Genomic DNA, 54655 nt, shown 5'->3' with positions numbered 1-54655 from the left:
CGACGAACTCGAAACGCTCGGCGCCGTGCTCGGGGTGTGGGGCAACAACGACGGCGACGATCTGCGTTCGCGCCTGCCCGAGGTCGCCCGCGCCGAGATCGACGGGGTGCGGCTGGCGGTCGTGCACGAGACGGGGGCGGCGACGGGACGTGAGAAGAGGATGGATGCCGCGTACCCCGACACCGACCTGCTCGTGTTCGGGCACAGTCACATCCCGTGGGACACCGTGACCCCGAACGGCCTGCGTCTTCTCAACCCCGGTTCGCCGACCGACCGACGACGGCAGCCGGCGTGCACGCTGATGACCGCGACGCTCGACGGCGGTGCGGTGCGCGACGTCGTGCTCCACGAGGTCTCGCGCGACTGAGAGCCGTCCCGACCGGGTTATCGCCGCCGTATCGTCGCGGCCATACGCCGTGGCAACGCGGCCCCCGCTCGACTGGGGTCATGGCTCCTTCGGCATCCCTCGTTTCTTCGCCCTCCCGTCGGCGACTCGCCCTGCTCGCGATCGCCGCAGCGATCGCCATCGCCCTGACCGTGCTGGCCGCCCTGCTCGCGGCGAGCACCTCCTCGTCGTTCGCGGCGGGGGTCGCCGCCCACGCCCCGTTCGCCCCCGCCGAAGCCGACGGCATGATCCCGGCCGAGTCGCCGCTCACGGTCGACGACGAGCGTCACCCGGCGATGACCGGACTCGACGGCGAGCTGCGCGAGGCACTGCGCTCCGCACAGGCGGCGGCCGCCGACGACGGGATCGTGTTCGACGTCACCAGCGGGTGGCGCAGCGCCGACTACCAGCGCTGGCTGCTCGGCGACGCGATCCGCACCTACGGCACCGAGGCGATCGCGCGGCAGTACGTCGCCTCACCCGAGGGCTCGAGCCATGTCACGGGCCACGCGGTCGACATCGGATCGCTCGACGCGCAGCTGTGGCTCATCGAACACGGCCGCGAATGGGGCCTGTGTCAGACCTACGCCAACGAGCGCTGGCACTTCGAGAAGGCGACGGATGCCGGGGGCGAGTGCCCCGAGCCGAGGGCCGACGCGCGGGGATGAAACGACGACGGCGCCGCCCCGTCCGGGTGCGGCGCCGTCGAACGATCTCACTCGACGTTCAGTTGCCGGGTGGGGGAGGTCAGCGGGCAATCGAACGGGTCGCGGGCGGCGAGGCCCACGCGGTTCAGGTACGCGATGACGATGCCGTACGACTGGAACAGGGTCGTCTCGACGTAGGGGACGTTCAGCGTCGCGCACTGCTCCCGGACGATCGCGCGCGCCTTGCTGAGGTGCGGGCGCGGCATGTTCGGGAAGAGGTGGTGCTCGATCTGGTAGTTCAGACCACCCATGAGCCACGTGGCCCACCAGCCGCCGGAGACGTTGCGCGAGGTGCGCACCTGCTTGCTGAAGAAGTCGAGCTTGGCCCCGGGCTCGATGATCGGCATGCCCTTGTGGTTGGGAGCGAAGGACGCGCCCATGTAGATGCCGAAGACCGCGACCGAGACGCCGAAGAACGCGAACGCGAGACCCACGGGGAGGAAGACGAAGATCGGCGCGATGAAGAGCGCGTGACGCAGCGTCAGCAGCGCGATCTCGCCCCAGCGGCCCTTGACCTCGCCGCGCGAGAACAGGTGGCGGAACGCGAGGACGTAGAGGTTGATGCCCTCGAACGCCAGCAGGGGGAAGAACAGGTAGCCCTGGCGCTGGGTGATCCAGCGCTGGACGCCGCGGGCCTTGGCCGCGTCGACGTCGAGGAACGAGATCGTGTCGATCTCGATGTCGGGGTCTTTGTCGACGCGGTTGGGGTTGGCGTGGTGACGCGTGTGCTTCGACGCCCACCACGAGCGGCTCATGCCGACGATGCCGTTGCCGATGAGCAGTCCGAGTCGGTCGTTGGCCGGGCCGGAAGCGAAGATCTGGCGGTGCGCGGCCTCATGGGCGAGGAAGGCGACCTGCGTGAACAGGATGCCGAGCACTGCGGCGACGATCAGCTGGAACCAGCTGTCGCCGAGGAGGATGAACGCGGTCACGCACCCGGCGAAGCCGAGCACGATCGCTCCGGCGACGACGGAGTAGAAGACCGGCGTTCGCACGAGGAGTCCGCTTTCACGCACGACCTGAGACAGCTCTGTGTAGGCCTTGGTGAGCGGGGGGAATTCCTTGGTGCCGGAATAGGTCTGACGAACGGGGCCGAGGCGGGACTCGACGACGGGGGAAGCGATCAGCTGCTCCTCGGGTGTGAATGGCCGGAGGCCTCGAGCCGGGGCGGCTACCCGGGCTGGGGCCCACATTATCGGGCGATGTATGGAGGGCTCGGCATACGAGCACACGTCCAGGAGGCTCACGGGAAACGGAAACGCGAGCGTTCGTCCGCGACCGTGAAAACCCGCGGAAAGACGACGAAAGCCGGGGCGCCGCCGAAGCGACGCACCCGGCTTTCCTGCCTCGAACGGCGAAGGCCGGCGCGTCGCGTCAGCGACGCACCGGCCCTCGCGGTGCGGAGCGAAGCTCAGAGGGGGCGAATGTTCGCAGCCTGCATGCCCTTGGGGCCCTGCTCAGCGTCGAACTCGACCTTCTGGGCCTCTGCGAGCTCCTTGAAGCCGTTGCCCTGGATCGCGCTGAAGTGCGCGAAGAGGTCGGCCGAGCCGTCATCGGGAGCGATGAAGCCGTAGCCCTTTTCGGAGTTGAACCATTTCACGGTGCCAGTGGCCATCGTGTTCTTCCTTTATTCATGTTGGGCCGCAGACGCGGCCGTGGGCGCCGCTCCGACGCATGCGGAGCGGACGGGGACGCCGCAACACCGGGAAGGTGTCGCGTACGCGATGCCCGTCGACGGCGGCCTGAGCCGCCACGACGGACGCGTGGACGCCGAGATTTTCGCCGAGCGGACCTTGGGCTTCATAGCCCGAGGTAGCCGCGCCGACGAAACCGGCGTAGTCGGATCCGGCCATCGCGACGAACACGTCGAGATCGGCCTGGCGCCACGCGAGTGGCGAAGGGTGAAGCAGAGACACAGAAACTTTCCGCGAGTGCGATGCGGTGGCGGATGCCATCAAGCGGTGCACGCGATGATTGAGGGAGGGATTGCCTTCGTAAACGGCTCGGCGCCGTGCGCCCGGCATCTCAGCGATGAGGCGGGCGTCGATGAAGCAAGTCCCAGAACGAATAACCTCACCGTAGCACGGAAGTCTGCGAGACGCCCGGGTGATTTCGCAGGGGACGGTCGCTGCGCTGCACTGGGCACATGGCATCCGCAGACGACGACGACCGATGGCTGGTGATCGAAGGACGGCGGTGGCGTCGCACCGACCCCGCGCTGCCCGAGCAGATCGCCGAGCGCCTGCGGTCTCACCTGGGTCGCGCACGGTCGGCGGTGCGCACTGCGAAGAGGGCCGGCGACGATGAGGCGGTCGCCGCCGCGAGGCGCCGGGTGGGCCTGGCCAAGCACGGGCTGGGGGAGCGCGGGCCCCGATGGTGGGATGACGAGGTCACGGCGCGCGTGGGCCGCGCCGAAGAGGCACTCGACGAACTCGACACGATCGCGCCGCCGAGAGCAGACGACGACGACGGCGTCAACACGTAGCGCCGGACGCGAGGAGGCGGTGGGCTGAAGGTCCACGAAACGAGGGGGAGCCCCATGTCATCCACCGCCACCGAGCTCGAGACGCTCAACGATCTGCTCAAGAAGTTCCGCTTCGCCATGGTCACCACCCGCGCCGAAGACGGTGCGCTGCACGCGCACCCGCTGACCGTGCAGGAGAAGGAATCCGACGGCGACCTCTGGTTCATCGTCGGCACCCACGCCTCGGCGGTCAAACACGTGCGGCGCGACCCGAAGGTCGGGCTGTCGTTCAGCAGCGACGGCACGTGGCTCTCCCTCGCGGGAGAGGCCGAGGTGGTCGACGACCTCGCCAAGTTGAAGGACCTGTGGTCGACCACGGTCGAGGCATGGTTCCCCGACGGCCCCGAGTCGCCCGGGGTGACCCTGTTGAAGGTCTCGACCCTCACCGGCGAATACTGGGGGAGCGTCGGCGGACGCCTGGCCACCGCGATTGCCCTCGTGACCTCGAAGGTCACCGGCGACCGTCCGCGCGGCGGCGAGAAGCAGACCTTCGACCTGACCGACTGAGCACGGCGCGGACCTCGCGGCCGCGCCGTGCCGCGAGGTCATCCGCCCGAGGGGTTGTCGACGGGCGCGTCGTCGTCGTCGGTGGTGTCGGGGATGACGGGCGCATCGGCCGTCTCGAGCTCGTCGGGCTCGTCGGCGGTGTCGGTGCTGCGGTCGTGTGTGGTGTCCATGCCGACACCCGACCACGATCCGCCGCCTCCGCGGGCGGGCCTTGCGCGCACCCGTGTGCTGTGCAGCGCAAGCCCCCGGATGCCGGATGCCCGTTTTGCGACGATGACGGCATGTCACGACCCGAGGTCCGCTCCAAGCCCTGCGCCTACTGCGGACGGCCCTTCACCGACCGCAAGCGCTGGAGCGGACGCGACCAGTGGGACCAGGTGCTCTACTGCTCGCGGGGCTGCCGGGCGAACGCCGCGAAGCAGAGGCGGCACGCGTGAGGGCCGCACTGATCCTCGCGACGCAGCAGTTCGACGAGCACCCCGCGTACGCCGACGAGGGCATCGAGGAGTTCTTCTTCATCGAGTCGGCGCCCCGCTTCGCCAAGCTCCCGTACCACCGCCACAAGATCGTGCTGCTCGTCTCGGCGATGCGGCACACCGCCGCGCGCCTCGAGGCCGACGGCAAGACCGTTCGGCGGATCACCCTCGACGACGACCTCACCTTCAAGGCCGGGCTCGAGAAGCTCCTGAAGGCGCACCACGTCTCCGAGCTGACGTGGATGAGCGACCCCAACCGCCCCGTCGACGAGCGCATCGCGCGCATCTGCCAGGCACACGACGTCGAGACCGACGTGCTCTCGGACGGGTTGTTCCTGACTCCCGAAGACGACGTCGACGCCTGGTTCTCGGAGCACCCGACGCCGCTCATGGAGGACTTCTACCACTGGCAGCGCCGGCGCACCGGCATCCTGATGGACGGCGGCACGCCGGCGGGGCGTCGCTGGAACTTCGACGCCGACAACCGCAAGGCGCTGCCGAAGAAAGGGGTCGAGATCCCCCCACTGCCGCAGCTCGAGCACGACGAGATCACCCGCGCGGTGATCGCGGAGGTCGACGAGCGCTACCCCGAGCACCCCGGCAGCGCGGCCGACTTCTGGCTGCCCGTGACTCCCGCGGACTCCCGCGACTGGCTCGACGTGTTCGTCGCGGAGCGTCTGCACGACTTCGGCCGCTACGAAGACGCGATGAAGGCCGACGAGCCGTTCCTCTTCCACGCGATCATCTCGCCGATGCTCAACATCGGCCTGCTCACCGTCGAAGAAGTGGTCGCCGCAGCCACGCGGACCGACGCGCCCCTGGCATCCGTCGAGGGGTTCATCCGCCAGGTGATCGGGTGGCGCGAGTACATGCGCGGCATGTACCGGGCGCACCCGAAGCTCGAGCACGTCAACGCGCTGCACCTTGAGAAGAGGATCGAGAAGTACTGGTACTCCGGACAGCGGATGCCGAGTGACCTACCGATCCCCGTGCGCACGGTGCTCGAGCGCGTGCACGAGTGGGGCTATGCGCACCACATCGAACGCTTGATGGTGCTGGGAAACTGGTTCCTGCTGCAGGGCTACGCGCCGCGGCAGGTCAACGACTGGTTCCTCGCGCTGTTCGTCGACGCGTACGACTGGGTCATGGTGCCCAACGTCATGGGCATGAGTCAGTTCGCCGACGGCGGCTTCGTCGCGACCAAGCCGTACGTCTCGGGCGGTGCGTACCTGCAGAAGATGGGGTCGTGGTGGCCCTCCGCGCAGGAGGCCAAGGACTCGGTCTTCACCGACGCGTACTGGGGGTTCCTCGAACGGCACGAGGACGTGCTGGCCGGCAACCACCGGCTGAGCCTCGCGCTGGCGCAGATGCGCAAGCGGCGCGACGCGAAGGGGTAGCGCGCGAGGAGGTGGCTGAGCCTGTCGAAGTCACCGGTCCCGTGGTGGGTCCGGTCCCTTCGACAGGCTCAGGGACCTCGGTCGGGAGGCCCCGCGACCTGGATCGGGAGGCCCCGCGACCTGGGTCAGCTCTTCAGCTTGTTCAGCGCGGAGCCCTTGTGCGCGGCCGTCGAGCCCGACTTCTCCGACTTCACGATGTAGGCCGGGTCGTCGTCGGATGCCGTGAACTTCTGGCCGTCGTGCTGGAAGTCCTTCGTCTTCTTCTCCACGACCTCACCCTGGGTGCGGCCCTGAGGGGTGTCCCAGCTGACGCGGTCGCCCTTCGACAGATCCTTCGACATGACGCTTCCTTCCGTTGGTGTGCGCCCATGGTGTCGAGCGGTCGGAGCGGGCCTCGGGGGATTGACAGCCGCGCGACGCTACGTCGCCCGCGGGAGATCCGCAATGCCTCTCCGATGTCGGAAGTCGTGCGTAACGTCGAAGACGGGTCGCCGCCGCGGCCCGAGATGCGAGGAGAGCCATGACCGAGCCGACCACCCAGAACAACGGAGCGCCCGTCGCCAGTGACGAGCACTCGCAGAGCGTGGGGGCCGACGGCTCCATCGCGCTCACCGACCACTACCTGATCGAGAAGCTGGCCCAGTTCAACCGCGAGCGTGTGCCCGAGCGCGTCGTGCACGCCAAGGGCGGCGGGGCGTTCGGCACCTTCCGCACGACGGGCGACGTGTCGGCCTACACGCGCGCGGCGCTCTTCCAGCCCGGCGTCGAGACCGAGATGCTCGCGCGCTTCTCGTCGGTCGCCGGCGAGCAGGGCAGCCCCGACACCTGGCGCGACCCGCGCGGTTTCTCGCTGAAGTTCTACACGACCGAGGGCAACTACGACCTGGTCGGTAACAACACCCCCGTCTTCTTCGTGAAGGACGGCATCAAGTTCCCCGACTTCATCCGCTCGCAGAAGCGCCTGCCCGGCAGCCACCTGCGCGACAACACGATGCAGTGGGATTTCTGGACGCTGTCTCCCGAGAGCGCGCACCAGGTCACCTGGCTCATGGGCGACCGCGGCATACCGGCCTCGTGGCGGCACATGAACGGCTACGGCTCGCACACGTACCAGTGGATCAACGCCGAGGGCGAGCGGTTCTGGGTGAAGTACCACTTCCACACCGACCTCGGTCACAAGACGCTCACGCAAGACGAGGCCGACCAGATCGCGGGGCAGGACGCTGACTTCCACATCCGCGACCTGTACGCCGCGATCGAGCGCCAGGAGTTCCCCACGTGGACGCTCAAGGTGCAGATCATGCCCTACGACGACGCCAAGACGTACCGCTTCAACCCGTTCGACCTGACGAAGGTGTGGCCGCACAGCGACTACCCCGAGATCGAGGTCGGCACGATGGAGCTCAACCGCAACCCGGGCAACTACTTCGCCGAGATCGAGCAGGCGGCGTTCGAGCCGTCGAACTTCGTGCCCGGCATCGACGGCAGCCCCGACAAGATGCTGCAGGCCCGCATCTTCAGCTACGCCGACGCGCACCGCTACCGCGTGGGCACCAACTACCAGCAGCTGCCGGTCAACCGCCCGCACACCGAGGTGCACTCGTACTCGAAGGAGGGCGCGATGCGCTACGAGTACAACCCGCCCGAGGTGCCGGTCTACGCGCCGAACTCCGCCGGAGGCCCTGCGGCCGAGCCGCAGCGCGCCGGGCAGGGCGGCTGGCAGAGCGACGGCGAGCTCGTGCGCTCCGCCGCGACCCTGCACCCGGAAGACGACGACTGGGGTCAGGCCGGAACCCTCGTGCGCGAGGTGATGTCGGCCGAGCAGCGCGACCGCCTGGTCGAGACGATCACCGGCCACGTCGGGGGAGTGACCCGCGCCGACGTGCGCGACCGCGCCGTGCAGTACTGGAAGAACGTGGATGCCGAGATCGGCTCCCGCGTCGAGGCAGGGCTCCCGCCGCTCGAGGGGTCGACGGCTCCCGGCGAGCAGCTCAGCGAGCCGAACCCCGACGGCGACCTCGTGGGCCGCGACGTGGCGGGACGCGTCTGAGCTCCGCATGAAGGACCGGCGGCATCCGCGAGAGTGGGTGCCGCCGGTCTTCTTCCACGCCGGGTGCGCTCGTCGATGCCCTGCACAACGGGCGATCGCTGCGATGATGGGGGGCTGCGCGCTGTCGTCTCACCTCGACATCGCGAGCACCCCACCGACGCGAGTGTCGCCTCATCGGCTCGGACGCGCGCATGTCTCGTCGCCCCGCGGCATCCGTTCGATACACAGGAAGCACCCGTGTGATCGCCACCCTCCTGGTCGAGTACTCGCGCTTCGTTCCCCTGCTGTTCTGGGTCGCCGTCGTCGCGGCGGCCGTCGTCGCGTGGCTGTTGCACCGTCTCGACCTCCGCTCCGTGCTGTTCGTTCTGGCCGGGCTGTCGCTCGTCGCCGTGCTCGCCCTCACCCTGGTTCCCGAGAGCGAGCCCGCGCCGGGCGGGTGCACGGTGCAGTTCTCCGTGCCGTTCCAGGGGATCGACACCCTGGCCAACATCGCGATGACGGTTCCTCTCGCCCTCTTCTTCGGCGCGGCGACGCGGCATCCGCTGCTCGTCTTCGCCGGGGTGTCGGTGCTCTCGGCGGTCATCGAGACGGTGCAATCGCTCGCTCCCGTCATCGGCCGCCGGTGCGACACCGACGACTGGCTCATGAACACGATCGGTGCGGCGCTCGGGGCGAGGGCGGCGCTCATCATCCTTTGGATCGAACGTCGGCGGCGTGCGAAGGTCTCCGCGTAAACGGAGCGAGGCGTTTCGCGTCGCGGCCGAAACGGCATCCGGATGCCGAGGATCGGGACGACCGTCTGCGATGCTGCCGTCATGAGAGGACCTGTGTGGGGGATGGTGACGGCCAGCATCGGCGTGCTCATGATCGGGCTGCTCGTGGCGTGGGGCACGGCCTACGGCACGTGGCTCGATGAGATCGGCCCGTTCATCGACGACCCGGGCGCTGCCCCCGAGGCCCCGACGATCGTCCTCCCCGGTCTCGTGGGGCTTCTCGCCGTCGCGCTCGTCGTCGGCGGTGTCGTCATCGCGGCGACGACGGGACCGGAGCGCGGGACGCGCGGTCGCTGAGCCGTGCCGGCGCGGAGTCCCGGGGTCGCCGAGTCGCGGAGTCGCGTGCTCGCTGACTCACGCGCTCGCCGAGTCGCGTGCTCGCTCTCGGGCCGGCGAGACTGCAACTCGCTGACAAACCCGCGTCACCCTGCAACCGACTTGTCAGCGAGATGCAGTCTCGCGGTGAGGGGTGGGGCCGGGGAGCGCGCGTCGTGCGGCGGTCCGACGGCTACAGCGCCGCGCGGTCCGCGCGCGTCAGACGGAACCGGGATGCCACGAGGCCCAACAGCAGCGCGCCCGCACCTCCCGCGATCATGTCGCCGATCGTGTCGTCGTAGGTGACGAAGATCGCGTCGGTGATGAAGCGGTAGCCGAACCACTCGATCATCTCCCACACGGCGCTCAGGGCGAGGCCCGCCATCGTGGCGACGACGATGGGCGTGCGGCGGCGACCCGTCGGGTCGATCACGCGCGCGTCGTCGAGCAGCACCAGAGCGACGGCGGCGAGTACACCGGTGCAGACGGCGTGGACGATCAGGTCCCACCCGGTCCACGCGCGATACAGGTCGATGACGTTGCTGCCCGCCGCGACGAAGACCGTGGTGCACGTGACGAGGTCGAGTCCCGAGCGCAGGCCGATCATGCGCGAGAGCATCACCGCCGGCAGCGACATCGACAGCACGGCGAAGTCGGTGAACGGCAGGGTGAACAGCGACACGACGACGATCACGATCGCCACGGCGCGCACGACGTCGGCCAGCCAGTCGGTGACGCTGCGCGGCGGCCGCTTGAGGTTGGCGTACATCGCCCGGATCATCTGCATCCGCCCGTCATGGCGTCGCCACCGGATGGATGCGCACGACCGCCTGCACCGGCAGATGATCGCTGGGCCACTGCGTGCCGGTCGGGCGCGGGTCGATGCCGACCGCGCGGACTCCCACGTCGGGGGTCGCGAGCAGGGCGTCGATGCGGCGCGCGCCCACGCGCGGGCCGGCGTAGTTGTTGAAGGTGCCCCACTCCGCCGTGCGGCGGGCCGGCGCGTACGACCACGTGTCGACGAGCAGGCCGTCGGCGAACATGTCGGACAGCTCCGCCGAGCGAATGTGCGCGTTGACGTCGGCGGTGAACAGCAGCGGACGCGTGCGGGCGGCGACGAGGTCGTGCAGCCACGTCGCCGAGCGGCGACGGGCCCGGCGCGAGAACGCGTCGAAGTGCGTGTTGACGAACGTGAAGCGCGCGTCGGTCTCGCGGTCGCGCATCTGGGCGATCACGGCGATGCGCGGGATGGAGTTGCCCCATCCGGTGGATGCCGGGGTGTGCGGGGCGTCGGACAGTGCGACCTGCTCCCAGCTCTCGACCTCGAGGCGGTCGCGGTCGTAGAACAGGGGAGTGCCCTCGCCGTCGAGGCGCGGACCCCGGCCCAGCCCGACGCGACCGTAGTTCGACCCGAGCGCGGACTGCACCCACTGCGCCTGGTCGGGCATCGCCTCCTGCGTGCCGAGCAGGTGCGGGCGGTTGGCCTCGAGGAAGGTGCGCAGGCGCTGCTTGCGCAGGGGCCACCGGTCGGCGGGCGGCCAGGTGATGCGGTCGAACCGCCGACGGATGTTGAAGCTCATCACGTGCAGGTCGGGCGCGTCGACCTCGCCGAACAGCACGCCGGTCACGACCGCGCCCCCGCTCCGTCGCGGCGCTCGCGCGCGAGTCGCCACCAGCGCACGGGCGGCACGTCTCCCGGCCAGTGCGCGAACACGGTGCCGGCCCCGCGGCGGAAACACCGGACGAACCGGCCGGGCTCCACGGTGCGCGACGACACGCGCATGTGCTCGCCCGACACCCGGCGGATCCGATGGGCTCGGCCGAGGTGGTACGCCAGATCGAGGTCGTCGTGAAGTTCGGGGTCGAGATGCACGTCGCCGCGCACGGCCTCCCACGCGCTGCGGCGAAACGCCATGTTCGAGCCCCACAGCGGAACGTGCCCGAGCGCGGGGGTCGCGAACGCGGCATAGGTGCCGAGGAACGCCCGCGCCAGGCCGACACGGCCCCGCGCAGGACCGTCGTGGAACACGGCGCCGCCGGTCACGGCATCCGTCTCGGGATCGGCGAGGGCGTCGACCATCGACCGCACCCACTCGGGGGAGGGGAGGCTGTCGGCGTCGAGTCGCAGGATCAGGTCGCCGCGCGCGGCGTCGTAGCCGGCGGCCGCGGCGGCGGGGATGCCGCGCTCGCCGCAGAAGACGACGCGTGCCCCGGCCGCGCGGGCGATCGCGGCGCTGTCATCGCTCGAGTCGTTGTCGACCACGACGATCTCGGTGGGGGCGAGGGTCTGCGCGGCGAGAGCGCGCAGGCAACGCCAGAGGTGCGGGCCGTCGTTTCGCACGGGGATGACGACGGAGACGGTGGCCGAGGCGGGTGCGGCGGGGGTGGGCACAGCGGGGGTCCTCCCGGGGACGAGTGCTTTCACGCTAGGCGATGCGCGCGCCGCGTTTCCCGGCTTGACGCCTGCGCCGTCGGCTGACACCGCTCGGTTTTCGTATCGTGGAGGTCATGGCATCCGTCCTCAACGTCTCGGCGTACCTGTTCACGCGCATCGACGACCCGGCCGCCCTGCGGGTCGTGCTGCGCGAGCGGGCGGGCGCCGCGGGGCTGCGCGGGACGATCCTGCTGGCCGAGGAGGGCATCAACCTCTTCCTCGCGTGCGACCCCGCCGCGGTGCGCGGCTTCGTCGACGCCCTGCGCGCCGACGAGCGTTTCGCCGCCCTGCAGACGAAGGAGAGCTGGTCGGATGCCGTGCCCTTCGGCAAGCTGCTCGTGAAGGTGAAGCGCGAGATCATCCGCATGGACCGGCCCGAGGTGCGCCCCCAGGACGGCCGCGCGCCCGCCGTCACCCCCGACACCCTGCGCCGCTGGCTCGATTCGGGCGTCGACGACGCGGGTCGCGAGGTCGTGCTCGTCGACACCCGCAACGCCTTTGAGGTCGGCTACGGCACCTTCGCGGGCGCGAAGAATTGGCGCATCGAGAGGTTCACGCAGTTCCCGGATGCCGCGGACTCCCACCGCGACGAGCTCGAGGGAAAGACCGTGGTGAGCTTCTGCACCGGCGGCATCCGCTGCGAGAAGGCGGCACTGTACCTGCGCGACGAGGGCGTCGAGGCGTACCAGCTCGAGGGCGGGATCCTCGGGTGGTTCGCCGCGCAGGGCGGCGCGCACTGGGACGGCGACCTGTTCGTGTTCGACGAGCGCGAGGCTCTCGACGCGGAGCTCGCCGCACGGGCCGGGGCCTGACGTGCTCTGGGACCAGCACGCGTGCGCCGAGCTCGTCGAGACCGCCGACCTCCGCGAACTGCACCGCTACCGTCCGGCCGGGGGTGGGCTCGTTTCGCTCAACGTCGGCTTCGCCCCGCACGGGCCCGAGGTCGCGGCATCCGTCCTGCGCTCCTTCCGCGCCCAGGTCGAGACGATCGAGGGGCTCGCGCTCGCGGCATCCGTCGACGCCGTCGACCGGATCGCGGCGGCCGGAGACACCGCCGTCGTGTTCGACCTCGAAGACATCGCCCCTCTCGGCGGCGACCTCGACGCCGTCGCCCGGCTCGTCGCGCAGGGCGTGCGCACCCTCGGGCCGGTGTACAACCACGCCAACGCCGCGGGCGGCGGATGCCTCGACCCCGTCGATGAGGGACTCACCGCGTGGGGCCGCGCCCTCGTCGCCGAGATGAACGCGCGTGGCATGGTGCCCGACGGCTCGCACGTGGGAGCCCGCACCACCTTCGACATGTGCGCGGCCTCGACCCGGCCGGTCGTGTTCAGCCACTCGAACCTGCGCGCGGTGTGGGATCACCCCCGCAACATCACCGACGACCAGGCCCGCGCCGTCGCCGACACCGGGGGAGTGGTCGGCATCACCGGTGTGGGGATCTTCCTTGGGCCGAACACCCCGACGCTCGAGGCGATGGTGCGCCACATCGAACACGCGGTCGAGGTCGTCGGCATCCGTCACGTGGGGGTCAGCACCGACTTCTCGTTCGACTGGGAGACGTTCCGCATCGCCCTGGCCGACACCCCGGCGCTCTACGACGCCAGCTACACCGCGTGGGGGCCCGTGGAATGGATGCCGCCCGAGACCTTCATCGGCATCGGAGCGGCGCTCGCCGCGCGCGGGTGGAACGACTCCGACATCACGGCGGTGACCGGCGGCAACTTCCGCCGCGTCGCGCGAGAGAGCTGGGAGGCTCTCTGATGACCCATACCCCGACGCACGAGGAGTGCCGAGCATGACCGAACTCCGCGACGGCGCCCTGCTGCGCCCCGCCCGCCCCGGCGACGAAGAGGGCATCCTGGCGTGCATCCAGGCGCTCGCCGATTACGAACGCGAGCCGGATGCCGTGGACAACACCACCGCGATGCTCACCGACACGCTGTTCGGCGACGACCCCCGCGCGTTCGCCTTCGTGGTGGAGGGCCCCGAGGGCGGCATCCGGGCGATCGCGATCTGGTTCCTCACCTACTCGACGTGGACCGGGCGCCACGGCATCTGGCTGGAAGACCTGTACGTGCACGAGCAGTACCGTGCGAACGGCTACGGCGTGGCCCTGCTCGCCGCGCTCGCCGCCGAGTGCCTCGACGAGGGCTACTCGCGCCTCGAGTGGACGGTGCTCGACTGGAACGAGCCCGCGATCGGCTTCTACCGCGCGCTCGGCGCCGAGGCGATGGAGGAGTGGACGACCCGGCGGGTGACAGGCGACGCGCTGACCGCGCTGGCGGCGCGGGGGTAGGGCGGGGTCGCGTCCCGCCGGGCACCGGCAGCGCGGGGCCGCGGTCCCGCCCGGTACCGGTAGCGCGGGGTCACGGCCCCGCCGGGCACCGGCAGCGCGGGGTCGCGGTCGCGCCGGGCACCGGGTTGCGCTGCCCGGAGCCGCCGAGACTGCATCTCGCTGACGAACCCGCGTCAGGCTGCAGCGGGGTTGTCAGCGAGATGCCGTCTCGCGATCTCAGAGGGGGCGCGACCCCGCCCGCTCACCGCGCGAGGTCGGCCAGCACCGCCTCGGCGGCGCGCTGCCCCGACACCAGGGCGCCCTGGATGGACGCGGTGTCGCGGTGGTCGCCGGCGAGGTAGCGGCCGTCGTCGAGCCGCACGGGGCGGCACAGGCGCAACGGCGGATCCTGCACGGGGAGCGCGTGGGCGATGTCGTCGCGGCGCAGCAGGCGCCACGGCCGGGTGTCTGCCTCCCACACCTCGCCGAGCTGACGCCGCACGTCGTGCTCGGTCGCTGAGGACGGCATTACGCACGTCGCCTGGATGAGGTGCTGCCCGCGCGGGGCGTACGTGGGGGCGGTGTTCGTCATGATCGCGGTGTTCACGATCGGCCCGCGGCGGCGTCCGTCGACGCGCAGAGCGGCATCGCTCGAGGGAGCCTCGTCGGCGGCGAACCACCACGTCTGCAGGCCGCGCGCGGCAGGGTGCGGGGCGTCGAGGGCGTGGTCCAGGCCGCTCGCGAGCACGAGGGTGCGGGCGGTCACGGCATCCGCCCCCTCCACACCGAGGTGCCAGCCGTGCGCGCGCCGCCGGGTCGACACGACGCGGTGCGAGAGGCGGATGCCGGCGCCCGCACGCCGCGCGGTGTCGGCGAGCTGCGCGGGAAGGGCGCCGATCCCCGCGGCGGGAACGCCCGGACGCCCGAGCGCGAAACTGCGGATGAGAAGACGCACGAAGGCGTCGGAGGTCTCTTGCCGGCCGTCGGCGATCACCCCGGCGAGGAAGGGCTCGAGCACCGCCTCGCGAAGGGGGCCGCGCAGGCCCGCCCGGTCCCAGCCCTCGTTGAGCGTAAAGTCGCGGCCCCTCTTCGCGGCGCGCGCCGACAGCAGGGTGGGGCCGACCCAGCGCGCGAGCGCGGCGACATCGGCGGGGCGGACGAGCCCGCTTGCGAGGGTGGCGGGGAGAGATGACGGATGCCGCAGCGGATGCGCCAACCGCGCGACCCGGTCGTCGAGCCGCACGCCGACAGCGACCGGGAAGCGCCGGAGCGCGAGGGCGTCGACGTCGACCCAGCGCCGCACGGCCGGATACGCCGGGTTCAGCACGTGGAAGCCGAGGTCGAGGCGGAATCCATCGACGATGTCGGTGCGCTCGCGCCCGCCGACCGCGTCGTTCGCCTCGAGCACCACGACATCGCGCCCGGCCTCGGCCAGGCGGGTCGCGGCGCGGAGTCCGGCAAGCCCTGCTCCCACCACGACGACGTCGTACTCGCTCATGCCGCGAGCCTAGGCAGGCGAACGCGAGCGGACGCGGGGGTTGCGAGCGTCAGCGACGGGGCGCGATGGCCGCGGCGACGCTGTCGAGAGCGCCCGGCACGAGCGAGAAGTACGCCCAGGTGCCGCGCTTCTCGCGGGTCAGGATGCCGGCATCCACCAGCACCTTCGTGTGATGCGAGACCGTGGGCTGCGAGAGGCCGAGAGGCTCCTGCAGGTCGCACGCGCACGTGGCGCCGGCGTCTTGCGCGGCGATGATCGACACGATCCGCAGGCGCGCCGGATCGGCGAGCGCCTTGAGCGTCTTCGCCAGCGTCTCCGCTTCGGCCGGGGCCATCGCCGCGTCGCCCGACGAGACGCAGCAGGGGGCGTCGAGCAGGGGCAGGGCGATGGTCGAGGTCATGGCATCCATCATCGCCTTCACATCGATGAACGTCAATATTGACGAGCGTCGATGTGTTGCGTCATGCTGTTCCCGTTCGACCCGACCCGAAGGAAGCGCCATGTCCGACACCGCCACCATCCTCTTCGTCTGCGTGCACAACGCCGGCCGCTCGCAGATGGCCGCCGGCTACGCCCGCACCCTGGGCGGCGACCGCGTGCGCGTGCTGTCCGGCGGCAGCGCCCCCGGCGACGCCCTCAACCCCATGGCGGTGGCCGCGATGGCCGAAGAGGGGATCGACATCAGCGCCGAGGTGCCGCAGCTGCTGCTCACCGACGATGTGCGTGCCTCTGACGCGGTCATCACGATGGGCTGCGGAGACGCGTGCCCGATCTTCCCCGGCAAGCGCTACGAAGACTGGGAGCTGACCGACCCGGCGGGCAAAGGCCTCGACGAGGTGCGCCCGATCCGCGACGACATCAAGTCGCGGGTGACCACGCTGCTGCGCGAGCTCGGGATCGACGCATGAGCCTGACCCTCACCGTCCCACCGCGTCCCGAGGCCGATCGCCGCGCGGGTCTGCCCATCGCGATCATCGGCGCCGGCCCCGTCGGCCTGGCGGCCGCCGCGCACCTCATCGAACGCGGGCTGCCCGTTGTCGTCTTCGAAGCGGGCGACACCGCCGGCGCGGCCGTTCGCGCGTGGGGGCACACCCGTCTCTTCTCACCGTGGCGCTACGTCGTCGACGCCGCCGCGCGACGCCTGCTCGAGGCCGAGGGGTGGACGGCTCCGGATGCCGAGGGCCTGCCCACCGGAGACGAGCTGGTCGACGGCTACCTCGAACCCCTCGCGCGCACCGCCGCCCTGGCATCCGTCATCCGGTACGGCACGCGCGTCGAGGCCGTGGCCCGCCAGGGCATGGACCGGACGCGGTCGGTGGGTCGGGCGGCCACCCCCTTCGTCCTGCGACTGCACACGGAGGAGGGCGTGGCGGATGCCACGGCTCGCGCCGTCGTCGACACCTCCGGCACCACGAGCTCGCCGCGGTCTCTGCTGTCGTCGGGTCTCGCGCACGACGACCTCGGTGATCGCGTGACGACGGCGCTCCCCGATGTGCGCGGACCTGACCGCGAGCGCTTCGCCGGTCGGCGCGTGCTCGTCGTCGGTGCGGGGCACTCGGCGGCGAACACCCTCATCGCCCTCGCCGCCCTCGCCGCAGACGAGCCCACGACGCGGGTGACGTGGGTGGTGCGCAACGACGGCACCGCACGTCTGGCCGCCGACGCGGCCGACGACCTCGCGGCGCTTGGACACCTCGGCACGGCGGTCCACGACCTGGTCGCCGACGGTCGTGTCGAGCAGATCGCCTCGTTCGAGATCGACGACGTGCGGCTCTGCGACGACGGCGTGCGCGTCAGTGGCCGCCGCGCGGGGGAGTCTTTCACCCTCGAGGTCGACGTGGTCGTCAACGCCACGGGGTTCCGCCCCGACCTGTCGATGCTGGGCGAGATCCGCCTGGGGCTCGACGAGATCGTCGAAGCACCGCGGGCGCTTGCCCCGCTGATCGACCCGAACCTGCACTCGTGCGGCTCCGTGCCGCCGCACGGGGTCGCCGAACTGACGCACCCCGAGCCCGACTTCTACCTGGCGGGCATGAAGTCATACGGGCGCGCGCCCACGTTCCTGCTGCTCACCGGATACGAGCAGGTGCGCTCGATCGCGGCGGAGCTCGCCGGCGACCGGGCGGCGGCACGGCAGATCGATCTCGTGCTGCCCGAGACGGGCGTCTGCACCACCGACGCGGGGTCCTGCTGCGCGTGAGCGTCTCGCTGCGCCCGCTCGCCGCGGCCGACTGGCCGGAGGTGCATCGCATCTACGCGGAGGGCATCGCTACCGGTCACGCGACCTTCGAGACGGCGCCCCCGGCGACATGGGATGAGTTCGATGGGGCGAAGCTGGCCGCGCACCGACTCGTCGCCGTGAGCGATGAGCGGGTCGTCGGCTGGGCGGCCGTCGCCGCCGTGTCGTCGCGCCCCGTCTACCGCGGAGTCGTGGAGCACTCGGTCTACGTCGAAACTGACGCCCGCGGCCGGGGGATCGGTCACCTGCTGCTCGAGGCCCTCATCGCCTCGACGGAGGCCGCAGGGGTCTGGACGATCCAGTCGTCGATCTTCGCCGACAACCACGCCTCGCTCGCCCTGCACGCGCACCACGGATTCCGCACCGTCGGCGTGCGCGAGCGCATCGCCCGCGATGCCGCCGGCATCTGGCGCGACACTGTGCTGATCGAGAGACGCAGTCCCACGGTCGCCTGACATGACACAGGGCCCGGATGCCATGGCATCCGGGCCCTCATGTCGCTTACGCGGAGGCTTGCTCGCGCTTGGGCAGCACCCAACCGGGGCGCACGAAGTGGCACGTGTACCCGTTCGGGATGCGGATCAGGTAGTCCTGGTGCTCGGGCTCGGCCTCCCAGAAGGGCGCCTCGGGCTCGATCGTGGTGACGACCTTCGCGGGCCAGATGCCCGACGCGTCGACGTCGGCGATCGTGTCGCGCGCGACCTTCTCCTGCTCGGGCGAGAGCGGGAAGATCGCCGAGCGGTAGCTCGTGCCGATGTCGTTGCCCTGACGGTTCAGGGTCGACGGGTCATGGATCTGGAAGAAGAACGCCAGGATGTCGCGGTACGAGGTCTGCGTGGGGTCGAAGACGATCTCGACGGCTTCCGCGTGACCGGGGTGGTTGCGGTAGGTCGCGTGGTCGTTCTGGCCGCCGGTGTAGCCGACGCGCGTGTCGAGCACGCCGGGCTGGCGGCGGATGAGGTCTTCGACGCCCCAGAAGCATCCGCCCGCGAGGACGGCGGTCTCGGTGCCGGGGCGACGGGTGATCTCGCCGGTGTCGGTGGGTCCGCTGGTCATGGTGGTGCTCCTTCTGCGGTTGACGCTGCTGCGGGTGAGGAAAGAGAAGAGGTTCATGAGGCTCGGCTCTCACGGAACAGGGGGAGGTATGCGCCGTACCCTTGCGCCTCGAGCTCAGCGACGGGCACGAAGCGCATCGCGGCCGAGTTCATGCAGTATCTCAGTCCGCCACGGTCGCGCGGGCCGTCGTCGAACAGGTGTCCGAGGTGGCTGTCGGCTCCGGCCGAGCGCACCTCGGTGCGCGTCATCCACAGCGAACGGTCGGTCTTGTTCACGACGGCGGCGTCGTCGATGGGCTTGGTGAAGCTCGGCCAGCCCGATCCGCTCTCGAACTTGTCGGTCGAGGAGAACAGCGGCTGTCCCGACACGACATCGACGTAGATGCCGTCCTCGTGGTTGTCCCAGTACTCGTTGCGGAACGGCGGCTCGGTGGCGTCGTCCTGCGTGACGGCGAACTGGCGGTCGGTGAGGCGGCTGAGCGCTTCCGACGTCTTCCGGTACTCCGTGCTCACGGTGCGTATCCCTTCGTCATGTCGCCCTGTGTCGGGCGTCATGAGTAAGAACGCGGGGGCCGTCGGATTTGGTCCCGTGGGGCTGGGAGCGGGCTGTGAGTTCTTCTCGGGACCGGATGCCGCGGGCGGACACGCTGATGCGCCGATCCCGTGATCCGGGTCCGGCGCGTCAGACGGAGGGGTGGGTTACGCCGCGCGACGCCAGATCTCCAGCAGGGCCGAGGAGTCGAGCACGAGCCCCAGGTGTAAGGAGATCATCGACAGGGCGGCGTCTTCGAGCCCGGCATCCGTCCCGCGCACGAGATCGGAGGGCACGCTGACGCGGTAGCCGAGATTGGACGCGTCGAAAGCGGAGTTGAGCACGCAACAGTCGGCCATGATCCCGTCCAGGACAACCGCCGTCACTCCGAGCTGCCGGAGAAGGAAGTCGAGGTCGGTGGGGTAGAAGGCCGACAGGCGTTTCTTGCCCGAGACGATCTCGTCGCCGGGGAGCACCTCGGTGACGAACTGCGTCCAGCGTGAGCCCTCGAGGGCGTGTTCACGGGCCCCGGGGATCGGGCCGACGTGCTGGGGGAACGTCGCCCGCCAGGCGCTGCTGCTCGACCCATCGACGTCGTCCACCCCCGAGGCGCGCAGGGTCGATCGCACGTGGATGATCCTCACCCCGAGGGCTCGCGCCTCGCGGTGGAATGCGTCGATCCCGCTCACGATCTCGCGTCCTCGCGGAGCGGGGCACGGGCAGGCGGGGTCCTCCGACAGGTGCCCCTCGTGCATGTCGATCGATACGACGGCAGTGCGGGTCGGGTCGAGCCAGCCGGCGAACTCGCCGTTGGAGTCGATGTCGCGGTCGGCGCCGTGCACGCGGATGCGCGTCACGAGACGACCTCCGCCTCATCGACCGGCTGCGTCGCGCGCGCGTTTCGCCGCGCGACGAGAGGGCGGATGCCGTGGTTGATCGCCCCGTGCAGGCCGAGCAGCAGGAACATGCCCATCATCATCGGACTGGTCACGACGGCGGCCACGGAGGGCGGCAGCGTCTCCGTGATCGCCGGGGGGAGGAACTGGCAGCCGAGGGCGACGATGAACGACACCGAAGCGACGACGAGGTTCAGGTCGTCCCACTCGACACCGGTCAGCATCTGCACGCCGCTGAGCGCGATGATGCCGAAGAGGACGGTCGCCGCGGTGCCCAGGACGGGAGCAGGGATGCTCGCCAGGAGCTGCGCGACAGGCGGGAGGAATGCCAGGACTACGGCGATGATGCCCGCCGCGAGCGTGACGAAGCGACTGCCGATTCCCGACACTCGTACGATTCCCGCGTTCTCGGGGTAGGAGGTCGTTCCGATCCCGCCGAAGAGGGCCCCCAGGACGGTCCCCCCGAATTCCGAGAACAGCCCACGGTTGACGCGGGCGGGGTCGATCTTCTGCCCGCCCCAGCTGCCGATCATCGAGTACATGCCCATCGACTCGGTACCCGCCTGCAGGAAGGCCACGAGCATGAGGATCACCACGGTCGGTTCCACACCGAAGCCGAACGGCAGCACGTGCGGCGTGCCGAGCACGCCGCCGGCGAGAAGGTCGGGGAACGACCACTGACCGATCGCGAGAGCGAACAGCGCGCCGCCGACGATGCCCAGGAAGATGGCCGCCCGCTTGATGACTCCGCGCCCCAGCACGAGACAGCCGATGACGACGAGCCCTGTCACCACCGAGATCAGAAGACCGATCACCCCGAAGCCGGGTGTTCCGGCGGTGCCGAACCAGTTGCCTGCACCGATGCCGGCCAGTTGCGCGCCGATGATGAGGAACAACGTGCCGAGCACCACCGGTGACGACACGAATTCCGCCACGTGGCCGAAGAGGCCGAAGCGGCGGAGGGGAAGCGCCAGGAGCATGAAGATGAGCCCGGCGACGATCATCGAGCCGAACGCCGTCCCGAGCCCGAACGCAGCCCCCGCCGAGATGATCGCGACCATGAAGGCCGCGGTCGGCCCTTGCACGATCGGCAGGCGCAGGATGCGGCTGGACTGCAGCACGGTGACCACGCCGGTGAGCAGGAAGCAGGCCTGGATCATGAGGGCCACGTCGCCGGTCTGCAGGCCGAGGGCAGCGCCGATGATGTGCGGGAACACCCAGATGCCGGTCAGGGCGAGGAGGTGCTGGGTGGCGAACAGGGCGGTACGCGCAGGGGGCAGCTTCTCTTCGAAGCCGACCGCGAGCGTCGGTGTGGCGGAAGGGTGCACGAGGACTCCACGGGTCGAGTTGCAGTGTGGGAGTAATTTTTGCAGCCCGGTCGTTACGTTCGTGTTTCGCTGATATCGCAATCTGTGCACTAGGGATGTGGATCGACGACAATGGGGTTCATGACCGACACGGCGACATCCGACCTCGATCACGTCGTGCGCGATGTGGGTGAACGCGTTCGCGCCCTCCGTCTTCGCAACGAGTACACGCTCAATGACCTGAGTGAGCGAACGGGTCTCAGCCTGTCGATGCTCAGCGCGGTCGAGCGTGGGCGCACCACCCCGTCGTTGGGTACTCTGCACGCGCTCGCCGCAGCGCTCGGCGTCCACATCACGGCTCTCTTCGCGCAATCGGGTGGCGAAGACACTCCCGTCACGCCGCTCGCGGACCAGATCGTCGATGTGACGGAAGGCGGCATGGTCCGGCGCACGGCGGTCTATCGGGCCGACTACGACCTCGAGGTCTACGTCGATGAATGGGCTCCCGAAACCGCGCACGCCCGGCGGCCCTCCCAGCACCCCGGACACGAGTTCGGGATCGTGCTCGAGGGGAGCCTGGAGGTTCAGTTGGGCGACGACATCTTCCTCGCGGACGCCGGCGATGTCGCGCAGTTCAGTGCGCGCCGACCGCATCGCATCGTCAACGCCGGACCGGGGACGGCTCGCGCTGTGTGGATCAACCTGCGTCGTCTATAGAACCTGTTTCCATCTAGGCTGGAATTATTCCGGTGAAGATGAAGGGTGCTCGGATGCGAACTCGGTCCTCCGCCAGCGGTGTCGTTTCCGTAGCTGTCGTGATCCTGCTGGGCACCGCGCTCGCCACGGTGCCGACACCGCTGTACCCCCTGTACGCCGACGAGCTGCGGTTGGATGCCGTCGGGATCACTGCCACGTTCGCCGCGTTCGCAGCCGGAGCCGTCTGTGGGCTGCTCGTCGCCCTCCGAGGTTCGTCGCGTCTCCCGCGACGCAGGGCCTACCTCCTCGCCGCGGCGCTGCAGGCGGTGTCGGCGTTCGTGCTCGCCGCTGATCTGGGAATCCCGGGCTTTGCCGTCGGACGCGTCGTGACAGGTGTCGGCTCCGGCCTGCTCGCGGCGTCGGGCACGGCCTTCGTGCTGGAGCTGGGACAGGACCTGGCGCCCCGCGGGGCGCGGGTCGTCCGAACGGTCGCCCCCGCGTTGGCTTTCGCCGGCCTCGGTCTCGGTCCTCTCATCTCAGCGGTCAGTTCGCCGGTCGATGTCCACGGCGCGCGTCTCGTCTTCTTCGGAACGGGCCTCCTCCTCCTGGGAGGGCTCACGGTCTCCCTCGTGCTGCTTCCCGCTCACGCTGGGCGCGAGGGCGGCGCAATCGCGGTGGGCCGACGCCCTGCGCTTGCGTGGTCACCTCGCTTCGGAGCCTTCGCGGCGTTCATGACGACGGGGCTTTTCGGCAGCGTGACGACGGTCCTCCTCGCGGACCTCGGCGTGCACGACATCGCCCTCGCCGGTGCGTTCGCCGCGTCGGTGTTCCTCTTCGGAGCGGTCGGAGTCGTCACGCTGGGGCACCGACTCCCGGCTCCCGTCAGCGCGACGTGCCTGGCCGGAGCACTCCTTCTGGTCGGGGTCGCGATGATGCTGGCGTCGGCCACTCTGCTGATCGTCGCTGCGGTCGCGGCGGGAACGGCCGGTGGAGCATTGTTCGCCCGAAGCCTCGGCGGGGCGATCGCGTCCGCGCCGCAGCACGCGTTCGCCCGCACCGTCTCCGTCTTTCTGTGCGCCTACCTCGGACTGGCCGTTCCCGTCCTGGGGTTCGGGTTCGTGGCCCGTTCCACCGGGACCCAACCGGCGGTGTGGGCCTTCGCGGTGCTCGGCGCGGCGGTGTGCTCGGGGGTCATCGTCGCGAGGATCGTCGAAGGTCGACGGCCGAGCGTGCAAGCCCCGGACCGCTCCGAAGAACGCTCGCTAGCCTGAGCTTCCACCCGCATCAGGAGGTTTGCATGACCCGCACCATCGTCATCACCGGAGCAAGCGACGGCATCGGCGCCGCATCCGCGAAGCAGCTCACCCAGGTGGGCGAAGAGGTCGTCGTCGTGGGCCGCAACCCCGACAAGACCGCCCGCGTCGCGCGCTCGCTCGGGGTGGATTCGTTCGTCGCCGACTTTAGCGACTTGGCGCAGGTGCGGGAGCTCGCGGCATCCCTGCTCGAGAAGTATCCGCGCATCGACGTGCTCGCCAACAACGCCGGCGGCGTGTTCGGCGAGCGCACGTTGACGAAGGACGGCTACGAGACGACGTTCCAGGTGAACCACCTCGCGCCGTTCCTGCTCACCAACCTGCTGCGTGAGCGCCTCATCGAGTCGGACGCCTCGGTCATTCAGACCTCGAGCGCCGCGGCGAAGCTGTTCCCGCGCTTCGACCTGAACGATCTGCAGGGTGAGCGGCGCTACTCCTCGACCGCGGCCTACGGCAACGCGAAGCTCGCGAACGTGCTGTTCACGAAAGAGCTCAACCGGCGCTTCGGCGACCAGGGCGTGTCGGCCGTGGCGTTCCACCCGGGCGTCATCGCCTCGAACTTCGGCTCGTCGAGCGATGGGCCGTGGAAGTTCCTGTACGGCGGCCCGCTCGCCAAGAGCCTCATGACCTCGACCGCGGTGGGCGGGGCGCGTCTGACCTGGCTCGCCCTCGGCAAGCCCGGCGTCGATTGGGAGCCGGGCGGTTTCTACTCGAACAACAAGCCCGCGAAGACCAACCGCATCGCGGACGACCCGGCCGTCGCGAAGGTGCTGTGGGAGCGGAGCGCGGCGCTCGTGGGTCTCGACGACTGACGCCCGATCCCTCGCCGCCCCGACCGTCGATCGGGCGGACGAGGGGGGTGACCGGGGTCGGTGAGCTCGTCAAAACCCCGACCCCGGCCACGTCAGTGCGGACGATTCACGTCCGAGTCCTGGCGCGCCGCATCGCACCCACGACGATGTCGACGAGGACGAATGCGGCGAGGGTGTAGCCCACGAGCGGGAGCCAGAGCCCGATGAGGACGCCGCCGATGACGACGGAGGCGACTCCCCACCAGGGTGCTCCTCCGAGAGCACCACGGCGGGGAGGTGCGCCCACGAGGGTGTGGTTTCGGGTGGGCCGACGCTTCCACCACATCAGATAGCCGAGTACGACCATGGCCGCGATGCCTGCGGCAACAAGGAACATCACAATCTGGTTCGCCACGCCGAACATCGTTCCCATGTGGATGGCGATGCCCCACGTGGCCAGCTTCGCGGGGAGCGAGAAGTCCGCGAAGTCGACGCGATCGACGACCTGCATGGTCGACCCGTCGATGGCGACGGCATCCGCCTCGGTGGGGTAGCTGCGCTGGATCTCCTGGACGACCCACGCGGTGCCGGCCGTCTTCGGAGGGATGATCTGCACGAGCCCGGTGTTGACGTTCGCGCGCTGCGCGATGGCGAGGACAGCGTCGAAGGTGGCGGGGTTCGCCGCGCCCGTGGGAGCGGCGGAGGAGCCTCCGTGGTGCGCATGCTCTCCTCCCTCCGAGGAGGCCCCGGTCAGGCTGGTGGTGACGGTCGGAGTGCCCCAGTCCAGGGCGGCGCGCAGGTTCGAGACGTTGGCGCCGGCGTAGGTGGACCAGGTGATGCCGGTGGCCGAGAGGAACAGCGCACCGACCGCGACCCAGATGCCGACCGATGTGTGCCAGCTGAAGGTGCGCCGGTAGCCGGTGTGCGTCCGAGTGGGACGGATGAAGTCCTTCTTGGCGCGGGACTTGCGGATGCGGATGACCCACAGCGCACCCCCTGCGACGACGACGATGCCGAGCCACGAGGCGGCGAGCTCGCTGTACAGGCGTCCCGGCTCTCCGAGGTGGAGATTACGGTGCAGAGTGCTCAGCCACGTGCGCAACGGCAGCGATCCGCTCGTGCCGTAGACCGTGGTGTCGCCGCGGATTTCCCCCGTGCCGGGGTCGACGAACACGGCTCGCGACTCGCTGGGCCCGAGTCCGTCTGCGGCGAACATGACGCGGGTGGTGTCACCGGGAGCGGGTGCGGGACGGACGGCGGAGAGTGTCGCCTCGCCATCGACGTGCTCTTGCGCGATCGTGATCTGCTCCGCGAGAGTGAGCCGCGTCTCGGTGATGGGGGCGTGCAGCTCGCGTTGGTAGACGCCCTGCTCGATGGTGGGCGCGATCGCGTACAGCGCGCCGCTGAGGGCGGCGATCACGATGAACGGGCCCACGAGGATGCCGGCGTAGAAGTGCAGGCGCAGAAGGAGCGGACCGAACCATCCGCCGCGAGGGCGGGCCTTCGGAGGCTCGCCGGGTGTCGTCGGGGTGGTGAGAGTGGCAGTCATGGGGTGCTTTCAGGAGAGAAGGGTTTCGCCGATGTAGCCGCCCTCGGAGCAGCCGGGGGGAGCGGCGAACACGGCGGAGCCGATGGGCGTCGTCCATTCGTTGAGAAGGTCGAGCTCGTCGAGTCGGCGCTGAATGGGGGTGAACTGTCGATCGATGTCGGCTTGGAACGACACGAAGATCAGACCGGCATTCGAGATCTGACCGGCGGCGGGGGTGTCGTCGTAGTTGAACGCGCGGCGGAAGATGCGCTCTCGCGTGTCGTCGCTTCGCGAGCGGCGCAGGTGCGAGAACTCCGGGATGACGGGGAATCCGATGGGGGTTTTGGCGTCGAAATCGGGCTCGTCGAACTCGTCCGACCCCGTCAGCGGCGCCCCGTTCGACTGGTATCGCCCCACGGATTGATCCCGTCCCGGACGATCCAGACGGTCCCACTTGTCGAGGTCCATCGCGATGCGGCGCACGACGATGCCGGTACCGCCCGCCACCCATCCGTCGTCGGCGTTCCACACGACCGTGTCGAAGTCGGGCGTGCCGGGTTCGGGATTGCTCGTGCCATCAACCTGCCCGAAGAGGTTGCGCATCGTGGTTCCCGGTTTCACCGTGCCGTGGGCGCGTCGGAACCCGTGCTGGGTCCACCGGAGCGTGGCGAAGCTGCGGGTGTCTTTCAGCACCATGCGGCCCGCGTGCGCCACGGTGAGCGGGTCGTCCGCCGCGATCTGGATGAGGAGGTCTCCCTCGCTGTACTCCGGCTGCAGGCGGTCGATGGTGAACGCCGGCAACGGCGCCAACCACGGCGGTGCCGTGCCGCCCGCCCGCGCGACCAGGCGCGGACCGAATCCGAACGTCACGGTGAGACGGGCCGGGGCGACAGCCAGCTCCGGCTCGGAATCGGCCAGGGCGGACTGGCCCTGCGTCATTCGAGCCGCGTCATCGGTGAGGATGCGCATCATCCGGCGGAGCCCGTCTCGGTCCGTGTCGGGGAGGAGGTCGAGCGCCAGAAACACACCGTGGGCCTGTGCCGCCGTGTCGATTCCGGCTTGATGGGCGCCGTAGAACGGAACGGTGACGTCACCGTTGAGAGGCACGGAGGCGGTGGCGGTGGGCGGGGTGCCGCGCAGAGCGGCGTCGATTCCGATCGCACTGACGGCGCCGACGCCGGCGACGGTTCCTCCGAGGAGGAACTGTCGCCGGGTCGAGCCGTTGCGATCAGAACGGGGGCCCCGATCGCGGGAGGCCATTACTGGCCGGTTCCCATGTTCATCTCGCCGCCCTCGTAGGTCTCGTTCGCACCGGAGTAGTCCTTCACCGGTGCGGTGAACTCGTAGGTGGAGTCGTCCGAGAACGTGAGGGTGAAGGTCACCTCGTCGCCCGCGGCGAGCGGTGCGGCGAGGTCCATGAGCATGATGTGGTTGCCGCCGGGCTCGAGCATCAACGACCCGTGGGAGGGAATGACGAAGCCGCCTTCGATCTGGCGCATCACCATCTCCCCGTTCTCGTTCTCGACGGTCTCGTGCAGTTCGAGCATCGGCGATGCCTCGGTGGTGGCCGAGACCACTGTCACGTCGGCGTCGCTGTCGTTGGTGAGTTCGCCGAAGCCGGCCGACATGCCGGAGTCTGCGGACTTCACCCAGGCGTCGCTCATCTCGATCGCATCGCGTGCGGGAGTGTCCGCGGTGCCGGTGGTCGATGTGGCCGCTCCCGAGCAGCCGGTCAAGGTGAGCGCTGCGGCAGCGACGAGGATGCCGAAGCGGATGCGGGTGGTGCGGGTGATCACAGAAGTGCCTTTCACGGAGTTTTCGACGACGGCTCGACGGCCTCTTCGTCGGAGTCGCCGGCTGATCGCCGACGACGGAAGAAAGAAAAGACGGCGAGGGCGGCGATGGCGACCGCTGCCCCTCCCGCCCCGATGAGGACGACCCGGAGGACGCCCTCGTTCTCCTGCGTGTTCTGACCCTCTTGTTCCGGCGTGCTGCTCGCGTTCGACGGCGTGGTTTCTCCGTCGCCCGGGATCGCGCGCTGCAGGGGTTCCGCGTCGCCCACGGTGAACGGGATGACCCCCGAGATGGGGTGCCCGTCCGACGAGACGACCCGCCAGCGAACCTCGTAGCCGCCGACCGGCAGTTCCTCGGCGAATGGCGCGCTCACGGTGGTCGCTTCCACCGTCGCCTCCGCCGCCGTCCAGTCGCGGCCATCGGCATCCGCCACCATGATCAACGCCCCCACATCCATCAACTCGGCGCTGAACTCCAACGCCACCGAAGACGGAGAGACGTCGAGACGTTCATCGGCGGACGGGGTGCTGGAGAGCAGATCATCGTGAGCGGAAGCGGGGACGACGGAGGTCATGACGAGCACGACCGCTGCCGCCGCGCCGACCGCGAAGCGGCGGAACGGGGACATGGAAACCTTTCGCGGGTACCCAACGGCGGGTACGCAGAGCACAAGAGCGTTCGATGAACGCAGGGAACGCGCCGAGCGCGGCCTCGTGTGCGGCGTCGGCGAAGGTCAGAACACGGCAACGGTCGGCGGACCGCGGCGCGTCAGCGAGAACACCAGCCGCGAAACCACCGGGCGCGACGGCTCGGTGAAGATCGCTCGCACGTCGCGCGCCGGCGCGGCGACGAACGCCAGCAGCACACGCAGGAGTCGCCGGCGCGCCCACCGCACCAGTTCGACCGCGATCTCACGCAGCCGCAGGCAGGCCTTCTCTCCGCGATACAGCGCGACGGTCGTGAGCACTGCCGCGATGCCGTGCATCATCCACATCGCGGCACCCGCGTGGCCGTGCATCGAAGTCATGCCGGGTTCGATCGCCATCTGGGCGGCGCCATGCACGTGATGCGAGAGCGTCGCCGAGGACGCGGGCGAGGGGGAGAACGTCCCCAGCACGAACAGCGTGTGGAACAGCGCTTGGCTCGCCAGCACGGCGACCGAGAGCCGCCACAGTGACATCCGCCTGCCGGCCAGGAGCGTGCACACCGCGACGGACAGGACCGCGGGGAGAGCGATGCCGATCCAGCCGGGCATCTGACCGCCGCCGGTGATGTGGGAGACCAAAGCGATGAAGGTGGCTATCCCCGCCGCCGTCGAGCCGCGCGCGACGCGGACGGCTCTGGACGGGGACATGCATGCCATTCTCACAGAGAACGGGGCGGGCGCCGACGCCGTACGCGGTCGGGGTGGGGTGTCGTCACGGTGACAAGCTCCGTCGGACCGCGGCGCTGACCGGCGGTTGCGCGTCGTCGCCGCACGCGCGACGTGACGTGACGGATGATGGAGACGTGAACCGGACCGATCGTCTCTACGGCCTGGTGGAGGAATTGCGGGCCGTCTCGCCGCGACCGCGCAGTGCTCGTCGTCTCGCGGAGCGGTTCGAGGTGTCGGTGCGGACCATCGAGAGGGACCTGTCGGCGTTGCAGGAGGCGGGCGTGCCGATCTGGGCGGAGACCGGCCGGACGGGCGGGTACGTCATCGATGCGTCTGCGACTCTGGGGCCGGCGGGGTTCACCCTCGATGAGGCGCTCTCGGTGCTGATCGGGCTCGGCACCCTCGGGCGCAGCCCGTTCCGACAGTCCGCACGCACGGCGGCCCGCAAGATGCTCGCGGTCATGCCGGAGGGCGAGGCCGCGCGTGCCCGTGCGCTCGCCTCCCGCGTGCACGTCCTCGAGAGCGAGGACGAGACCGTCGTGCCCGCGGAGTTCGCCGCAGCCCTTCGCGCGGATCGCGTCGTGCGTATCCGCTATCAGGACGCTCAGGGCACCGAGTCGAGTCGCGACGTCGAACCGTTGGGATCGATCGGCAAAGACGGGCAGTGGTACTTCATCGCGTGGTGCCGTCTGCGCGACGGGGTGCGGGCGTTCCGGGGAGACCGGATGCTGGCGATCGAGGTGACCGAGGAGCGACCCCCGCAGCGGGCTCTGCGTGCCGCCGATCTCGCGATCCCGTACGGACGGTTGCGGTCGGTCGTCGAGGACTGATCCCACGGGACTTCGCGAAACACCGACAGGACGGTGTCGCGGTGCCTGGGGAGGCTGGAGCTCTTCTCCCACCGACCTCACCGAAGGAATCTCATGCCGTTCGCCTCCATCCGCATCGTCACCGCTGACCTCGACGCCCTCGTCGCCTTCTACGAGCGCGTGACCGGCCAGCAGGCCGAACGGCCCGCCCCCGTCTTCGTGCAGTTCCGCGGCCCCGGCGCGACCCTCGCGATCGCGAGCACGGACACCGTCGCGATGCTGAACGGGGCTCTCGTTCCCGCGGCCAACCGCTCCGTGTTCATCGAGTTCGAGGTCGACGACGTCGACGCCGCGTTCGCGGCGCTCCAGGCGCCCCGACAGGACGTCGTCCTCGAACCGACCACGATGCCGTGGGGCAACCGATCCGCGCTGGTTCGCGACCCCGACGGCAACGTCGTGAACCTTTTCAGCCCGCCCGTCGCGAGGGAGGCGTAACGGAGCACCGGCCTCAGGCTGGCGCTCGGCCATCACGATGGCGTCCGCACCGTCAGGGGGTGGCGGATGCGGGGTCGCCTCGGGGAGCGCCGGCCCCGCGCAGGCGGTGAGGAGGACACCGCCCGCGCCCATCGCCCCGAGGCGGATCCACCGCCCTGGTGCGAGATTCCGGGTCATGGCCGGATGAGCACCTTCAGCGCTTCGCGGCTGTCCATGAGGCGGTACGCCTCCGCGATCTCGTCGAGAGGCAGCTCGCGGTCGAACACCTTCCCGGGCGTGATCATCCCGTCGACCACCTGGGGGATCGCGGCCTCGAGGTACGCCCGCACGGTGGCAGGTCCGCCGGTCAGGGTGGCGTTCTTGCCGAACAGCGACGAGAAGCCGACGGCGGCGTCTTCGTACTGGGGGACGCCGACGCGCGAGATCACGCCGCCGGGGCGGACGACACCGTAGGCCTGCTCGTAGGCGGGCATGTGGCCGACGGCTTCGAGCACGACGTGCGCCCCCTCGCCTCCGGTGAGCTCGAGAACCCTCTGGACTCCCTCGTCTCCGCGTTCGGCGACGACGTGGGTCGCGCCGAACTCGCGACCGAGATCCGTACGCGCGGCGTGGCGGCCCATCAGCACGATCGTCTCCGCCCCGAGCTGTCGAGCTGCCAGAACCGCGGACAGGCCCACGGCGCCGTCTCCGATCACGACGACGGTCCTGCCCGCCTCGACTCCTCCGCGGACTGCCGCGTGGTAGCCGGTGAGGTACACGTCCGAGAGGGTCAGGAGCGAGGGCATCAGCGCCTCATCGGTGCCGGCGGGAATGGCGACGGCCGTCCCGTCCGCGAACGGGACGCGCAGTTTCTCCGCCTGGGTCGCGGAGGCGGCGCCGTCGAAGAATCCGCCGTGCACGCACGAGGTGGTGATGCCGTCCCGGCAGAACGCGCACGTGCCGTCAGACCACGCGAACGGCACGATCACGGTGTCGCCGACGGCGAGCGTCGTGACGTCGGCGCCGATCTGCTCGATTACACCGATCGCTTCGTGACCCATGCGGCGACCTTCGGGGGTGTCGTCGAGGTCGTGGTACGGATGCATGTCGGATCCGCAGACGCAGGCGTAGGTGACGCGGATGATGGCGTCGGTGGGGTCGATGAGGGTGGGTTCGGGCACGTCGACGACGCGGACGTCTCCGGCGGCGTACATGAGTGTTGCGCGCATGGTTCCTCTTTCTTCGGCGGGGGAGGGGGCGGGTGCGGATCGACCGTCGAGGCGCGCCGAAGGCGCACGCGACGGGGCGGGGCATCGCGGGCGATCCGCGAAGACCGCGGACGTCGTGGGCTCAGCGGGTCGCTGTGGCCAGGCGCGCCTTGGCGACGATGTCTTCCGTGGCGGCCCACGACGCGAGCAGACGCAGGGCGTCCTCGGACGGGCTGCCCGGCACGGCGGTGTAGACGGTGAGGGAGTGACCGGGGTCGTCCTCGAGCTCCATCACGAGATAGTTCATCTCGAGCAGGCCGACCGCGTGGTGTCGGAACGACTTCGCTCCGGAGTAGTGGCGGCGTACGTCATGCGCAGCCCACCGGGCGCGGAATTCGTCGCTGCGGATGGAGAGCTCGCCGACGAGTTCGGCGATCCCCGTGTCGTGCGGGTTGCGGCCGGCGTCGCGTCGGAGGATCTGCACGTTGGTGGTGGCGGCCCGCTCCCAGTCGGGATAGAACTCGTGGGCGCGGGGGTCGAGGAAGATGAACCGCGAGTGGTTGCCCGGCCGAGACGTTCCCCGATACAGGTCGGCGTACATCGCGTACCCGAGTGTGTTCGCGGCGACGATGTCCATCCGGGTGTTCGTCACGAACGCGGGCGCACCGGTGATGCTGTCGAGCACGTGATGGATGGTCGGCTGCACGGTCGTCGTCGTGACCTTGGGCTTGTGTCGAGGCGAGCCGACCGAGGCTCTGGCCAGGTCGTAAAGGTGGTCGTACTCCGCCCGGTCGAGGCTCAACGCCCGTGCGACGGCGTCGAGCACGCTGTCGGAGGCGCCGGCGAGATTGCCGCGCTCCAGACGGGTGTAGTAGTCCACGCTCACCCCGGCGAGGCGAGCGACCTCGTCCCGGCGCAGGCCTTCCACGCGGCGACGCCCAACGGACTCGATGCCCGCCTGTTGCGGGGTGATCCGAGCGCGCCGAGAGATCAGGAAGTCCCGGACTTCTTCTCGACTGGTCATATCCCCACGGTACGACCGACGAGCCCCGCGGTGAGAGGCCCTGCGGTAACCCGTCTCGGCAGACCCCTCCCGGCGCCCGTCGAGAAGATGTCTGATGGGGGCAGCCCCGACCACGGTCACGCATTCACGAGGAGACACCATGTCAGACACCCCCTTCGAGCAGATCTTCCCGCTCGGTCCGAGCAACGACGCCTATGCGCAGTACTTCACGGGGCGCAGCTTCAACGCCCCGATCGTCGACGGCGCCGTTCCGGTCGCCAACATCTCGTTCGAGCCGTCGTGCCGCAACAACTGGCACATCCACCACGGCGAGGCCGGGGGCGGTGATCAGATCCTGCTGTGCACCGCCGGGTCCGGCTGGTTCCAGGCGGAAGGTGAAGACCCCGTGAGCATGGTCCCCGGCACCGCGATCCGCGTTCCGGCGGGCACGAAGCACTGGCACGGCGCGAAGGCCGATTCGTGGTTCTCGCACCTGGCCTTCCTCACCCCCGGCGAGGGCGTGCGGAACGAGTGGCTCGAGCCTGTCGCCGACGAGTACTACGCGAGCCTGCCCCCTCACGGAGAGACGCCCGCGGCGAGCTGATCCTCCCGCGCACCGGCGCGTGCCGGGCGGAGGGGGCCGCGCCGGGCGAGACACGAAACTACGTGTTCCCTATGCATCACCCCCCGACGCCCCATTCTTGGAGCCGTCTGGGGAGCGCGCGGGCACGCTGAGCGCATGACCGCAGCACCCGCCCTCGCAGCCTCGCCCGCCGCCACCGTGCTCCGCGCTCGCCGCGTCGCGCGGAGCAGGCCGAACACCCGGCCGCTGTGGAACCTCGCCGCGATCGTGGTCATCTGGGCGACGAGCCTCGTCGTCGTGGCCGTCTGGGTCGCGGGTGGCGAAGTGCAGTCGCTGCTGGCCGGGGGAGCCGACTCGCTCAACTCCCTCGGTCGCGCCGCGGGCCTGGCATCCGCGAACCTGCTCTTCTACCAGGTGCTGCTGATGGCGCGCGTGCCGCTGTTCGAGAGGGGTTTCGGCCGCGACGGCATCACCCGCATGCACCGCATCGTCGGCTTCTGGTCGTTCGCGCTGTTCACGGCCCACATCGGGCTGCAGATCCTCGGCTACGCGGTGCAGGCGGGCATCAACCCGCTCGAGCAGGCGTGGCAGTTCGTGTGGGACGACCCGGGCATGCTGCTGGCGACCGCGGGAACCGGCCTGCTGCTGCTGGTCGTCGTGACGTCGGTGCGCAAGGCCCGCAAGCGTCTGCGGTACGAGTCGTGGCATCTGCTGCACCTGTACGGCTACCTCGGCGTCGGCCTCGCCATTCCGCACATGCTGTGGACGGGCGCCGACTTCACCGTCTCGCCCGCCGCCACCCTCTACTGGTGGGCGATGTGGGGGGTGACCGTGGCGACGGTCGTCGTCTTCCGCCTCGGGCTTCCGCTGGCGACGTCGCTGCGCCACGGCATCCGGGTCAGCGCCGTCGAACGCGACGGACAGAGCGGCGTCTCGGTGCGCATGACCGGGCGCCGGATCGACGCGCTGAAGGCCCGCGGCGGACAGTTCTTCATCTGGCGCTTCCTCGATGGGGCGGGCTGGACCCGCGGACACCCTTTCTCTCTCGCCAGCGACCCGGCCGACGGTGATCTCGTCATCTCCGCCCGCGTCGTCGGCGACGGCACGCAGCGCCTCGCCGCGCTCCGCCCCGGCACGCGCGTGCTCATCGAGGGTCCCTACGGCACGATGACCGCCGACGAGCGCCGCGGCGGACACCTGCTCATGATCGGCGCGGGTGCGGGAGTCGCGCCCCTGGTCGCGATGCTCGAAGAGGCCGACTGGGCCCCGGGCGAGGCGACGCTCATCGTGCGCGACCACACCGCCGCCGACGCCCTGCGCGCCGACGCGATCGACCGCCTCGTGCGGGAGCGGGGTCTGCGTCACGCGCCGCTGCCCGGCCGCCGAGCCCTGACCACCTCGTCGTGGCTGCCGACCTCGCACGCGCAGTGGGCGGGGGCCGACCTCATCCGCTACGTCTCGCCGCGACCCTCCGACACCGACGTGTTCCTCTGCGGCCCCCAGCCGTGGATGGATGCCGTGCGCGCCGACCTCCGCCGCGCCGGTGTTCCCGCGGACCGCGTGCACCTCGAAGCCTTCACCGTCTGAGGAGAATCCGATGAAGAAGATCGTCTACGCCCTCATGGCGACCATCACCGGCCTCGTGCTGCTGTTCAGCTACCGCACCTCGACGGTCCCCGAGTCGACGAGCGCGCTCGCCGACGCCCCTTCGTCGGGTGTCGCGACCGTTCCGAAGACCACGCCGAGCCCCTCGGCATCCGCGTCCTCCGGTTCGACGGCGAGCGGCTCGACCCCGAGCGGATCTTCCCGCACGCAGACCTCGCCGAGCGGTCTCGCCGACGGCACCTACACCGGCCAGGCGGCGAACACGCGCTTCGGTCCCGTGCAGGTGCAGATCACCGTGTCGGGCGGCGCGATCACCGACGTGCAGGTGCCGCAGTACCCTTCCGAGAGCGGACGCGACCAGCAGATCAACTCGCGCGCCCTGCCCGTGCTGGTGAAAGAGACCGTTCAGGCGCAGAGCGCCCAGGTGGACATGGTCTCGGGTGCCACGTACACCAGCACCGGGTACCGCACCTCGCTGCAGTCCGCCCTCGATCAGGCGCGTGCATGACCGGCGCGTTCACCGTCGTCGAGCCCGTGATGGGAACGGTCGCCTCGATCACCGTCATCGGCGAGCGCACCGACCGGGTCGAGCGGGCGATCGCCGCGTGCATGGCGCGCCTGCGCGACGACGAGCGCGTGTTCTCGACCTACCGCGACGACTCCGACATCTCGCGGCTGCGCGACGAGGGGCTCGAGCTCGGCGACGTCGATCCGCGCGTGGCCGAGGTGGCAGCGGACTGCCGCGATCTGCGGGAGCGCAGCGGCGGGCGCTTCGATGCGCACTGGCGCGGCTGGTTCGATCCGACCGGCTACGTGAAGGGATGGTCGACGGATGCCGCGACCCGGGCCTTCGACGAGCTGCTCGCCGACGGCGCGATCGAGGCGGTCGGCGTCAACGTGGGCGGCGACATGCGCCTGCGCACGGCCCCGACGAGCGAGCACGTGTGGCGCATCGGCATCGCGCACCCGACGCACGAGGGTGAGCTGCTGGCCACGGTCGAGGTCGTCGACGGGGCCGTGGCCACCTCGGGCACGTCCGAGCGCGGCGCGCACCTCGTCGATCCGCGCACGGGCGTGCACCTCGCGGGTCCCGTGAGCGCGACGATCATCGCCGACGACCTCACCACCGCCGACGCCTGGGCCACCGTGGCGGCCATCGCCGGGATCGACGACCTCGACTGGATGCCGGTGGCCCCCGTGGCATCCGGGATCATGTGGGAGCACGGCCGTACGCGCCGCTTCGCCGGCCGGGTCGAGGTGTCGGCGTTCCACGACGCGCTCGTCGGCTGAGTCCGGGCGGTCAGCGGGCGCGGGGGAGACGCAGGGCGAACACCGTGCCCGCGGGTGAGGTGCGCTCGACCTCGATGCTGCCGCCGTAGCGGGTCGCCGCCTCGTGCACGAGCGCCAGCCCCAGACCGAACCCCCGTCGTCGGCCCGACTCCGCCCCGCGCGCGAAGCGTTCGAAGATGCGAGGCAGATCGTCGTCGCGGATGCCGCTTCCCCCGTCCTCCACGCGCACGATGACCTCGCGTTCGTCGGCGTCGGCGGAGACCGTCACCGCGGAGCCCGCGGGCGTGTGCCCGATGGCGTTGTCGAGTAGGGCGGTGCACATGCGCACGACGGTGACCGCGGGCACCGCGACGGTCGCGTTCGTCAGTTCACCTGGACGCAGGTGCACGCCCGCGTCGTCCGCGAGAGAGGCGAGGGCGTCGGTCGCCGCGCGCACGCTGTCGTCGACCCGCGCGGTGCCCGTGTGCACCTCGCCCTCGGCGGTCAGCAGCATGTCGGCCAGCACGTCGTCCATGATCTGGGCGTCGCGCCGCAGCTGGTCGAGGGGGTCGTCGGCGGGTTCGCCGCGGTGCAGGCGTCGCTGCACGATCTGGATGCGACTGGTCAGGGCGGTCAGCGGAGTGCGCAGCTCGTGGCTCGCGTCGGAGACGAAGGCGCGTTGCCGGCGCAGTGCCTCGTCCAGCGGGCGCACCGACCAGCGGGCCGCGGCCCAGCCGACCAGCCCGAGCACCACGACCCCCACGAGACCCAGGCCGAGGATCCACGGCAGCACGTCGTCGAGGTCGACGACGAAGCGGTCGCCCATCGGTGCGTCGCCCGGGCCGCGCCGACCGCCGCCCTCGGTGCGCGCCTGCACCACCAGAACGGCGACGAGGATGCCGACCCCCGCCGCGACCGCGACCGCGGACGCGCCCGCGACGAGCGTGCCCACCCGCAGCGCGGCCCGGCGGACGACCCGGCGGTCGTCGTCGGCGCTCACCGCTCCGCCCCCGCGCGATACCCGCGCCCGCGTACGGTCTCGACCAGGTCGGTCGCGGTCTTGCGGCGCAGGTAGTGCACGTACGTGTCGACGGTGGTCACGGCATCCGGAGACGAGAACACCGCGCGGGCGATCTCCTCGCGCGAGAAGACGTGGTCGGGGCTCCGGGTGAGCAGCTCGAGCACGGCGTTCTCGGTCGAGGTGAGGGCGACGCGCTCGCCGGAGGGGCCGTAGACGACGGCCGTGTCGGGGAGGTAGGTCCAGTCCGACACGCCCCGGCGACGTCCCTCGGCGCGGAACCCCCGCCGCAGCGCCCGCAGCCGGGCGAGCAGTTCGTCGAAGTCGAAGGGCTTCAGCAGGTAGTCGTTCGCGCCGGCATCCAGTCCTTCGACGCGGTCGGCGACGGCACCGAGCGCCGTCAGCAGCAGCACGGGGGTCGTGATGTGGGCTGTGCGCAGGTCACGCACGATCTCGGCGCCGTCGCGGCCGGGAAGACGGCGGTCGAGCAGGATGACCTCGAAGCTCTCGCGCAGCGCCCGGTCGCGACCCGCCAGCCCGTCGGCCTCGTGCACGACGTCATAGGTCTCGCGGAGCACCTCGAGCGTCATCGCGGCGATCTCGGCGTCGTCCTCGACGTACAGCAGACGCGGCCGCGGCGCGGCGGTCTCGCTCACTGCACTCCCGCGCGCGGCGGGCTCACGTTCCAGCCGAAGCGCTCGAGGGCGTCGAACAGGCGGCGGGCCTGCGCCCACGCCACCGCGCCCGACACGTCGGAGTACACGTCGATCGCGAACGGCGGCGGATCGGCGAACTTGGGGATCTCGACCTCGGCCCACGCATGCGGGGCGAGCCAGACGCGCGGACTCATCGTGCCCGCACCGTCGACACCCCCGTCGGCGGCGAAGGCGATCGCGTCGAGGGCGTCGATCTTGGTGATCGGCATGTTCACGACGAGGGTCACGGCGTGCAGTGTTCCGGTCATCGCGTACCTCCCTCGTTCATCCTGACACGCGGGTGCTGCGGTCGGGTCGGTCGTCACGGCGCCGGATGCCGCCTCATAGCCGCCCCACAGGATCGGTGAGGGCGTGGGCAGGGCTGACGAGCCATCCTCTGTTCATCGACACCCGCCTCGACCGATGGAGCAGACCGTGAGCAGAATCCCCGACACCCAGATGACCCCCGACGGCCCCGCCTACGAAGGTCGCCTGCTCGACCGCGCCGACGAGCCCGTCGTCGACCAGGGCGCGCCCTTCGACATCCGCACGCTCGTCTCGCGTCGCGGCATCCTGGGCCTGGTCGTGCTGGGCGCCGGCACCGCCACGCTGGCCGCGTGCGCTCCGTCGGCCTCCGGCGCCGCCACGACGGCCGCGACGGCGAGCCCGACCGCGACGCCCACGGCGAGCGCGACCCCGAGCGCCACCGCGACGAGCGCGGCCGCCGCCCTGCCCGCGGGCGAGATCCCCGACGAGACCGCCGGCCCCTACCCCGGCGACGGTTCGAACGGCCCCGACATCCTCGAGCAGTCCGGAATCGTCCGCAGCGACCTGCGCTCGAGCCTCGACGGCGGAGCCACGGCCGCGGGCGTTCCGATGACTCTGAACCTCACGATCTTCGACTCCGCGAACGGCGACGCGCCCTTCGCGGGTGCCGCCGTCTACGTCTGGCACTGTGACGACCAGGGCCGTTACTCGATGTACTCCTCGGGAATCGAGAACGAGAGCTACCTCCGCGGCGTCCAGGTGGTCGGCAGCGACGGTGTCGTGTCGTTCACCTCGATCTTCCCCGGCTGCTACGACGGCCGGTGGCCGCACATCCACTTCGAGGTCTACCCGAACGTGGATGCCATCACCGACGCCTCGAACGCGATCGCCACCTCGCAGGTCGCCCTGCCGCAGGCCGCGTGCGAGGTGGTCTACGCCGACGCGGCCTATCCCTCCTCGGCATCCAACCTCACCCGGGTGTCGCTGGAGAGCGACAACGTCTTCGGCGACGACGGGGGAGCGCTCGAGCTCGCCACCGCCACCGGCGACAACTCCACCGGGTGGACGGTCGCCCTCGGCGTCCGCGTCGACACCACCACCACCCCGACCGCGGGCGCGATGCCCGGCGGCCGCGGCTGACCCGAAAGGAACCCCTCCCATGCTGCAGAACCTCACCGGCTGGCACGCGCTGATCGTGCTGGCGGTCATCGTCCTCATCTTCGGAGCCGCCAAGCTCCCCGCCCTCGCCCGCAGCCTCGGTCAGTCGGTGCGCATCCTCAAGACCGAGGTGAGCGAGTCCCGGGCGGACGCCGCCGCCGAGCCCGACCCGCGGACCCCGGCCCGGGCGCAGGGCGAGTCCGCTTCGGCATCCGTCCTCGCACCCCCGAGCACGCCGTGACCTCCGCCGCCGCTCCCACCGTCGCGTCCCCTCGATCCGAGGCTCCCCGGTCGGCCCCCATGCCCGTCGCGGCGCACCTCGACGAGGCGACGCGGCGCGCGGTGCGGGCGGCGGTCGCCCTCGCGATCTGCGCCGTCGCCGGGTGGTTCCTCTACGAACCGGTGATGGACCTCGTTCGCGCCCCGATCGCGCAGATCGCGGCCGAGCGCAACGCGAGCCTCAACTTCGACAGCGTCACCGGGGCCTTCGACCTCCGCCTTCGCATGGCCCTCATCGCCGGGTTCGTCCTGTCGAGCCCGGTCTGGCTGTACGAGCTCTTCGCGTTCGTCCTGCCGGGTCTCACGCGTCGCGAGCGGCGGTACGTCCTCGGCTCGGTCGGGGCCGCCGTTCCGCTGTTCGCGGCCGGGTGCGCGACCGGCTTGCTGCTGTTTCCCCACATGGTGTCGGTGCTGGCGGGCTTCGCCTCGAGCGACGACTCCACGATCCTGGACGCGGGCGCCTACATCGACTTCGCGCTGAAGATCGTCCTCGCGACGGGCCTCGCCTTCGTCCTGCCGGTCGTGCTGGTGGTGCTGAACCTCGCCGGCATCGTCTCTGCCCGCGCTCTGGCGCGCAGCTGGCGGTACGCGGTCGTGGCGATCGTGCTCTTCAGCGCCCTCGCGACGCCGTCGGCCGACGTGATGTCGATGTTCGTCGTCGCCGTTCCCATGACCACCCTGTACGGCGCGGCGCTCGCGATCGCCGCCCTGCACGACCGCGCCCTCGCCCGGGCGTCGGTCTCCGAGGAGACCTCATGTTCGGCCTGACTCTCGAGAAGCTCCTGCTCGTGGGGCTCATCGCCGCGGTGGTCATCGGCCCGCAGCGGCTGCCCGCGGTGGTCGCGCGCCTCGCGTCCCTGCTTCGGGGGCTTCGCCCGACGGTGGATGCCGCGCGCCACCGCGCGGCGACCGAGCTCGGCGTCCCCGCCGACGCGGATGAGTGGCGCGCCCTCGACCCCCGCCGGTACGACCCGCGTCGCATCATCGCCGAGGCCCTCGCGGCACCGCCCGTCGCGGTCGCCGCCGACACGGCATCCGTCCCCGTCCCGATCGAGGCGTCGGCCCTGGACGCCGCGACCCCCGTCGCAACGGAGCCGCCGAGTGCCCCGATGCGTCGTGTGCGGGTCGGAAGCTCCGCCCACCCGCGCTGGATCGAGGTGCCCGACGCGTCCGGCCCCGACGCTCCTGCCTCCGATGCGCCGGCGGCCGGGGAGGCGACGGCGCGATCCGCCGTCACGGCATAGCCTCGGAGCATGTCCTCGCCCCGCGCCCAGCTCGAAGCCCTGCTCGCGCGCGGCCTCGGCGACGTCTCTCCGGCGTTGCAGGCGCTGCCGGTCGAGGGCGAGGCGCGGGCGGCGGCGGTGCTCATCCTCTTCGGCGTGCTCGACGGGGTGCCCAGTCGCCGGACGTCGAGCACCGTCCCGAGCGATCTCGACGTCCTCCTGCTCGCCCGCGCGAGCACCCTGCGCGCCCACCCCGGGCAGGTCGCGTTCCCCGGGGGGCGGCTCGATCTCGAAGACGCGGATGCCGTGGCGGCGGCGCTGCGCGAAGCGCGAGAAGAGACGGGGCTCGACCCGAGCGGAGTCGACGTACTGGGGACGCTCGAGAACGTCCCGCTGGCGTTCTCCCGTCACGAGGTGACCCCGGTGCTGGGATGGTGGACGCGCCCGACGCCCGTGCGCGCGGTCGACGCCGCCGAGTCGGCCGAGGTGTTCCGCGCCCCCGTCGCCGACCTGCTCGACCCCGACCAGCGCGGGGTCACCGTGATCCGCCGCGACGGCCGGGAGTGGCGCGGCCCCGCGTTCTCGCTCGAGACGCCGCGCGGACCGCAGACCGTCTGGGGCTTCACCGCGATGCTCCTCGACGGCCTGTTCGACCGTCTCGGGTGGACCGAACCGTGGGACGACGCGCGCGAGATCGCCCTTCCGGTGCCCCCGTCGGTCGACCGCGCCTAGCGCGTCGCGCGGTGTTCGTCATCCGACCCGCGCGCCGGCCCGATGCTCGCTAGCGTGGGGTCTGTGACTGCGCCTATCGACCCCACCTCCACCTCCGCCTGGTCCCGCCTCATCGCTCTGCGCGACGGGTTCGAGCCCGACCTGCGCGGCTGGTTCGCCGCCGACGCCGATCGTGCCGCGACCCTCACCCGCACGATGGGCGACCTGCACGTCGACCTGTCGAAGAACCTCGTCACCCCCGAGGTGCTCGAGGCCCTCCTCGCGCTCGCCGACGAGACGGGCGTGCGCGAGCGTTTCGCCGACATGCTCCGCGGCGTGCACCTCAACACCAGCGAAGACCGAGCCGTGCTGCACACCGCCCTTCGTCGCCCGGCCGGCGCCGAGCCCGCCCTCGTCGTCGACGGTCAGCAGATCGACCACGACGTGCACGAGGTGCTCGACCGGTTGAGCGCCTTCGCCGACCGGGTGCGCTCGGGCGAGTGGCGCGGCGTCACCGGCAAGAAGGTCACGCACGTCGTCAACATCGGTATCGGCGGCAGCGACCTGGGTCCCGTCATGGTCTACGAGGCCCTGCTTCCGTACGCCGACGCCGGCATCCACGCGCGGTTCGTGTCGAACATCGACCCCACCGACATCGCGCAGAAGACCGCCGATCTTGACCCCGAGACGACGCTGTTCATCGTCGCGTCGAAGACGTTCACCACCCTCGAGACGCTGACGAACGCCCGCCTCGCGCGCGACTGGCTCTGGGCGCAGCTCGCCGAGAAGGGGGCCATCGCCGACTCCGACGAGGCCCGCACCGATGCCGTCGCCCACCACTTCGTCGCGGTGTCCACCGCTCTCGACAAGGTCGAGGCGTTCGGCATCGACCCGACCAACGCGTTCGGCTTCTGGGACTGGGTGGGCGGGCGCTACTCCGTCGACTCCGCGATCGGCCTGTCGCTGGCGATCGCCCTCGGGCCCGACGTCTTCCGCGAGCTGCTGGCCGGCTTCCACACGGTCGACGAGCACGTGGCATCCACCCCGCTCGAAGAGAACGTGCCGGTCCTGATGGGACTCCTCAACGTCTGGTACACGAACTTCCTCGGCGCGCAGTCGCACGCCGTGCTGCCCTACGCCCAGCAGCTGCACCGCTTCGCCGCGTACCTGCAGCAGCTCACGATGGAGTCCAACGGCAAGTCCGTGCGGTGGGACGGCTCGCCCGTCACCACCGACACCGGAGAGGTGTTCTGGGGGGAGCCCGGCACCAACGGCCAGCACGCGTTCTACCAGCTCATCCACCAGGGCACGCGCCTGATCCCGGCCGACTTCATCGCCTTCGTCAACCCCGCGTATCCGCGGGCCGACGACGGGCGCGATGTGCATGGGCTGTTCTTGGCCAACTTCCTCGCGCAGACCAAGGCCCTCGCCTTCGGCAAGACGGCCGAAGAGGTCGAGGCCGAGGGCACGACCGGAGCCCTCGTCGCCGCGCGCACGTTCCCGGGCAACCGCCCGACGACGTCGATCTTCGCGCCCTCGCTGACCCCCTCGGTGCTGGGGCAGCTCATCGCGCTGTACGAGCACATCGTGTTCACGCAGGGCACGATCTGGGGCATCAACTCCTTCGACCAGTGGGGCGTCGAGCTGGGCAAGCAGCTCGCCCTGCAGATCGCGCCCGCGATCGAGGGCGACGCCGAGGCCCTGGCGTCTCAGGACGCCTCGACGCGCGCGCTACTGGACTACTACCGCGCCCACCGCGGCTGACGGATCAGGGGCCCCTGGGGCTCGCGGGGCCGATTCGGCGGATTTTTTCTCCGCCGGATCGGCCTTTTCGTTTCGGTGGCGGCCGGGCCCGCGGGCGCCGCGTCGGCTGGAGGTTCTCCGCGCGGGTCACCGGCGCGGAGAAAGACCGGATCAAAGGCTGTTTCTTCACCCATGAACACAGGGGTCGAACGGATGCCGATTCCCCGGTCCTCCGCGTGTCTGCGCGTCCCGCCCGACGCGCCCCGCTCTCACGGGCCTTTCAGGTAACGAAGAGATAACGCTCAGAACCGGCCCCCACACTCGGGGACTTGTGTCGACCCGAACGACACAGCTCTCGCTCGAACCCGACGAGCGTGCCCCCGACGAAAGACCATTACTTTTGCTGCGTTCCGACCTCAAGATCACCCACGTCAACCGCGCCCGGCGCACCCTCGTCACCGCCGCCACCTGCGCGGGTCTCGCCCTCGGCCTCGTCGCCACCACGGGTCTTGCCATCGCCGCGCCGGTGTCGTTGCCCGACGCCTCGGCCGCGACCTTCCCCGCTCCGGCCGCGACGCTCTCGGTGGCGAACGCCCCCACGATCGACGCCGTCGTGACCGGCGCGACCTCCGCTCTCGACGACGCGCAGTCGACGTTGTCGGATGCCGAGGCCGTGCAGGCCGACGTCGCCGCGACCGGCCTGCCGCTCTCGATCGGCGACGCGACGGTCGACACCTCGGCCCTGCAAGACGCGGTCACCCGCCTCGACTCGCGTGACATGCTGCCGGTGCTGCTCGTCCCCGCGCTCAGCCAGAACGCGCAGACCGAGGCCGAGCGCGTCTCGGCCCGTGTCGCCGAGGTCAAGGGCAGCCTCGGCCAGGCGAAGGCCGACAAGGCGGCGGCCGATGCTGCTGCGGAGGCGCAGCGCCAGGCCGAGGCCGCAGCGGCCGCCGAGGCGCAGCGCCAGGCCGATGCCGCCGCCGCGCTCGCCCGCGTCAACACCCCCGACGGTGCCCGCGCGTACGCGGCGCAGTTCATGGCCGAGAAGTACGGCTGGGGCAGCGACCAGTTCTCGTGCCTGTCGTCGCTGTGGAACAAGGAGTCGGGCTGGAATTACAAGGCCTACAACAACGACGGCGGTGCCACCGGCATCCCGCAGTCGCTCCCGGGTAGCAAGATGGCGACCTTCGGCGCCGACTGGCAGACCAATGCCGCCACGCAGATCCAGTGGGGTCTCGACTACATCGATCGCGCCTACGGCGCTCCCTGCAGCGCCTGGAGTCACTCTCAGGCGATGAACTGGTACTGAGCCTCTCTCTCCGCACGAACGCTGCGCTTCCCCGTCGCCGGGGGAGCGCAGCGTTCGTTTCGGCGGTGCTTCGACGTCGAGCGATCGGGGGCCGATTCCCAGCCGCGAGGGGTGCTCAGCGATATATCGTTATGTATCGCTGACTCAGGTCGGGTCCGCGCGAAGGAGGTCGTCATGAGTGGTTCATTCCTGGGAGACGCGTTCGGCGGACGCGGCGGCAACAACACCCCCGGCTGGCCGATGTCCAACATTCTCGAGGGTCTCGAGCAGCTGCGCACGCAGTTCGAGCAGAAGGCCTCGACGACGCCCCGCATGAACAAGGGCGACGTGCGTTCGGCCGTGCTCTCGCTGCTGCTCGAGCAGCCGATGCACGGCTACCAGATCATCCGCGAGATCGAAGACCGCAGCGGCGGCTCGTGGAAGCCGAGCCCCGGCTCGGTGTACCCCACGCTGCAGCTGCTGACCGACGAGGGTCTCGTGCAGGCCGAGGAGTCGAACGGGCGCAAGACCTACTCGCTCACCGCTGAGGGACGCGCCGCGGCCGGCGACGAGACCACCGAGCGCACCGCGCCGTGGGAGTCGGCCGGATCCCGCGACGGCGGTCGCATGACCGCACTGCCCAAGGCCGGCATCGAGCTGGCTCAGGCGGCGGCGCAGGTCGGCCGCACGGGCGACAAGGAGCAGATCGCGCAAGCGGTCGAGATCCTCGAAGAGGCGCGCCGTAAGCTCTACTCCATCCTCGCCCAGGGGTGAGGTTCACCGCGTTCGACGCGTGCGGGGCGCACGTCGGCATCCAGGAGATTCGATGACCGACGACGCCCTCATGAAGGCCCGTTACCGCCGCATCACGCGTTTCGCCGCACGCTACCTCGTGCAGGCGTGGTGGTTCGAGCTGTTCCTGCCGCGGTTCGGCCTCGGGTGGATCTCCGCCCGGGGCCGCACCCGCCGGCTCGAGCGCATCGCGCAGCGCTTCCACGTGCTCGCGGTCGACCTCGGCGGTCTCATGATCAAGGTCGGGCAGTTCATGTCGTCGCGCCTCGACGTGCTGCCGCCCTCGGTCACGAAACAGCTCGAGGGTCTGCAAGACGAGGTGCCCGCGGTGCCGTTCGTGCAGATGCGCGCCCGTGCCGAAGCAGAGCTCGGGATGCCGCTGGAGCGCGCCTTCGCGAGCGTCGACGAGCGCCCCCTCGCCGCGGCGTCGCTGGGCCAGGCTCACCGCGCCGTGCTGACCGACGACCTGGCGGCCGAGACCGGACTGAGCGCCGTCGTGCTCAAGATCCAGCGGCCGGGCATCGACCGGATCGTCGACGTCGATCTGCGCGCCCTCCGCAAGGTCGGTGTGTGGCTCAGCAAGGTCGCCCTCGTCCGCGACCGCGTCGACATGCCCTCGCTCGTCGAGGAGTTCGCGATCACGAGCCTCGAAGAGATCGACTACCTGCACGAGGCGGCCAACTCCGAGCGCTTCGCCGCCGACTTCGGCGGGCCCGATGGCGTGGCCGTGCCCGAGGTCGTGTGGGAGCGCACCACCCGTCGCGTGCTGACCCTCCAAGACGTCACGGCGATCAAGATCAACGACGTCGACGCCCTCCGTGCCGCCGGCATCGACCCCTCGGAGGTCGCCGCCCGCTTCGCGCGGGTGATGTTCGACCAGCTGTTCGACGACGGCTTCTTCCACGCCGACCCGCACCCCGGCAACGTCTTCGTCACGCCCCTCGCCGGCACGACCGACGCCGGCACCGCGGCCTGGCGCTTCACCTTCATCGACTTCGGCATGATGGGCGAGGTCCCGCCGAGCCTGCGCCGGGGGCTGCGCCGCGTGCTCATCGCCGCGGCCTCGCGCGACGGGAAGGGCCTGGTCGACGGCATCCGCGATGTCGGCGTGCTGCTGCCCTCGGCCGACACCGTGCAGCTGGAGCGCGCGATGACCGGCCTGTTCTCCCGCTTCGGCGGGATGGGCTTCGCCGAGCTGCAAGAGGTCGACCCGCGCGAGTTCCGCGCGTTCGCGATCGAGTTCGGCGACGTCGTGCGGTCGCTGCCGTTCCAGCTGCCCGAGAACTTCCTGCTGATCGTGCGCGCGATGTCGCTCACGAGCGGCATGTGCAGCGCGCTCGATCCCGCCTTCAACATCTGGGACGCCGTCGAGCCCTACGCCCAGCGCCTCATCCGCGAAGAGAGCGGCAACACCGCGCAGGCCTTCGTGCGCGAGGTCGGAGCGGTGGCGGCCGTCACCGCGCGCCTGCCGCGCCGCGCCGACAACCTCATCTCCCGCTTCGAAGACGGCTCGGTCTCGGTGCAGACGCCGCGCATCGAGCGGCGCATGCGCGATCTCGAGCGCATGGTGCGCCGTGTCGTCTCGTCGGTGCTGTTCACGGGCCTGCTCATCGGCGGCGTGCTGCTGCAGGCCGAGCAGGCGGTGCTGGGCACGATCCTCATGATCGTGTCGATCGCGCCGCTCTCGCACGCGCTGCTCGCGGGGTGGGTCGCTCGCCGCAACGGCCTCTGACCCGCTGGAGCGGGCGCTGCCGGGCTGGGAAGACGGTTCCGGATGCCGCCGGGCTCAGCGCCCGTCGACGATCGACATGAAGCCGGCGAACGCGAACACCCCCGGCACGACGTAGAGCCCCGTGCGCACGACGATCCACGTGATCTTCGCGATGACCGGGAGCCTGCCCGTCTGGGGCGTGCGCGCGTCGAGGCGTCTGCCGTCGCGGCCGATCAGCGGTGACGGCGGTCGCCAGGTCGTGACGTCGCGCGCGGCGGCGGAGATCTCCACGGCGCCCTGCCCTGGGACGCGTTCGTCGACGTAGCGGCGCGAGAGCGCGGCGAGACGCGGAACGACGTGCGTCAGCGCGGCATCCACCCGCTCCCAGTCCGCTGCGAGGGCGTAGTCCGCATCGATCTGCCGGAAGAAGACCACGGTGTCGTCGCGCATCTCGACGTCGAACTCCGCCGCGTGATCGACGAGGGCGCTCATGACGTCGGGGGTGAGCACGTAGAGCGCGTCGGGGCCGTAGCCCTCGGGCGCGAAGGTGCGGAACGACCGGTCGAAGTCGCCCTCGAGCGAGAGCTGCTGATGACGGGCGACCGCGGCCGGAAGGCCCGCGCCCCAGCCGTCGTTGCTGCGGGAGTCCAGCACGAGGTGGGGGAGCGGCGCGGCGAGCCGCACCAGAAGGTACTGCCACGGGCGCGCCCGCGGAGCCCGCGCCCGCACGGCTCCGAACTCCGCGCCGGCCGCGACGAACCGCGGATACTCCCGCACGCCGACGCTGTGATCGGTCACCAGCGAGGCGAAGGTCGCGTGTCCGCTCGCCTCGGGGCGGAACCCGTTCGCGAGCGCGGTGAGCTCGCGCCGACCCTGCCGCAGCCGCGCGCGGGTCGCGAGAGGCTGCAGCGACCAGCGCCAGAGCGCGACGGTGAGGGCGAACCACACGACGAAGACGCCGGCGGCCCACCAGAACGCGGTGGCCTCGCCCGGGCCCACGGTCCCGTCGCCGTAACCGTCGACCGCGACCCCGATCGAGAAGAAGACCACGAACAACGCCCACAGCAGCACGGTGTTGTTGACGTGCAGCAGCACCTGGCGCCCCGTGGGCACCCAGTCCGGTCGGGGGCGCGGAGCGGCGGATGCCAAGGCGGCGGCCACCTCGTCGGCGGGGGCGTCGAGCCACTTCAGGTCCACGTGTACGTCCTCTCCCGGTCGGCGCCGTGTCGCGGCGCAGTGCCTCCCTAGACTGGCCCGGTGTCGACCGAACTGCGCCGTCCCCTGTCGGCGTGGCGGTTCGACGGGACGCTCCGCGCCTACCAGGCCGACGCCCTCGACCGCGTCGACGTCGATGCCGGAGAGCCGCTGCACCTCGTCGCCCCGCCCGGGGCGGGCAAGACCCTGCTCGGTCTGCTGCTGGCGATGCGCCGGGGCGGACGCACGGTGGTGTTCGCCCCGACCACGGCGATCCGCGCGCAGTGGGCCGCGGCCGCCCGGGGGCTCGCGCACGACGCCGCTGTCGTCTCCGACGACCCCGAGACCCCGGCCGACCTCACCGCGCTGACCTACCAGGCGATCAGCGTCGTCGATTCCGCCGAGCCGTTCGCCGGTCTCGCCCGACGGCGCTGGCTCGACGAACTCGAGGCCGACGCGCGCACGCCCGACGAGGCCGAGCGCTGGCTCGATGCTCTCGAGGCGAGCAATCCGCAGGCGCACCGCCGCGGCATCCGGTCCCGCTCCCGTGCCCTGCGGCGCTCGCTCGCGCGACACGACGCCGAGGCGCTCATGGCGTCGCTGCACCCGCACGCCCGCGCGCTGATCGACCGGCTCGTCGACGCCGGCGTCGAGACGGTGATCCTCGACGAGTGCCACCACCTGCTCGACCACTGGGCGCTCGTGGTGGCGGCCCTGCTCGCGCGGCTGCGCGCGGCGGGGCGCGCCCCGCTCGTGATCGGGCTGACGGCGACCCTTCCCTCGCCCGACGACGCCGACGAGTACGACAACTACGTCTCGCTGCTCGGAGACGTCGACCTCGAGGTTCCGGTCCCGGCGGTGGTGCGTGAGGGCGACCTCGCGCCGTACCGCGATCTCGTGCACGTCGTCGCCCCCACCGCCGAGGAGCAGGCGTTCCTCGGCGCCCACGCCGAGGCGCTGCAGGTCGCCCTGCACACGACGTTCTCGGTCGGCGAGGGCCGCGACTTCCTCCTCGGTGTCCTGCAGCCTCCCGAGGCGCGCGCGGCGACCCCTGATGCGCTCGGGCCTCCGCCGGCGGGCACGCCTGCTCGCGCCGCCGCCGAGACGCCCGCCGACCCGCTCGCGCCCCCACCCGCAGCCGCCCCGGACGACCGCGACGCCGAGGCGGCCGCGATCGACCGCCGCCTCGCCCTGGCGTTCGCGGCGGATTTCGCCGGCGCCGAGGCCGCCGCCGCGATGCTCGCGCTCACCGCGCCCGGGCATCCGGTGGTCGCGCGGATGCCCGCCGTCGCACATCGCGCCCCCTCGACCGACGAGACGGTGCGTCTGATCGGGCGCTACGCCCTCGACCGCGTGCTGCCCGACCCCTCGCGCGAACCCGACTGGCAGCGGCTGAAGCGCCTGCTCGCCGACTTCGGATACGCCTTGACCGACCGGGGCGTGCGCCGATCCCGCGACGCGATCGACACGGTGCTGTCGTCGTCGCTCGCGAAGGACCGCGGAGCCTGCGACGTGCTCGCCCGTGAGCGCGCCGAGCTGGGCACGCGCCTGCGGGCCCTCGTCGTGACCGACTTCGTCACCCACGGCAACACGCACGGGGGGCTGCTCGGCAGCGCGGGCGCCGTGCGCACGTTCTCGATCCTGATCACGGATGCCGCGACCCAGGGCCTGCGGGCCGTGCTGGTCACCTCGTCGACGGTGCGCATCGCCGCGGTCGACGCCGATCTCCTGCTGCCGGTCCTCTGCGCCGAGCTGGGGGTCGAGGCGACGACAGCGCCCTGCGACGACGACCCCGCCGCCCTCGAGGTGCGGGGGATCGCGGGCGCGGGCATCGTCCGCGCGGCGGCACGACTGCTCGCCTCGGGAGCCGTCGACGTGGTCGTCGGCACGCGGGGCCTGTTCGGCGAGGGGTGGGACTGCCCCGCGGTCAACACGCTCATCGACCTGACGGCGGTGGCCACGGCCTCGGCCACGCAGCAGCTGCGCGGGCGCACCCTCCGTCTCGACCCCGCGTGGCCCGAGAAGGTCGCGCACAACTGGACGATCACCGCGATGCTGCCTCCCTCGTCGTCGTTGCAGGCGCAGCCGGATGCCGCGCGCCTGACCCGCAAGCATGACCGCCTCTGGGGGCTCGACGTCGACCGACCGGCCGAGGTGGTCCGCGGGATCGGCGCGGCGCTGGGTGCGCAGCGCCGGCGGGCTCTCGACGCGGTGCACGAGAAGACCGCCGGAGCCTCGCTCGCGCCCCTGTCCGGTCTCGACGCCGTGCCGCCGCGGGCGCAGACGCGCGCCGAGTGGCGCGTCGGCACGCCCTACATCGACCGCGAAGAAGCGGCATCCGTCATCGAACGTCCGCGCAGCGCTCCGACGTTCTCGACCTCGGTCGTCGCCGCGCGGGCGCTCGGGTCGAGCCTGGGCGCCGCGGTCGCGCTGGTCGTGCTGGGGCTGGGGGCGGCGGTGCTCCTGCCGCACCCGGTGGGCTCGCCCGTCGCCGCGCTCGTCGCGCTGTGCGGGGCTGTCGCCGCCGTCCCGTTCGGCCGCGCCTGGGTCCGCGCACGTCGGCAGGCGAACGACGCCCCCGAGACGCTCCGCCGCATCGCCGGCGTGGTGTGGGACGCCCTCGTCGCCGCCGGCCGGGTCGCCCCGGTGCCGGATCGCCCGACCGTCGAGACCGAGCCGCTCGAGGGCGGTCGCGTGCGTGCCCGGATCCGCATGCCCCGCGCCCCGGTGTCCGCTCAGCGCTCGTTCGCCGCAGCGCTCGAAGAGCTCACGGCGCCGATCCGCTCCCCGCGGTTCGTCCTCGAGATCGATCGCGGCGCAGGGTCGTTCCTCGTGCGCGCGGTGCTGGGCCGGGCCGGTCGCGACCGTCCGCGGACGTTCGTCGCCGTCCCCGCCGAGACCGGTCGCCGACGCGACGACGCCGTCCGCTTCGCAGAGCTGTGGCGGACGCAGGTCGGTCCCGCAGCCCTCCGCGAGGTCTCAGGAGTCGAACACCTCGCCCTCCTGAGCGAAGCGCGCCGCTCCGGAGGATTCTCCGAGGCGGCGCGCTCCGTGATGCGCTGGGACTGAGGGGTCAGTACCAGCCGGTCGACTGCGAGTGACCCCACGCGGCGCAGGGGGTGCCGTAGCGGCCCGAGATGTAGCCGAAGCCCCAGGCGATCTGCGTGGCGGCGTTGGTCTGCCAGTCGGCGCCGGCCGACGCCATCTTGCTGCCGGGAAGGGCCTGCGGAATGCCCGTGGCGCCGCTGCCGGCGTTGTAGGCCTTGTAGTTCCAGCCCGACTCCTTGTTCCAGAGCGAGACGAGGCAGCTGAACTGGTCGTCGCCCCATCCCCACCCGGCGAGCATGCCGCGGGCGGTCGCCTGAGCGCCGGCGGGGCTGTTGTCGCCCGATCCGCCACCGCTCGAGGCCGGGGGAGCCGACGACGTGCCGCCGCCCCCACTGCTCTTGTTGCTGCTGCTGCTTCCGCTGTTCGAGCTGCTGGAGCTCTTGGCGGCCTGCTGCTGCTCGGCGGCGGCCTTCTCGGCGGCGGCTGCGGCGGCGGCCGCTTCGGCCTCCTGGCGCGCCTTCTCGGCGGCGGCTTCCTCTTCGGCCTTCTTGGCGACGGCGGCATCGAGGCCGCCGCGCAGCTCCGACACGCGCTGGTCGACCGTCGCCGAGGCGGCGGTGACGTTCTCGGTGAGCGCGGGCAGGAAGGTCTCGGGCAGCACGTAGGCCTTCTCGAGACGGTCGGTCGCGGCCTCGAGGGCCGTGGTGTCGACGGTGGCGGGCTGTCCGATGTCGAGACCGGATGCCGCGATGTCGCCCTGCACCTGCGTGGCGGCGCCGAGAGAGGTCGAGGCGGCGGCGGTGGCCGCGCGCGCCTCGGAGATCTCGGGCCCGGCGGAGGCCGCGAGGGCGACGGGGGTGGTCGCCGAGGCGAGCGAGAAGGTGGCGGTCGACAGGTCGGCGGGGGAGGCCGTCGCTGCCGGGACGGTGCCGGTGAGGGCCGCTGCCGCGACGACTCCGACCACGAGGGCGCCCATGGCCGTCACAGGACGACGGCGGGTGCGACGGGTGGCCAGGCGACGGGCGCGACGATTGGTGAGGGGCGTCGAATCAGAGCGCATAGAACCGGTTTCACGTGAGGGAGGACGGTGCGGGTGTCACCGTCCGGCCCGCGCACGGCGGGTACGAAATCGGGAGCCTGGCACGGCAGTCTGGATGCCACCTGGGCGTACCGCACTCGATCGGCCCGAGAAAAGTGCCGATCCGGGGCGAATCGATCCCGCCGATTCTTCGCATCCGGATGCCGTTCGCCCTTCGCTCGCGATCGAGGACGAATCGCGGGCCGGGTGCACGTCGGCCCACGGAGCGGTGCGGGCGGTCGGTGCGCTAAACTGAGGTGTCACACGTATGGCTCTGCTCTTTTCCCGAGTGAGTCCGTGGCATCGCACGAACAAATCCGCTTCGCTTCGACTCGCGGTATCCGTTCGCCCACGGGCGTCCGAATGCCCGAAGGCCATGGTCCGCCGGACCACTGGCACAGGAGTCGGAGCCCGACACCACACCCAACTAGGACAACCCACTACATGACTACCGCAACGACCGCCCCGGCTACCAAGCAGGTCGCGATCAACGACATCGGCTCGGCCGAAGACTTCCTGGCCGCGGTCGAGAAGACGCTCAAGTTCTTCAACGACGGAGACCTCATCGAAGGCACCGTCGTGAAGATCGACCGCGACGAGGTCCTCCTCGACGTCGGCTACAAGACCGAGGGTGTCATCCCCTCCCGCGAGCTCTCGATCAAGCACGACGTCGACCCCAACGAGGTCGTCAACGTCGGCGACCACGTCGAGGCCCTCGTTCTCCAGAAGGAGGACAAGGAAGGCCGCCTCATCCTGTCCAAGAAGCGCGCGCAGTACGAGCGTGCGTGGGGCGACGTCGAGAAGATCAAGGAGAACGACGGTGTTGTCACCGGTTCCGTGATCGAGGTCGTCAAGGGTGGTCTCATCGTCGACATCGGCCTCCGCGGCTTCCTCCCGGCTTCGCTCATCGAGCTCCGCCGCGTCCGCGACCTCACGCCGTACCTCGGCCAGGAGATCGAGGCCAAGATCCTCGAGCTCGACAAGAACCGCAACAACGTCGTGCTGTCGCGCCGCGCCCTGCTCGAGCAGACGCAGTCCGAGTCGCGCACCACGTTCCTCAACAACCTCCACAAGGGCCAGGTCCGCAAGGGCACGGTCTCGTCGATCGTCAACTTCGGTGCGTTCGTCGACCTGGGTGGCGTCGACGGTCTCGTCCACGTCTCCGAGCTGTCCTGGAAGCACATCGAGCACGCCTCCGAGGTCGTCGAGGTGGGCCAGGAGGTCACCGTCGAGATCCTCGAGGTCGACCTCGACCGTGAGCGCGTGTCGCTCTCGCTCAAGGCGACGCAGGAAGACCCGTGGCAGGTGTTCGCCCGTACCCACGCGATCGGTCAGATCGCTCCGGGCAAGGTCACCAAGCTCGTTCCCTTCGGTGCGTTCGTCCGCGTGGCCGACGGCATCGAGGGCCTCGTGCACATCTCCGAGCTGTCGGGCAAGCACGTCGAGCTCGCCGAGCAGGTCGTGTCGGTCGGCGAAGAGGTCTTCGTCAAGATCATCGACATCGACCTCGAGCGTCGCCGCATCTCGCTGTCGCTCAAGCAGGCCAACGAGTCGGTCGACCCCAACGGCACCGAGTTCGACCCGGCGCTGTACGGCATGGCCACCGAGTACGACGAGCGTGGCGAGTACAAGTACCCCGAGGGCTTCGACCCCGAGTCGGGTGCGTGGCTCGAGGGCTTCGACACTCAGCGCGAGGCCTGGGAGCAGGAGTACGCCGCTGCTCAGGGTCGCTGGGAAGCCCACAAGGCTGCCGTCGCCAAGGCCCTCGAGGCCGAGGCCGCCAACCCGACGGACGCCGGTTCGTTCGGTGGATCGTTCTCGTCGGAGACGCCCGCCCAGGGCACCCTCGCCGACGACGAGTCGCTGGCTGCGCTTCGCGAGAAGCTCTCCGGCCGCTGATCCGTCCCGTATCGAAGGCCGGTACCTCTTCGGAGGTGCCGGCCTTCGGTCGTTTCCGGGCGCAATCCCCCGCGCGAGGTGGGGGAGCAGGGCAAGATGGAGTCATGGCCTCTCGACTTCCGCTTCTCATCACCCTCGCCGGCGTCGCCGTGCTGTTCCTCTCGATCCTGTTCGTGTTCGCCCTCGTCATCGGCGCGATGTTCTTCGGGGGCATCGACTTCTACGGCGGCCTCTCCGAGGCGGCGTCCTCGGTGACGCCGTTGCACCTCGCCGCCTGATCCGCGATGCGGAAGGGCCCGAGCGACGACACCGTCGCACGGGCCCTTCGTCGTTTCCGCAGGATTCCGCGGTTCTGGGCCCCCGACACGCCCGGGAGGCGCCTGGATTCGACGGGTCGGCGGCTCCCGCGTAACTTATTACTTGTTCGCCCCACAGGGGAGAGCGGAGAGGCCGGAAGGCCACGCTTCCTCTCAAGCGGTGAACCACCCAAAACCCCACCGAATGGTGTAAGGTTTTGGTTCTGGCCGTTCAGCCGGTTCCCGAGGTCGATCTCTTCGTGAGATCCCACTGCGGAATCGAGTGCTGAGTGGCCGGTGAAGGTAGTGAACTGCCTCACGGGTAGGTCGGAAGACTGTTTCTTGTGGGTGCGTCCGTTCCTTGAGAACTCAACAGCGTGCACTTGTCAAATGCCAATTTATTCCTCGTCGGTCCGTTTGTTCGGATTGCGAGT

Annotated in this window: 62 protein-coding genes (1 of these 62 cut by a window edge); 36 read left to right on the top strand and 26 right to left on the bottom strand. The window is 70.7% G+C overall.

Going from position 1 to position 54655, the window contains the following annotated elements; genetic code table 11:
- Together M3667_RS00305 and M3667_RS00300 are read left to right on the top strand one after the other, a co-directional pair.
- Positions 1-367: the 3' portion of a metallophosphoesterase gene (locus M3667_RS00305; protein ID WP_251503537.1), read on the top strand. Its footprint begins 137 nt before the window's first position; 367 of the gene's 504 nt are visible here — the last part of the coding sequence; its start codon lies off the left edge, out of view; it ends in the stop codon at positions 365-367.
- An 80-nt stretch (positions 368-447) separates the two neighbouring features.
- Positions 448-1053 (top strand): M15 family metallopeptidase, encoded by a 606-nt coding sequence (locus M3667_RS00300; protein ID WP_251503535.1) that lies wholly within the window; start codon positions 448-450, stop codon positions 1051-1053.
- Between the two features lie 47 nt (positions 1054-1100).
- Here M3667_RS00300 and M3667_RS00295 read toward each other — a convergent pair whose 3' ends face one another.
- The 3 genes from M3667_RS00295 to M3667_RS00285 form a co-directional block, all read right to left on the bottom strand.
- On the bottom strand, positions 1101-2285 hold the full coding sequence (locus tag M3667_RS00295) for an acyl-CoA desaturase (RefSeq protein ID WP_285837323.1): 1185 nt from the start codon (positions 2283-2285) through the stop codon (positions 1101-1103).
- Positions 2286-2503: 218 nt separating this feature from the next.
- Positions 2504-2707: a cold-shock protein gene (locus M3667_RS00290; protein ID WP_094733682.1), complete on the bottom strand. Its 204-nt coding sequence runs from the start codon at positions 2705-2707 to the stop codon at positions 2504-2506.
- A 16-nt stretch (positions 2708-2723) separates the two neighbouring features.
- Positions 2724-3047 (bottom strand): hypothetical protein, encoded by a 324-nt coding sequence (locus M3667_RS00285; RefSeq protein ID WP_251503529.1) that lies wholly within the window; start codon positions 3045-3047, stop codon positions 2724-2726.
- A 191-nt stretch (positions 3048-3238) separates the two neighbouring features.
- Here M3667_RS00285 and M3667_RS00280 point away from each other — a divergent pair, with 191 nt between their 5' ends.
- A complete protein-coding gene (locus M3667_RS00280) occupies positions 3239-3577 on the top strand; it encodes a biopolymer transporter Tol (protein ID WP_251503526.1) in 339 nt (112 codons plus the stop codon).
- 54 nt (positions 3578-3631) lie between these two features.
- Complete coding sequence (locus M3667_RS00275; RefSeq protein ID WP_251503523.1) at positions 3632-4123, top strand: pyridoxamine 5'-phosphate oxidase family protein; 492 nt, start codon at positions 3632-3634, stop codon at positions 4121-4123.
- Positions 4124-4161: 38 nt separating this feature from the next.
- Here the strand turns inward: M3667_RS00275 and M3667_RS16655 are convergent, their stop codons facing one another.
- On the bottom strand, positions 4162-4293 hold the full coding sequence (locus M3667_RS16655; protein ID WP_285837322.1) for a hypothetical protein: 132 nt from the start codon (positions 4291-4293) through the stop codon (positions 4162-4164).
- Positions 4294-4404: 111 nt separating this feature from the next.
- Between M3667_RS16655 and M3667_RS00270 the strand changes: the two genes are divergently transcribed.
- Entirely contained in the window at positions 4405-4560 is a 156-nt protein-coding gene (locus M3667_RS00270; RefSeq protein ID WP_074694350.1) for a DUF2256 domain-containing protein, read from the top strand.
- A complete protein-coding gene (locus tag M3667_RS00265) occupies positions 4557-5996 on the top strand; it encodes a cryptochrome/photolyase family protein (protein ID WP_251503520.1) in 1440 nt (479 codons plus the stop codon). Before M3667_RS00270 ends, M3667_RS00265 begins: the two co-directional genes overlap by 4 nt.
- A gap of 125 nt (positions 5997-6121) precedes the next feature.
- Here M3667_RS00265 and M3667_RS00260 read toward each other — a convergent pair whose 3' ends face one another.
- Positions 6122-6337 (bottom strand): DUF2945 domain-containing protein, encoded by a 216-nt coding sequence (locus tag M3667_RS00260; RefSeq protein WP_058613150.1) that lies wholly within the window; start codon positions 6335-6337, stop codon positions 6122-6124.
- A gap of 179 nt (positions 6338-6516) precedes the next feature.
- Between M3667_RS00260 and M3667_RS00255 the strand changes: the two genes are divergently transcribed.
- From M3667_RS00255 to M3667_RS00245, 3 genes are all read left to right on the top strand, one after another.
- Complete coding sequence (locus tag M3667_RS00255; protein WP_251503518.1) at positions 6517-8046, top strand: catalase; 1530 nt, start codon at positions 6517-6519, stop codon at positions 8044-8046.
- A gap of 239 nt (positions 8047-8285) precedes the next feature.
- Positions 8286-8780: a VanZ family protein gene (locus M3667_RS00250; protein WP_251503515.1), complete on the top strand. Its 495-nt coding sequence runs from the start codon at positions 8286-8288 to the stop codon at positions 8778-8780.
- A gap of 81 nt (positions 8781-8861) precedes the next feature.
- The gene (locus M3667_RS00245; protein ID WP_251503512.1) at positions 8862-9116 is read left to right on the top strand and encodes a hypothetical protein; all 255 of its coding nucleotides are present in this window, start codon (positions 8862-8864) and stop codon (positions 9114-9116) included.
- Between the two features lie 211 nt (positions 9117-9327).
- Here the strand turns inward: M3667_RS00245 and M3667_RS00240 are convergent, their stop codons facing one another.
- Genes M3667_RS00240 through M3667_RS00230 form a run of 3 tightly spaced genes read right to left on the bottom strand, consistent with a single transcriptional unit; the run spans position 9328 to position 11526 of the window.
- Positions 9328-9921 (bottom strand): hypothetical protein, encoded by a 594-nt coding sequence (locus M3667_RS00240; RefSeq protein WP_251503508.1) that lies wholly within the window; start codon positions 9919-9921, stop codon positions 9328-9330.
- Positions 9922-9928: 7 nt separating this feature from the next.
- The gene (locus M3667_RS00235; protein ID WP_251503505.1) at positions 9929-10762 is read right to left on the bottom strand and encodes an endonuclease/exonuclease/phosphatase family protein; all 834 of its coding nucleotides are present in this window, start codon (positions 10760-10762) and stop codon (positions 9929-9931) included.
- Positions 10759-11526, bottom strand: coding sequence for a glycosyltransferase family A protein (locus tag M3667_RS00230; RefSeq protein ID WP_251503501.1), 768 nt, complete (start codon positions 11524-11526; stop codon positions 10759-10761). The genes M3667_RS00235 and M3667_RS00230 overlap by 4 nt, the downstream gene beginning before the upstream one ends.
- A gap of 116 nt (positions 11527-11642) precedes the next feature.
- On the opposite strand from M3667_RS00230, the gene M3667_RS00225 reads away from it, so the two are divergent.
- From M3667_RS00225 to M3667_RS00215, 3 genes are read left to right on the top strand one after another with little or no spacing between them, the layout of a single operon-like run.
- Entirely contained in the window at positions 11643-12380 is a 738-nt protein-coding gene (locus M3667_RS00225) for a sulfurtransferase (RefSeq protein WP_251503498.1), read from the top strand.
- A 1-nt stretch (position 12381) separates the two neighbouring features.
- Positions 12382-13332, top strand: coding sequence for a dipeptidase (locus M3667_RS00220; RefSeq protein ID WP_251503495.1), 951 nt, complete (start codon positions 12382-12384; stop codon positions 13330-13332).
- 34 nt (positions 13333-13366) lie between these two features.
- Positions 13367-13867: a GNAT family N-acetyltransferase gene (locus tag M3667_RS00215; protein ID WP_251503492.1), complete on the top strand. Its 501-nt coding sequence runs from the start codon at positions 13367-13369 to the stop codon at positions 13865-13867.
- Positions 13868-14108: 241 nt separating this feature from the next.
- Here the strand turns inward: M3667_RS00215 and M3667_RS00210 are convergent, their stop codons facing one another.
- Both M3667_RS00210 and M3667_RS00205 read right to left on the bottom strand, forming a co-directional pair.
- A complete protein-coding gene (locus M3667_RS00210; RefSeq protein WP_251503487.1) occupies positions 14109-15344 on the bottom strand; it encodes an NAD(P)/FAD-dependent oxidoreductase in 1236 nt (411 codons plus the stop codon).
- 49 nt (positions 15345-15393) lie between these two features.
- A complete protein-coding gene (locus M3667_RS00205; protein ID WP_144784495.1) occupies positions 15394-15744 on the bottom strand; it encodes a helix-turn-helix transcriptional regulator in 351 nt (116 codons plus the stop codon).
- 100 nt (positions 15745-15844) lie between these two features.
- Between M3667_RS00205 and M3667_RS00200 the strand changes: the two genes are divergently transcribed.
- The 3 genes from M3667_RS00200 to M3667_RS00190 are packed head-to-tail and all read left to right on the top strand — an operon-like array spanning position 15845 to position 18038.
- Positions 15845-16252: an arsenate reductase ArsC gene (locus M3667_RS00200; protein ID WP_144827787.1), complete on the top strand. Its 408-nt coding sequence runs from the start codon at positions 15845-15847 to the stop codon at positions 16250-16252.
- On the top strand, positions 16249-17544 hold the full coding sequence (locus M3667_RS00195; protein ID WP_251503485.1) for an FAD-dependent oxidoreductase: 1296 nt from the start codon (positions 16249-16251) through the stop codon (positions 17542-17544). The genes M3667_RS00200 and M3667_RS00195 overlap by 4 nt, the downstream gene beginning before the upstream one ends.
- Positions 17541-18038, top strand: a complete 498-nt coding sequence (locus M3667_RS00190; protein ID WP_251503483.1) for a GNAT family N-acetyltransferase — start codon at positions 17541-17543, stop codon at positions 18036-18038. Before M3667_RS00195 ends, M3667_RS00190 begins: the two co-directional genes overlap by 4 nt.
- Positions 18039-18084: 46 nt before the next feature.
- Here the strand turns inward: M3667_RS00190 and msrA are convergent, their stop codons facing one another.
- The 4 genes from msrA to M3667_RS00170 all read right to left on the bottom strand — a co-directional run bounded on the left by msrA (position 18085) and on the right by M3667_RS00170 (position 21394).
- Positions 18085-18639, bottom strand: a complete 555-nt coding sequence (msrA, locus tag M3667_RS00185; RefSeq protein ID WP_251505006.1) for a peptide-methionine (S)-S-oxide reductase MsrA — start codon at positions 18637-18639, stop codon at positions 18085-18087.
- A 53-nt stretch (positions 18640-18692) separates the two neighbouring features.
- Entirely contained in the window at positions 18693-19151 is a 459-nt protein-coding gene (msrB, locus tag M3667_RS00180; protein WP_074694357.1) for a peptide-methionine (R)-S-oxide reductase MsrB, read from the bottom strand.
- Between the two features lie 186 nt (positions 19152-19337).
- Entirely contained in the window at positions 19338-20027 is a 690-nt protein-coding gene (locus M3667_RS00175) for an isochorismatase family cysteine hydrolase (protein ID WP_251503481.1), read from the bottom strand.
- Positions 20024-21394 carry a uracil-xanthine permease family protein gene (locus M3667_RS00170; RefSeq protein ID WP_251503479.1) on the bottom strand — a complete coding sequence of 457 codons (1371 nt, stop codon included), beginning with the start codon at positions 21392-21394 and terminating at the stop codon, positions 20024-20026. Before M3667_RS00170 ends, M3667_RS00175 begins: the two co-directional genes overlap by 4 nt.
- Positions 21395-21514: 120 nt before the next feature.
- On the opposite strand from M3667_RS00170, the gene M3667_RS00165 reads away from it, so the two are divergent.
- From M3667_RS00165 to M3667_RS00155, 3 genes are read left to right on the top strand one after another with little or no spacing between them, the layout of a single operon-like run.
- Positions 21515-22090, top strand: a complete 576-nt coding sequence (locus M3667_RS00165; RefSeq protein ID WP_251503476.1) for a helix-turn-helix domain-containing protein — start codon at positions 21515-21517, stop codon at positions 22088-22090.
- A 53-nt stretch (positions 22091-22143) separates the two neighbouring features.
- Positions 22144-23340, top strand: a complete 1197-nt coding sequence (locus M3667_RS00160; protein WP_251503474.1) for an MFS transporter — start codon at positions 22144-22146, stop codon at positions 23338-23340.
- Between the two features lie 26 nt (positions 23341-23366).
- On the top strand, positions 23367-24194 hold the full coding sequence (locus M3667_RS00155) for an SDR family NAD(P)-dependent oxidoreductase (RefSeq protein WP_251503473.1): 828 nt from the start codon (positions 23367-23369) through the stop codon (positions 24192-24194).
- Positions 24195-24300: 106 nt separating this feature from the next.
- On the opposite strand, the gene M3667_RS00150 is transcribed toward M3667_RS00155, so the two are convergent.
- From M3667_RS00150 to M3667_RS00130, 5 genes are all read right to left on the bottom strand, one after another.
- Positions 24301-25722, bottom strand: a complete 1422-nt coding sequence (locus M3667_RS00150) for a PepSY domain-containing protein (RefSeq protein WP_251503472.1) — start codon at positions 25720-25722, stop codon at positions 24301-24303.
- A 9-nt stretch (positions 25723-25731) separates the two neighbouring features.
- Entirely contained in the window at positions 25732-26961 is a 1230-nt protein-coding gene (locus M3667_RS00145) for a Dyp-type peroxidase (RefSeq protein WP_251503471.1), read from the bottom strand.
- Entirely contained in the window at positions 26961-27497 is a 537-nt protein-coding gene (locus M3667_RS00140) for a copper chaperone PCu(A)C (RefSeq protein ID WP_251503469.1), read from the bottom strand. Before M3667_RS00140 ends, M3667_RS00145 begins: the two co-directional genes overlap by 1 nt.
- Before the next feature lie 11 nt (positions 27498-27508).
- Complete coding sequence (locus M3667_RS00135; RefSeq protein ID WP_251503467.1) at positions 27509-28123, bottom strand: copper resistance CopC family protein; 615 nt, start codon at positions 28121-28123, stop codon at positions 27509-27511.
- Between the two features lie 105 nt (positions 28124-28228).
- On the bottom strand, positions 28229-28849 hold the full coding sequence (locus tag M3667_RS00130) for a hypothetical protein (protein ID WP_251503465.1): 621 nt from the start codon (positions 28847-28849) through the stop codon (positions 28229-28231).
- 155 nt (positions 28850-29004) lie between these two features.
- Between M3667_RS00130 and M3667_RS00125 the strand changes: the two genes are divergently transcribed.
- Positions 29005-29700 carry a YafY family protein gene (locus tag M3667_RS00125; protein ID WP_251503463.1) on the top strand — a complete coding sequence of 232 codons (696 nt, stop codon included), beginning with the start codon at positions 29005-29007 and terminating at the stop codon, positions 29698-29700.
- A gap of 93 nt (positions 29701-29793) precedes the next feature.
- Positions 29794-30174: a VOC family protein gene (locus tag M3667_RS00120; RefSeq protein ID WP_251503461.1), complete on the top strand. Its 381-nt coding sequence runs from the start codon at positions 29794-29796 to the stop codon at positions 30172-30174.
- Positions 30175-30347: 173 nt separating this feature from the next.
- Here M3667_RS00120 and M3667_RS00115 read toward each other — a convergent pair whose 3' ends face one another.
- Together M3667_RS00115 and M3667_RS00110 are read right to left on the bottom strand one after the other, a co-directional pair.
- Positions 30348-31382, bottom strand: coding sequence for an alcohol dehydrogenase catalytic domain-containing protein (locus M3667_RS00115; RefSeq protein ID WP_251503459.1), 1035 nt, complete (start codon positions 31380-31382; stop codon positions 30348-30350).
- Between the two features lie 121 nt (positions 31383-31503).
- The gene (locus tag M3667_RS00110) at positions 31504-32385 is read right to left on the bottom strand and encodes a helix-turn-helix transcriptional regulator (protein WP_251503456.1); all 882 of its coding nucleotides are present in this window, start codon (positions 32383-32385) and stop codon (positions 31504-31506) included.
- A 139-nt stretch (positions 32386-32524) separates the two neighbouring features.
- Here M3667_RS00110 and M3667_RS00105 point away from each other — a divergent pair, with 139 nt between their 5' ends.
- The 4 genes from M3667_RS00105 to M3667_RS00090 all read left to right on the top strand — a co-directional run bounded on the left by M3667_RS00105 (position 32525) and on the right by M3667_RS00090 (position 35842).
- Positions 32525-32968: a cupin domain-containing protein gene (locus tag M3667_RS00105; protein WP_251503455.1), complete on the top strand. Its 444-nt coding sequence runs from the start codon at positions 32525-32527 to the stop codon at positions 32966-32968.
- A gap of 135 nt (positions 32969-33103) precedes the next feature.
- Complete coding sequence (locus tag M3667_RS00100) at positions 33104-34534, top strand: ferric reductase-like transmembrane domain-containing protein (protein WP_251503453.1); 1431 nt, start codon at positions 33104-33106, stop codon at positions 34532-34534.
- A gap of 10 nt (positions 34535-34544) precedes the next feature.
- Positions 34545-35060: an FMN-binding protein gene (locus M3667_RS00095; RefSeq protein WP_251503451.1), complete on the top strand. Its 516-nt coding sequence runs from the start codon at positions 34545-34547 to the stop codon at positions 35058-35060.
- Complete coding sequence (locus M3667_RS00090; protein ID WP_251503449.1) at positions 35057-35842, top strand: FAD:protein FMN transferase; 786 nt, start codon at positions 35057-35059, stop codon at positions 35840-35842. Before M3667_RS00095 ends, M3667_RS00090 begins: the two co-directional genes overlap by 4 nt.
- A 10-nt stretch (positions 35843-35852) precedes the next feature.
- On the opposite strand, the gene M3667_RS00085 is transcribed toward M3667_RS00090, so the two are convergent.
- From M3667_RS00085 to M3667_RS00075, 3 genes are read right to left on the bottom strand one after another with little or no spacing between them, the layout of a single operon-like run.
- Positions 35853-36821, bottom strand: a complete 969-nt coding sequence (locus M3667_RS00085) for a HAMP domain-containing sensor histidine kinase (protein ID WP_251503441.1) — start codon at positions 36819-36821, stop codon at positions 35853-35855.
- Positions 36818-37495 carry a response regulator transcription factor gene (locus tag M3667_RS00080; RefSeq protein WP_251503439.1) on the bottom strand — a complete coding sequence of 226 codons (678 nt, stop codon included), beginning with the start codon at positions 37493-37495 and terminating at the stop codon, positions 36818-36820. The genes M3667_RS00085 and M3667_RS00080 overlap by 4 nt, the downstream gene beginning before the upstream one ends.
- Positions 37492-37803: a hypothetical protein gene (locus M3667_RS00075; protein WP_056227956.1), complete on the bottom strand. Its 312-nt coding sequence runs from the start codon at positions 37801-37803 to the stop codon at positions 37492-37494. Before M3667_RS00075 ends, M3667_RS00080 begins: the two co-directional genes overlap by 4 nt.
- A gap of 166 nt (positions 37804-37969) precedes the next feature.
- On the opposite strand from M3667_RS00075, the gene M3667_RS00070 reads away from it, so the two are divergent.
- From M3667_RS00070 to M3667_RS00030, 9 genes are all read left to right on the top strand, one after another.
- Positions 37970-38941 carry an intradiol ring-cleavage dioxygenase gene (locus M3667_RS00070; RefSeq protein ID WP_251503437.1) on the top strand — a complete coding sequence of 324 codons (972 nt, stop codon included), beginning with the start codon at positions 37970-37972 and terminating at the stop codon, positions 38939-38941.
- A 19-nt stretch (positions 38942-38960) separates the two neighbouring features.
- On the top strand, positions 38961-39200 hold the full coding sequence (tatA, locus tag M3667_RS00065) for a twin-arginine translocase TatA/TatE family subunit (protein WP_251503434.1): 240 nt from the start codon (positions 38961-38963) through the stop codon (positions 39198-39200).
- Entirely contained in the window at positions 39197-40006 is an 810-nt protein-coding gene (tatC, locus tag M3667_RS00060; RefSeq protein WP_251503432.1) for a twin-arginine translocase subunit TatC, read from the top strand. Before tatA ends, tatC begins: the two co-directional genes overlap by 4 nt.
- Entirely contained in the window at positions 39994-40482 is a 489-nt protein-coding gene (locus M3667_RS00055) for a Sec-independent protein translocase TatB (protein WP_251503430.1), read from the top strand. Before tatC ends, M3667_RS00055 begins: the two co-directional genes overlap by 13 nt.
- A gap of 9 nt (positions 40483-40491) precedes the next feature.
- Complete coding sequence (locus tag M3667_RS00050; RefSeq protein WP_251503428.1) at positions 40492-41193, top strand: CoA pyrophosphatase; 702 nt, start codon at positions 40492-40494, stop codon at positions 41191-41193.
- 42 nt (positions 41194-41235) lie between these two features.
- Positions 41236-42936: a glucose-6-phosphate isomerase gene (gene pgi, locus M3667_RS00045; protein WP_251503427.1), complete on the top strand. Its 1701-nt coding sequence runs from the start codon at positions 41236-41238 to the stop codon at positions 42934-42936.
- A 310-nt stretch (positions 42937-43246) separates the two neighbouring features.
- A complete protein-coding gene (locus M3667_RS00040; RefSeq protein WP_251503425.1) occupies positions 43247-44224 on the top strand; it encodes a phospholipase in 978 nt (325 codons plus the stop codon).
- 174 nt (positions 44225-44398) lie between these two features.
- A complete protein-coding gene (locus tag M3667_RS00035; protein ID WP_144827737.1) occupies positions 44399-44977 on the top strand; it encodes a PadR family transcriptional regulator in 579 nt (192 codons plus the stop codon).
- Positions 44978-45029: 52 nt separating this feature from the next.
- Entirely contained in the window at positions 45030-46727 is a 1698-nt protein-coding gene (locus tag M3667_RS00030) for an AarF/ABC1/UbiB kinase family protein (protein WP_251503423.1), read from the top strand.
- 54 nt (positions 46728-46781) lie between these two features.
- Here the strand turns inward: M3667_RS00030 and M3667_RS00025 are convergent, their stop codons facing one another.
- Entirely contained in the window at positions 46782-47903 is a 1122-nt protein-coding gene (locus M3667_RS00025; protein WP_251503421.1) for a hypothetical protein, read from the bottom strand.
- 60 nt (positions 47904-47963) lie between these two features.
- On the opposite strand from M3667_RS00025, the gene M3667_RS00020 reads away from it, so the two are divergent.
- Entirely contained in the window at positions 47964-50969 is a 3006-nt protein-coding gene (locus M3667_RS00020) for a DEAD/DEAH box helicase family protein (protein WP_251503419.1), read from the top strand.
- A gap of 4 nt (positions 50970-50973) precedes the next feature.
- On the opposite strand, the gene M3667_RS00015 is transcribed toward M3667_RS00020, so the two are convergent.
- A complete protein-coding gene (locus tag M3667_RS00015; RefSeq protein WP_251503417.1) occupies positions 50974-52008 on the bottom strand; it encodes a lytic transglycosylase domain-containing protein in 1035 nt (344 codons plus the stop codon).
- Between the two features lie 462 nt (positions 52009-52470).
- Here M3667_RS00015 and rpsA point away from each other — a divergent pair, with 462 nt between their 5' ends.
- Together rpsA and M3667_RS00005 are read left to right on the top strand one after the other, a co-directional pair.
- A complete protein-coding gene (rpsA, locus tag M3667_RS00010; protein WP_056227982.1) occupies positions 52471-53925 on the top strand; it encodes a 30S ribosomal protein S1 in 1455 nt (484 codons plus the stop codon).
- A gap of 104 nt (positions 53926-54029) precedes the next feature.
- Positions 54030-54203, top strand: coding sequence for a hypothetical protein (locus M3667_RS00005; protein ID WP_251503415.1), 174 nt, complete (start codon positions 54030-54032; stop codon positions 54201-54203).
- Positions 54204-54655 lie beyond the last annotated feature (452 nt).

It is taken from the genome of Microbacterium sp. P26 (genome assembly GCF_023712585.1).
Lineage (GTDB): Bacteria > Actinomycetota > Actinomycetes > Actinomycetales > Microbacteriaceae > Microbacterium > Microbacterium algihabitans_A.
Note: the sequence above shows the minus strand (reverse complement) of the source record. Positions and strands in the feature narration are given on the sequence as shown.

Coding starts and splice junctions, on each gene's coding strand:
- M3667_RS00300 (WP_251503535.1), top strand. CDS start 448: ATGGCTCCTTCGGCATCCCTCGTTTCTTCGCCCTCCCGTCGGCGACTC.
- M3667_RS00295 (WP_285837323.1), bottom strand. CDS start 2,285: ATGTGGGCCCCAGCCCGGGTAGCCGCCCCGGCTCGAGGCCTCCGGCCA.
- M3667_RS00290 (WP_094733682.1), bottom strand. CDS start 2,707: ATGGCCACTGGCACCGTGAAATGGTTCAACTCCGAAAAGGGCTACGGC.
- M3667_RS00285 (WP_251503529.1), bottom strand. CDS start 3,047: ATGGCATCCGCCACCGCATCGCACTCGCGGAAAGTTTCTGTGTCTCTG.
- M3667_RS00280 (WP_251503526.1), top strand. CDS start 3,239: ATGGCATCCGCAGACGACGACGACCGATGGCTGGTGATCGAAGGACGG.
- M3667_RS00275 (WP_251503523.1), top strand. CDS start 3,632: ATGTCATCCACCGCCACCGAGCTCGAGACGCTCAACGATCTGCTCAAG.
- M3667_RS16655 (WP_285837322.1), bottom strand. CDS start 4,293: ATGGACACCACACACGACCGCAGCACCGACACCGCCGACGAGCCCGAC.
- M3667_RS00270 (WP_074694350.1), top strand. CDS start 4,405: ATGTCACGACCCGAGGTCCGCTCCAAGCCCTGCGCCTACTGCGGACGG.
- M3667_RS00260 (WP_058613150.1), bottom strand. CDS start 6,337: ATGTCGAAGGATCTGTCGAAGGGCGACCGCGTCAGCTGGGACACCCCT.
- M3667_RS00255 (WP_251503518.1), top strand. CDS start 6,517: ATGACCGAGCCGACCACCCAGAACAACGGAGCGCCCGTCGCCAGTGAC.
- M3667_RS00245 (WP_251503512.1), top strand. CDS start 8,862: ATGAGAGGACCTGTGTGGGGGATGGTGACGGCCAGCATCGGCGTGCTC.
- M3667_RS00240 (WP_251503508.1), bottom strand. CDS start 9,921: ATGCAGATGATCCGGGCGATGTACGCCAACCTCAAGCGGCCGCCGCGC.
- M3667_RS00225 (WP_251503498.1), top strand. CDS start 11,643: ATGGCATCCGTCCTCAACGTCTCGGCGTACCTGTTCACGCGCATCGAC.
- M3667_RS00215 (WP_251503492.1), top strand. CDS start 13,367: ATGACCGAACTCCGCGACGGCGCCCTGCTGCGCCCCGCCCGCCCCGGC.
- M3667_RS00210 (WP_251503487.1), bottom strand. CDS start 15,344: ATGAGCGAGTACGACGTCGTCGTGGTGGGAGCAGGGCTTGCCGGACTC.
- M3667_RS00205 (WP_144784495.1), bottom strand. CDS start 15,744: ATGACCTCGACCATCGCCCTGCCCCTGCTCGACGCCCCCTGCTGCGTC.
- M3667_RS00200 (WP_144827787.1), top strand. CDS start 15,845: ATGTCCGACACCGCCACCATCCTCTTCGTCTGCGTGCACAACGCCGGC.
- M3667_RS00195 (WP_251503485.1), top strand. CDS start 16,249: ATGAGCCTGACCCTCACCGTCCCACCGCGTCCCGAGGCCGATCGCCGC.
- msrA (WP_251505006.1), bottom strand. CDS start 18,639: ATGACCAGCGGACCCACCGACACCGGCGAGATCACCCGTCGCCCCGGC.
- M3667_RS00165 (WP_251503476.1), top strand. CDS start 21,515: ATGACCGACACGGCGACATCCGACCTCGATCACGTCGTGCGCGATGTG.
- M3667_RS00160 (WP_251503474.1), top strand. CDS start 22,144: ATGCGAACTCGGTCCTCCGCCAGCGGTGTCGTTTCCGTAGCTGTCGTG.
- M3667_RS00155 (WP_251503473.1), top strand. CDS start 23,367: ATGACCCGCACCATCGTCATCACCGGAGCAAGCGACGGCATCGGCGCC.
- M3667_RS00150 (WP_251503472.1), bottom strand. CDS start 25,722: ATGACTGCCACTCTCACCACCCCGACGACACCCGGCGAGCCTCCGAAG.
- M3667_RS00145 (WP_251503471.1), bottom strand. CDS start 26,961: ATGGCCTCCCGCGATCGGGGCCCCCGTTCTGATCGCAACGGCTCGACC.
- M3667_RS00135 (WP_251503467.1), bottom strand. CDS start 28,123: ATGTCCCCGTTCCGCCGCTTCGCGGTCGGCGCGGCGGCAGCGGTCGTG.
- M3667_RS00130 (WP_251503465.1), bottom strand. CDS start 28,849: ATGTCCCCGTCCAGAGCCGTCCGCGTCGCGCGCGGCTCGACGGCGGCG.
- M3667_RS00120 (WP_251503461.1), top strand. CDS start 29,794: ATGCCGTTCGCCTCCATCCGCATCGTCACCGCTGACCTCGACGCCCTC.
- M3667_RS00115 (WP_251503459.1), bottom strand. CDS start 31,382: ATGCGCGCAACACTCATGTACGCCGCCGGAGACGTCCGCGTCGTCGAC.
- M3667_RS00110 (WP_251503456.1), bottom strand. CDS start 32,385: ATGACCAGTCGAGAAGAAGTCCGGGACTTCCTGATCTCTCGGCGCGCT.
- M3667_RS00105 (WP_251503455.1), top strand. CDS start 32,525: ATGTCAGACACCCCCTTCGAGCAGATCTTCCCGCTCGGTCCGAGCAAC.
- M3667_RS00100 (WP_251503453.1), top strand. CDS start 33,104: ATGACCGCAGCACCCGCCCTCGCAGCCTCGCCCGCCGCCACCGTGCTC.
- M3667_RS00095 (WP_251503451.1), top strand. CDS start 34,545: ATGAAGAAGATCGTCTACGCCCTCATGGCGACCATCACCGGCCTCGTG.
- M3667_RS00090 (WP_251503449.1), top strand. CDS start 35,057: ATGACCGGCGCGTTCACCGTCGTCGAGCCCGTGATGGGAACGGTCGCC.
- M3667_RS00075 (WP_056227956.1), bottom strand. CDS start 37,803: ATGACCGGAACACTGCACGCCGTGACCCTCGTCGTGAACATGCCGATC.
- tatA (WP_251503434.1), top strand. CDS start 38,961: ATGCTGCAGAACCTCACCGGCTGGCACGCGCTGATCGTGCTGGCGGTC.
- M3667_RS00055 (WP_251503430.1), top strand. CDS start 39,994: ATGTTCGGCCTGACTCTCGAGAAGCTCCTGCTCGTGGGGCTCATCGCC.
- M3667_RS00050 (WP_251503428.1), top strand. CDS start 40,492: ATGTCCTCGCCCCGCGCCCAGCTCGAAGCCCTGCTCGCGCGCGGCCTC.
- pgi (WP_251503427.1), top strand. CDS start 41,236: ATGCTCGCTAGCGTGGGGTCTGTGACTGCGCCTATCGACCCCACCTCC.
- M3667_RS00035 (WP_144827737.1), top strand. CDS start 44,399: ATGAGTGGTTCATTCCTGGGAGACGCGTTCGGCGGACGCGGCGGCAAC.
- M3667_RS00030 (WP_251503423.1), top strand. CDS start 45,030: ATGACCGACGACGCCCTCATGAAGGCCCGTTACCGCCGCATCACGCGT.
- M3667_RS00015 (WP_251503417.1), bottom strand. CDS start 52,008: ATGCGCTCTGATTCGACGCCCCTCACCAATCGTCGCGCCCGTCGCCTG.
- rpsA (WP_056227982.1), top strand. CDS start 52,471: ATGACTACCGCAACGACCGCCCCGGCTACCAAGCAGGTCGCGATCAAC.
- M3667_RS00005 (WP_251503415.1), top strand. CDS start 54,030: ATGGCCTCTCGACTTCCGCTTCTCATCACCCTCGCCGGCGTCGCCGTG.